This window comes from Gordonia sp. QH-12 (assembly GCF_001578675.1).
Lineage (GTDB): Bacteria > Actinomycetota > Actinomycetes > Mycobacteriales > Mycobacteriaceae > Gordonia > Gordonia sihwensis.
Window position 1 is genome coordinate 1 of the sequence record NZ_KQ969292.1, and the last position, 57,671, is coordinate 57,671.

Here is a 57,671-nt window from a genome sequence, read left to right on the forward strand (position 1 = left end):
CCGACATCGACGCCCTCGGCGCCGCGTGCGGACGCCACAACCGCGGCGTCGGCACCAACCGCGGCCAATGGGAAACCACCATCCTCACCGACGGACCCCACGCCGGACGCATGGCCTGGCGACCAGCCACCACCAATCACCCCTGGCGCCTCAACCCCATCCACCACGCCGGACAAGCACAATCGCTTCACCCGCGCGAGCCGCGATCGCGGGGGCTGCCCCGCCCGATCAGTTCGGCAGGACCACCAGGCCGTGCGGCCGCGAGTTGACCGGTTCACAGCCGTCGGCTGTCACGATGACGATGTCTTCGATACGTGCGCCCCAGTCGCCGTCGAAGTACACGCCAGGCTCCACGCTGAAGGCCATGCCCTCCCGCAGAACGTCCGCATTGCCCGCGACGATGTAAGGCTCCTCATGCACCGACAGCCCGATCCCGTGGCCGGTCCGATGAATGAACCGGTCGCCGAGTCCCGCGTCCACGAGGATGTCGCGGGCCGCGGCGTCGACGCTCTCCGCGGAGACGCCGGGCCGGACCGCAGCGACCGCGGCCGCCTGCGCCCGTTCCAGGACCGCATAGGCCTCGGCGACGTCGGCGCGCGGCGGGCCGAAGCAGTACGTGCGAGTGGAATCGGAGTTGTAGCCGGGCTCCACCGGTCCGCCGATGTCGATCACCACCACGTCGTCTTCGGCGATCACGCGATCGGAATGCTCGTGATGCGGATCGGCGCCGTTGGGCCCGGACCCCACGATGATGAACTCCGCATGAGTGTGGCCCTCGGCGCGAATCGCCGCATCGATATCAGCCGCCACCTCCGCCTCCGTACGGCCCGGCTTCAGAAACTCGGCCATACGCGCGTGAACGCGGTCGATGGCCTCTCCCGCCCTCCGCAGTGCTTCCAGTTCGGCGTCGTCCTTGATCATCCGCAACTCGCGCAGCACCGGCGTCGCCAGATCCGGGGCCACCGAGGTCCGGCGCGCGAACGGGATGAGATGCAGCGCGGGCAGACTGTCGGACACCGCCAGACGCGCCGACTCACCGAGTCCGTCGAGGGCCAGCGCGTACGGGTCATCACCGTCCACCCAGTCGGCTATGCGCAGGCCCAGTTCGCCGATCGCCGACTCGCGAAGAGCCGCCAGTTCGAGCCTCGCGGTCACCACCCACGCCTGCCCGCTCGCCGGAATCACCAGAGCTGTCAGCCGCTCGAAGGTCTCGGCCGTCGATCCCGTCAGATACCGGAAGTCGGGTCCGGTCCCGACAATGATCGCGTCGTAGCCCGCATCGCGGGTGAGATCGGCTGCCCGTCGCAGACGGCGGGCATACACCTCGGAGTCGAATCTGGTCGCCATGCGTTCAGGGTATTTCACCGGCGGTGTGACAAGGTGATGACCATGACCGGATCATTGATGCTCCTCGACGGAGCGAGCCTGTGGTTTCGTTCGTTCTACGCGCTGCCGGAGAAGATGACCGCACCCGACGGACGCCCGGTCAACGCGGTCCGGGGGTTCGTCGACACGATCGCGGCGCTGGTCACCGCACATCGCCCCACACGGCTGGTGGTGTGCCTCGACCTCGAATGGCGACCATCGTTCCGAACCGATCTGATCCCGTCGTACAAGGCGCACCGGGTCTCCGACGGCGGCAACGGCGCCGAAGAGGTTCCGGAGACCCTCACCCCGCAGGTCGACATGATCCTCGACGTGCTGCGGTGTGCGGGCATCGCGACTTCGGGCGCTGCCGGCTGCGAAGCCGACGATGTCATCGGCACGCTCGCCTTCCACGAGGCCGACGACGAGGTGCTGGTCGTCAGCGGCGACCGCGACCTGCTGCAGGTAGTCGCCGACGATCCGGTCCCGGTCCGCGTGCTGTACGTGGGCAGAGGACTGGCCAAGGCCGAACTGATGGGCCCGGAGGAGGTCGCCGCCAAGTACGGAATTCCGCCAGAGCGCGCGGGCGTCGCCTACGCCGAGATGTCGATCCTCCGGGGCGACCCGTCGGACGGGCTTCCCGGCGTTCCCGGGATCGGCGAGAAGACCGCCGCGAAACTGCTCACCCAGTTCGGCAGCCTCGACGCGCTGGAGGCAGCGGCCTACGACGACCGGACCGCCGTACCGACACGGGCTCGGAACTCGATCCGCGATTCGAGGGACTACCTGGCTGCGGCCCGCACAGTGGTCGCCGTACGGACCGACGCCGACACCGTCGACAGCACCGAGACCGATGCGCTACCCGCGGCGCCCGCGAACCGGAACGGACTCGACGCCCTCGTCGCCGAGCTCGGGATCGACGCTTCGATCACGCGGCTGGCGAAGGCGCTCGAATGGTGATCGGGAGCCCGCAGCACGGCCGGCGGGCGGTCGGTCCCGCGCGTCAGTTGGTCGGACGCGAGACCTCGTAGGTGCCCTTGTCGTCCTTTACCGTGACGGTGACGTGCTTGTTCTCGCCCTTCACCTTCACCGAGCAGGTGAACACGGTTCCCGCCTTCACTTCCTGACCACTCGGGCACTGGACGTCCTTCACGTCCGACAGACCGTATCCGTCGTCCTGGTTCTTCGCAGTCAGCACCTTCATGACGCCGTCCTGCACCGCGGACTGATTGAACGTCTTCGTGACCCATCCCGGCCAGACGAACGCAGTGAGCGCCACCACGGCCGCGATGAGGACCAGCACGCCGACGATGACGCCGATCAGCTTCCCGGTCGCCTTCTTCGGCGCGGGCTGCGCGGGAGCGTACGGGTTGAGAGTGGGATCGCCGCCGAGCGGCGGAGCCGGCGGCTGCTGCTGACCGAACGGGGCCTGCGCATACGGCTGCTGCTGACCATACTGGGACTGATCGAACTGGGACTGACCGAACTGGGGTTGCCCGTACTGCTGCTGATATCCCTGCTGATACCCCTGCTGCGCGTACGGCTGCTGGCCGTACGCCGGACCCCCCTGCGGAGCACCGGACGGAGCGCCGTACTGGCCCGGCTGCCAGCCGGTCTGCGTCTGCCCCGCCTGTTCCTGCCCCGGCTGCCCGTGCCCCGGCTGCGGCTGACCCGGCTGCGGCTGACCGATCTGCTCGGTGGGGCCCGCGAATGACTGCTGATCTCGCTGCCACGGGCTCTGCTGCTGTCCCGCCGCGTCCGGACGTCGCACCACCGTGGTCTCCTCGTCCCCCGGCTGACCCGGAGCGGTGGGCTCGTTTCCGTTCGTCATGTCGCGCCTTCCTCCTCAGCAGATGCCACCTGCGGCCGTGGCTGGTGTCACGTTACCGCAGCGACTCAATCCAATTCGGAGGCGACGACCCCGCGTTTGACACCCTTGACCGCCCGTGCCGCAGCCACCGCGAGACCGGTGTCCGGATCCACGCTGCCTCGGATCTGCTCCAGCAGATCGATGACCTGGCGGTTCCACCGAACGAAGTCGCCAGGTGAGAGCAACTGTCCCCGTTCCGACGCCGCCAGCAAGGCTTCCCGCAGCGACCGGCCCGAGGCCCAGGCACCGATGGCGACACAGAATCCGGTGTCGGGTTCACGCGTCTGAACGACTCCGTGTCGCTCCTGCACGTCGTTGGTCGCCTGCCACACGTCGACCGTCGCGAGGAGGGCCTCCCGCAGCGCCCGGTCGCCGGGCATCGAGTCGACACCGCCGCTGTAGGAGTCGCGCCGCGACTCGTACACCATCGACGACACCACGGCGGCCAGATCCTGCGGTGAGAGCCGGTCCCAGATCCCCGCACGAATGCACTCGGCGACGAGCAGGTCGCTCTCGGAGTAGATCCGTCGCAGAACCGCGCCGGTCGGCGTCACGACCAGCTCCCCGGAGTCATCGGTCTCGAGATACGACAGTTCGGTCAGCACACCGGTGATCGCGTCGAACTCGGTCTCGAGTGCCGCGGTCCGTTCGTCCACCGCTCGTTCGAGACTGTCGATGTCGCGAAGCAGCCGGTGACGACGTTCGGACAGCCGGTGCAGATCGTCGATGCCGTTGAGCTTGTGGACCGGGTGCTTGCGGAGCCGGTTGCGCAGTTCGGTGAGCCGCAGATCGTGCTCCGACAGCTCCCGCTTCTTCTTGTTGCGTCCCCGTGGCCGCGCGATTCCGCTGGAGCGGATCAGCTTGACCAGTTCGCGTCGGCCCTGTGCGCTGCGCCGATTCGCCGACTTCGGTATCCGCAGGTGTCCCAGCACCTCGGGCGGATTGACGAAGTCGCGCACGCCGACCCTGCCGGTCCAGCCGTCCTCGCTCAGCACCAGCGGTTTCGGGTCCACATCCATGGCCGCGCGCTCGAGCACCAGTGCCAGTCCGCGGTGCCTGCCGTTGTTCAGGCCGATCACGTTGCCGGGCTTCAACGACAGCAGATCCTCGGACACCGCCTCGGACGCCTCCATCCGACGGACGAACTTGGCCGCGCGTTCGTGCCTGCGGATGTCCTCGCGAAGCGAGACGTATTCGAGGAACGACTCGGGGGCCAGCCCCTTCCGTTCGGCCGAGTGCTCGAGTTCGGCGTCCACCTTGCGGAGCGTCATGCGGGCGCGGTCGAGTTGCCGCGCCTGACCCACCACCGATCTGTCGGTCTGGAACTGCGCGAACGACCGTCGGAGCAGATCGCGCGATCCGTCCACCCCGAGCCGATCGATCAGGTTCATCGCCATGTTGTATTCGGGGGCGAACGAGCTGCGCAGGGGAAAGGTCCGTGCTCCCGCCAGGCCGGCCACCCGGTCGGGGGCCACTTCGGGAGTCCAGACGACCACCGCATGTCCTTCGACGTCGATTCCGCGTCGTCCGGCGCGGCCGGTGAGCTGGGTGTACTCCCCCGGCGTCAAGTCGACGTGCGCTTCGCCGTTGTACTTCACCAGGCGTTCGAGGACCACGCTGCGCGCGGGCATGTTGATGCCCAGCGCCAAGGTCTCGGTCGCGAACACCACCTGCACGAGTCCCTCGACGAACAGCTCTTCGACGGCCTGCCGAAAGGTCGGCAGGAGTCCTGCGTGATGGGCGGCGAAGCCGCGGCGCAGGCCGTCGCGCCACTCGTCGACCCCGAGAACGTCAGCATCACCGGGGGCCAGCGCCGAGAGATGGCGGTCGACGATCGCGTCGACGGCGGAGACCTGGTGCGGCTCGAGCAGGTTCAGGTCCGAGCGCAGACACTGCGCGAGCGCGCCGTCGCAGCCCTTGCGGGAGAAGATGAAGGTGATCGCGGGCAGCAGCCCGTTCTCCTCGAGGAGCCGGATCAGTCTGGGCCGCGAGACTCCGGTCCCGCCGCGCCGGCGTTCGCGCGCCAGACGTTCGCGGTAACCGCCGACGGCGTCGTCGGACAGCAGGCGGTGCTTGATGAAGCGGTTGAGCTCGGGGTTCACCTGCTTCGGATGCTTGCGGTCGAAGAGCTCGAACATCCTGTTTCCGACCAGCATGTGCTGGTGCAGCGGTACCGGCCGGTGCTCGTCGACGATCACCGCGGTGTCGCCCCGGACCGTGGTGATCCAGTCGCCGAACTCCTCCGCGTTGCTCACCGTCGCCGACAGGCTCGCCACGCGCACCGACGGATCGAGCCCCAGGATCACCTCCTCCCACACGGCGCCCCGGAAACGGTCGGCGAGGAAATGCACCTCGTCCATCACCACGTGCGAGAGGCCCTGCAACGACGACGACTCCGCGTACAGCATGTTGCGGAGCACCTCGGTCGTCATCACGACCACCGGTGCCCCCGAGTTGATCGAGTTGTCGCCGGTCAGCAGTCCCACATTCGCCGCACCGTGCACGTCGACGAGGTCGTGGTACTTCTGGTTGCTCAGCGCCTTGATCGGAGTGGTGTAGAAGCACTTCGTCCCCTGCGCCAGCGCGAGATGCACGGCGAACTCACCGACGATCGTCTTGCCCGCGCCCGTGGGTGCGCACACGAGCACGCCCTGCCCCGCCTCCAGAGCGGCGCACGCCTCCCTTTGGAAGGGGTCGAGTCGAAAGCCGAGTCGAGCGGTGAACGTCGCTAGTTGCGGTCGGGGGCCGGAGAAGTCGTCGGTGGTCATCACCTACAGGATGTCATCGAATGCGCCCGGAGTCCGAACAGATCGACGCTCGCTCGACGCGCCGATCGGTCCCGCGGGCTCGATGGGTGCCGGACGGCCGACGTCGTCGGTCACCGGGGCGGAGCCGTCGTGTTCGAGCGGCGAGGCCTGATCGTCGGGCACGCTCATCCAGTCGGGATCGCGGCGGGCCTTGCGGCGGTCGTGGAAACGGGCGATCTGAATGGCCATCTCGAGGAGCACAGTGAGCGCCGCCGCCAGCGCCAACATGGTGAACGGGTCCTGGCCGGGTGTCACGACCGCGGCGAAGACGAACATCGCGAAGATGAGCCCGCGGCGCCACCGCTTGAGTCGTTCGTAGGTGAGCACTCCGACCAGGTTCAGCGCGACGATCAGCAGCGGAAGCTCGAAGCTGATGCCGAAGAGGATCAGCAGGTGCAGCATGAAGCTGAAGTACTGGTCGCCCGCGAGCGCAGTGACCTGAACGTCGTTGCCCACCGTCAGCAGGAAGTGGAACGCCTTCGACACCACCAGGTAGGCCAGCACTGCGCCGGCGACGAAGAGGACGCTCGCAGCTGCGACGAAGCTGATGCCGTATCGACGCTCGTTCTTGTGCAGCCCCGGTGTGATGAAACGCCAGATCTGCAGCAGCCAGATCGGGCATGCGAGTACCACGCCCGCGGTCAGGGCGACCTGAAGGCGCAGCATGAACTGGTCGAACGGCCCGGTGGCCAGCAGCCGGCATTCGCCGTCGGGGGTCAGCGAGGCGCGGGTGGACGCCGGGAGGTCGCAGTACGGACCGCGGAGGAGCTCACCCAGTGACTCGATCCGCCACACGCCGTGGCTGTACCAGACGAAACCGATGACGGTGGTGACCGCGATCGCCACCATCGAGATGACGAGCCGGGTCCTCAGCTCGTAGAGGTGCTCGGCCAACGGCATCGAGCCGTCGGGGTTGACTCGGCTCCGTCGCTGCCGGGGGTCGAGACGGGCGAGTGAGAATCGCTTGCGCACTCCGGTGGTGCGCGGCTAGGCCGTCTTCTTGTCGGATCGCGTCGCCTGGTCGGCGGGATCCGGACTCGGCTGAGGTGCGGTCGGCAGTTCGCGCGCGGTCTCAGTGGTCTCGGCGGACGGCTTGCCGTCGCTCTGCATCTCCTGGATCTCCGATTTGAAGATGCGCAGCGACCGGCCGAGGCCGCGAGCCGCCCCGGGGAGCTTGGCCGAGCCGAACAGCAGCACGAGCACGAGCAGAACGACCGCCCAGTGCCACGGCGACATCGCACCCATAATTCAACCCTTCGAGAGTAAACAGTCTCAGACGTGTTCGAGTCTACCGAACAGCGGCGTCATCGGCGCGCCCAGATTCGTCGGCCGGTACTGCGGTCAGGGACCGTACCGGCTCCGCGCAGCCTTCGCGGTGCTCGCGATCAGCGACGTCACGCCGTCGACGTCGCTACGAACCCGCACGCGCCCGCCGAATCCGAGCACGAATCGCGCGAGCCACTGGGGCGAGCCGTAGCGGATGGTCGCGGTGATCGGCTCGGTCGGCTCCTCGGAGAGTTCGTCGTCGGGCTCCGCCGCGAAGTACTCGAGCAGCCAGACCGCCTCGGGATCGATCTCGATGTGCGCCGTGGGCAGTTCCCCGGTGAGCGCGCCCAGATCGGTCGGGTCCGTCCGGTGGAGGGCCTCGACCGGAGGCTGCGAGACCTCGCCGGTGCCATGCGCCGACTCGATCCGGTCGAATCGGAACAGGCGCACGCCCTCCGACGACCGGCACCAGGCCTCCAGATAACTGTTGCCGTCCACCGCCCGGATGCGGATCGGATCGACGGTCCGCTCGGTCACCTCGTCGCGACTGGCCGTGTAGTACGTGATCCTCAGCGACTGGCCGTCCTCCAGGGCCTGGCGGATGACGCCGTCGACGGGCGGTGCCGGAGCGGCGGGCAGGTCGGCGCTCACCGCGCGCCGCGTGGTACCCATCGCCTCCTCGATCTTCGCGATCGCGCTGCGCACGGCATCGGCGTCGACCGCTCCCCGTGTCTCGGAGAGCATGTTGAGCGCCATCAGCAGCACGTTGGCCTCGGGGCCGGTCAGCCGCAGCGGGCGGTCCATTCCTGCGGTGAAGACCACGCTGACGTATCCGTCCCAGAACTGGATGTCGATGAGGTGTTCGGGACCGTAGCCCGGGAGACCGCACACGTACAGTTGCTCGAGATCGGTCTGCAATTGGTGTTCGCTGACGCCGAGGTCGTCGGCTGCGGTCGACACCTTGATTCCCGGACGGGCCAGGAAGTACGGCACCATCGCCAGCAGACGCGACAGCCGGCTCGGATTGGCGTCGCTCATGCGCTCACCTCCGCCGCGATCAGGCGGTCCAGGTCGGCGACCACCTCCGCGCGCAGATCGTCCGGTGCGAGCACCACCGCGTCGGGTCCGGCGGCCAGGATCACCCTGCGCAGCCCCGACCGCGAATGGATCTCCACGGTCAGCAGATCTCCGTCCTCGTCTCCGAACCGCTGCGGGACCGTCGACGTCGCCATCCGCCGCAGGCCGTGCGCCCGACCGGCGGCGACCCAGATCTCCGCGGTGGCGCCGCCGTCCGCGGTCGCCACGTCGACCGCCTCGTTCACGATCGCCTGGATGTCGACCGTCGCCGGCACCACCACCGATCCCGCATCGCCGAAGGCTTCGACATCGGAGATCCGGGAGATCCGGAAGGTCCGCACAGCTCCGCGGTCGCGGTCGTGTCCGGTGACGTACCAGCGTCCGCCGCCGCCGGCGATCCCCCACGGTTCGAGGGTCCGCGTCTTGCGGCCTTTCGACGAGCGGTGAGTGAAGGTGACCGGGCGGCCGGCGTCGATCGCCGAGAGCAGATCGGTGATCGTGCGTTCGTCGCCCAGTGATCTGGTGGCGCCGCCGAGGGTCACCACCGATTCGTCGTCGGGAACCACTTCGATCCCCGCCGCGCGGAGCTTGAGGACCGCGGTCTGGAAGACGGCCGCCACCGAGGGATCGCGCCAGAGCGCCGAGGCCGCGGCCACGGCGGCCGCCTCGGCACGATCGAGGGTGATGTCGGGCAGCGCGTACTGGTCCGGATCGATCCGGTAGCCCTCCTCGCCCTGCGGGTTGCGGCCGGTCTCGACGGGAATGCCCATCTCTCGCAGCAGCGCCTTGTCGCGCTCGAGCATCCGCTTGAACGAGTCGTCGCTCCGGTCCGACTCCATGTATCCCTGCACGTTCGCACGCACATAGGTTGCGGGGACGTACGTCCGCGCCGACATCAAGCAGACGACGAGGTTGACGAGTCTCTCGTTCTTCGCAGTCACGCGTCCACTTTAGGCGTCACATCGACGCGATCAGCCGATCGACGCGCTCATCGACGTTCCGGAACGGGTCCTTGCAGAGCACGTTCCGCTGCGCCTGATCGTTGATCTTCAGATGCACCCAGTCGACGGTGAAGTCTCGTCCCGCCTTCTGGGCCGCGGTGATGAAGTCGCCGCGGAGCTTGGCCCGGGTGGTCTGCGGCGGTGTCGAGGTGGCCTCGTCGATCGCCTCGTCGGTGGTGACCCGTGCCGCGAGCCCCTTGCGGGACAGCAGGTCGAAGACGCCGCGGCCCCGGCGGATGTCGTGGTAGGCCAGGTCGAGTTGCGCGATCTTCGGATCGGTCAGTTCCATCGAGTACTTGTCCTGGTAGCGCTGCATCAGCTTGCGCTTGATCACCCAGTCGATCTCGGTGTCGACACCGCTGAAGTCGTCGCGCTCCACGGCGTCGAGGACACGGCCCCACAGGTCCACCACGCGATCGAGCGTCGGGTCGGGCGTGCGCGTCTGCAGGTGCTTGACGGCCCGCGCGTGGTACTCGCGCTGGATCGCCAGCGCCGTCGCCGTCCGTCCGCCCGCGAGCCGGATCTCGCGCCGGCCGGTCGGGTCGTGGCTGATGTCCCGGATCGCGCGGATCGGGTTGTCGAGCGCGAAGTCGTGGAACGAGATCCCCGACTCGATCATCTCCAGCACCAGCAGTGCGGAACCGACCTTGAGCATGGTGGTGGTCTCGGACATGTTGGAGTCGCCGACGATCACGTGCAGCCGACGGTACTTCTCGGCATCGGCGTGGGGCTCGTCGCGTGTGTTGATGATCGGCCGCGACCGGGTGGTCGCGGACGAGACGCCCTCCCAGATGTGGTCGGCGCGCTGCGACAGGCAGTAGCGCGCCTCGTGGCCCACCGAGAGCACCTTGCCCGCCCCGCAGATCAGCTGGCGCGTCACGAGGAAGGGCAGCAGCACATCGGAGACCCTGCCGAACTCCCCCACCCGGCTGACCAGGTAGTTCTCGTGGCATCCGTAGGAGTTGCCCGCGGAGTCGGTGTTGTTCTTGAACAGGTAGATGTCGCCGCCGATGCCCTCGGCCACCAAACGTTCCTCGGCGTCGACGAGCAGTTCCTCCAGGATCCGCTCGCCCGCACGGTCGTGCGTGATCAGTTGCGCCACCGAGTCGCATTCGGCGGTGGCGTACTCGGGGTGAGAGCCGACGTCGAGGTACAGCCGCGCACCGTTGGTGAGGAAGACGTTCGACGACCGGCCCCACGCGACGACGCGCCGGAACAGGTAGCGCGCGACCTCGTCCGGGCTGAGGCGACGCTGTCCCTTGAACGTGCAGGTGACACCGAATTCGGTCTCGATGCCCATGATCCGTCGTTCCACGGCGCTCACTCCTCGAGGTAGCCGGCGATGTCGGTGCGGCGCAGCCGCTTGAACGCCCGCCGCGGTCGGTTGCGATCCAGGATCGCCACCTCGACGTCGGCGGCGGTGAGTGTCGGTGCGGCGGCGGTGTCGCCGTTGGCCGACTCGGCCGGTGTGGACAGTGCGCGCACGGCGATCTGCAGGGCGCGCGGCAGCGGAAGGTTCGGCTCGTATGCGTCTTTCATCGCCGCGTTGATGGGTTCGGTGCTGCCGCCCATCACGATGAACGAGGTCTCGTCGACGATCGATCCGTCGTAGCCGATCCGGTAGAGCTGCGACGGGGTGGTGCGTCCGGCCCGGGCCACCTCGCCGACGCAGAGTTCCACTTCGAAGGGCTTGGCCTGCTCGGTGAACACCGCGCCGAGGGTGTTCGCGTAAGCACTGGCCAGCGACAGTCCGGTCACGTCGGCGCGGTCGTAGCTGTAGCCGCGCAGGTCGGCCATCTGGATGCCGGCCTTCCGCAGGCCCTCGAACTCGTTGTACTTGCCGACGGCCGCGAAACCGATGCGGTCGTAGATCTCACTGACCTTGCGCAGCGTGTTCGACGGATTGTGCGCCACGAAAAGGACGCCGTCGGCGTAGGTGAGCGCCACCACGCTGCGGCCCCGGGCGATGCCCTTGCGCGCCAGCTCCGAGCGGTCTCGCATGATCTGCTCGGCGCTCGCATAGTACGGAAAAGTCATGCGCGCTCCCCTGTCTGGCCGGCCGGCTCGGACGGTGCCGTACCCGACGCCGCCGCGCTCCTGCGGCGGGCGACCACCGCCTCGGCCGCACTCTCGATATCCGCTTCCGCCACCAGGTCGGCGCCCTCGGCGCTCACCCGGGCGGCGGTCGGGAAGATCCGCCGCACAAGGTCCGGGCCACCGGTCGCGGAGTCGTCGTCGGCCGCGTCGTAGAGCGCCTCGACCGCGACCGCCAGCGCCTCGTCGGCGGACAGGTCCGAACGGTACAGCTTCTTCAGCGACGATTTCGCGAAGACCGATCCCGAGCCGATCGCGTCGTAGCCGCCGGTCTCCTCGTGACGGGAGCCGGCGACGTCGAACGAGAAGATCCGGCCCCGTGCGCCCGCGTCGGCTTCGGCGTCGAAACCGACGAGCAGCGGGATCGCGGCGAGCCCCTGCAGCGCAGCGCCCAGGTTGCTGCGGACCATCGTCGCCAGGCGTGCCACCTTGCCGTCGAGGGTCAGCGGCACCCCTTCGATCTTCTCGTAGTGCTCCAATTCGACGGCGAACAGCCGGACCATCTCGATCGCGATGCCCGCGGTGCCCGCGATACCCGCCGCGGAGTATTCGTCGGTGACGTACACCTTCTGCACATCACGGGTGGCGATGAGGTTGCCCATCGTCGACCGGCGGTCGCCGGCCAGCACCACGCCACCGGGGTAGCTGACCGCGACGATCGTGGTGCCGTGCGGGATCTGCTCCACGCCGGCCCGGCCGCCACCGTCGATCATGTTGTGCGGCAATCGATCAGGCGCATGAACGCGCAGGTACTCGGTGAACGACGAGATCCCGCCGGCTCCAGCCTCGCCCGGTACCGAGATCACTGCCCGCCCTTCTGGACGTAGGCGCGGACGAAGTCCTCCGCATTCTCCTCCAGCACGTCGTCGATCTCGTCGAGCAGATCGTCGGTCTCGCCGGTGAGCTTCTCTCTCCGCTCCTGGCCGGCCGCACCAGCACCGATCGCGTCGTCATCGTCGCTGCCGCCGCCTCGTTTGGTCTGCTCCTGCGCCATGTTCGCCTCCTGAGAAGAGAATGTTGTGACTTCAACCCTACCGGTGGGCGTGCCCCGTGCGTCGCCGACGCGTCGGTCCGGTCGGCGATCGTCTTGCGCCGGTGGGATTCCGGACGCTCAGGACGTGGTCAGGCGGTCGACCAGATCGGCGGCCGAATCGGCGGCGTCGAGCAGCTCGCCGACGTGAGCAGCCGTGCCGCGGAGCGGTTCGAGCATCGGAATCCGGACCAGCGAGTCGCGGCCCAGGTCGAAGATCACCGAGTCCCAGCTGGCGGCGGCGACATCGGCGCCGAACCGGCGAACCGCCTCCCCGCGGAAATAGGCGCGCGTGCTCTCCGGTGGCGTCTCGACCGCTCGCATCACCTCGTCCTCGGTGGTCATGCGCTTCATGGACCCGCGTGCCACCAGACGGTTGTAGAGGCCTTTGTCGAGCCGGACGTCGGAGTACTGCAGGTCGATGAGTTGCAGCCGGGACGCCGACCAGGTGAGCCCTTCGCGGTTGCGGAAGCCCTCCAGCAGTCGCAGCTTGGCCGGCCAGTCCAGCAGGTCGGCGCACTCCATGGGATCGCGTTCGAGCTTGTCGAGGACATCGGCCCACGTGGCCAGCACGTGCGCGGCGCGCTCGTCGTCGGAGTGGTGGGCGTCGTGGAACCTCTGCGCTCGGTCGAGGTACTCGCGTTGCAGGGCCAGCCCGGTCATCTCACGGCCGTTCTCGAGCGCCACGGCCGTGCGCAGCGTCGGGTCGTGGCTGATCGCGTGAACCGCCTCGACGGGCCAGGCCAGCGCGAGATCGGACAGGTCCACCCCGGCCTCGATCAGGTCCAGCACGAGTGCCGTGGTGCCCACCTTGAGGTAGGTCGCCGTCTCGGCGAGATTCGCGTCACCGATGATGACGTGCAGGCGGCGGTACTTCTCGGGATCGGCGTGCGGTTCGTCGCGGGTGTTGATGATCCCCCGCTTCAGTGTGGTCTCGAGACCGACCTCGACCTCGATGTAGTCGGCACGCTGCGACAGCTGGTAACCGGAGTCCTCGCCGCGCTGGCCGATGCCCACCCGGCCCGAACCGCAGATCACCTGACGCGACGCGAAGAAGGGCATCAATCCGGTGATGATCGAGTCGAACGGCGTGTCGCGGTGCATCAGGTAGTTCTCGTGAGTGCCGTACGAGGCGCCCTTGCCGTCGATGTTGTTCTTGTACAACTGCAGCCGAGGGGCACCGGGAACGCTCGCGACATGCCGAGCCGCCTGCTCCATCACCCGCTCCCCCGCCTTGTCCCAGATCACCGCGTCGAGCGGGTCGGTCACCTCGGGTGCCGAATACTCCGGATGCGCGTGATCGACGTACAGCCGAGCACCGTTGGTGAGGATCATGTTGGCGGCGCCGATCTCGTCGGCGTCGATGATGGGCGCCGGGCCGCCGCTTCGGCCGAGGTCGAATCCGCGCGCATCGCGCATCGGTGACTCGACCTCGTAGTCCCAGCGGGTCCGGCGGTCACGGCGCGGCACGTTCGCGGCGGCGGCGTACGCCAGGACGGCCTGGGTGGACGTCATGATCGGGTTCGCGGACGGATCGCCGGGCGCGGAGATGCCGTACTCGACTTCGGTTCCGATGATGCGCTGCATGGAACCCAGCCTAACCGTGGCGATCTGCGCCCGGCGCGGCGCCGGTCAGCGTCTGCGCAACCGCAGGCGGGAGAAGATGAACAGCGTGAGTACCAGCGCGATGGCCACCAGCGCCGCATAGCTGATGAGCGCGTGCGCGAGGGAGGGCTCCCAGAGCGGATACATCATCTCGCCACCGGGCTCGTCGATCTTCACCTGGGGAACCTGATCGGCGATCCACGGGATGTTCACCGACTGCGCCGCATTGGTGTACCCCCAGTAGGTCGGGAACAGCCAGGTGATCGGCTTGACGAAGGCCGACCCGATCGCGAACAACCCGCCCGAGAGGACCAACTGGACCATCACCACGATCACCAGCGGCGGCATCGTCTGTTCGGTCGATCTCACAGCCGCCGAGATCGCGAGGCCGACGAGCACGCTCACGCACGCCAGTGTGGCGACCGCGATGAACAGCGTCACCGCGGGCGGGATCGCGGGTTCGGCGCCGCCGGTCTTGACGATGTCGGCGGCCTTCGGCATCGCCCGAAGCCCATAGGTGATGCCGATCATGATCGCCACCTGGACCACGCTCATCAGCGAGAACACCAGGATCTTGGCGGTCAGGTATGCGCCCGGACGCAGTCCCACCGCGCGCTCGCGCTCGAAGATCCCCCGCTCGCCGACCAGATCGCGGACGGCGAGCGCGGTGCCCATGAAGGCGGCGCCGATCACCAGCACGGTGAGGATCTGCAGAGCCTCCCCCGGATCCTTCGGCGGGACGTAGTCGTTCGTCGGCGGCAGCACCGCCCGGCTGAATCCCTTGTCGCCCGGGATCACGAGGGTGAGCAGTCCCAGGACGATCGGCATCACCAGCAGCACCACCAGGTACCCCTTGTCGGCCCACACCAGGCGGACCTGACGTCGGGCCACCGTGCTGGTCTGCCGCACCAGGCCCATCTTGACCGGTGTGACGGGTGCCCCGGGCGCGGGCGCCTGCGGTGGCGGCTGATGCGGATGGCGCCCGCGGTACTGGGCCCAGGCCTGGTCGGGTCGTTCGGCGACGTAGCTGAAGATCTCCGCCCAGTCGGCGGTGCCCATCTCGCCGGCCACATCCCCGGGGGCGCCGCAGAACGACGTCTTGCCGCCGGGCGCCAGCAGCAGCACTTGGTCGCACAGACTCAGGTAGGTGAGCGAGTGGGTCACCACCAGCACCACGCGACCCGCGTCGGCGAGCCGGCGCAGCGTCTTCATCACCTGCTGGTCGAGAGCCGGATCCAGACCCGAGGTCGGCTCGTCGAGGATGAGCAGCGACGGCCCGGTGAGCAGCTCCATCGCCACCGACGCGCGTTTGCGCTGGCCGCCGGAGAGTTTGTCGACGCGGGTGTCGACGTGCTCGGTGAGCTGGAGTTCGGAGAGCACGCCGTCGATCACGACGTCGCGGTCGGCGGTCGACAGATCGGCGGGCAGCCGCAGTTCGGCCGCATAGCGCAGCGCCTGTCGGAGGGTGAGCTTCTGGTGCAGCACGTCGTCCTGCGGCACCATCCCGATACGGGAGCGCAGCGCCTCGTACTCGCTGTGAACTCCGCGCCCCTCGAAGGTCACGACTCCGACTGTCGGGTTGTTCAGGCCCGCGACGATCTTCGAGACCGTCGACTTGCCCGCTCCGGACGGGCCGATGATCGCGGTGAGCGTGCCGGGGGCCGCGGAGAAGGAGACGTCGTTGAGCAGTGCCTTGCCGTCGATCGTCAAGCCGATCCCGGATACCTCGAGGCCACCGGCCACCTGCGCCTGTGGCCGCCCGCGCACCAGGCGGCCGTCGGTCAGCACGAAGTCGGAGTTGCCGATCGTGACGACGTCGTTCTCGCTGAGGCGATGCGCCATCACGCGACGGCCGTTGACGAAGGTGCCGTTCACGCTCCCGAGGTCTTCCAGGAGCAACCCCTGCGGGGTACTCGTCATCCGCGCATGGTGCCGGGAGGCCAGGACGTCGCTGACGACGATGTCGTTGTCGGGCGTGCGGCCGATGGTCTGCACGCCGGTGAGCGAGATGGTCTCGCGCCCGCGCAGGTCGCCGGGCACTTCGTAGACGGCCGACGCGTTCTGATGCAGTGCCGCCAGGTGCGGGGCGTCGGGAAGCGCGCCGAATCGCGGGGGCGCCTGCCGGTATCCGCCGGGCGGACGCTGAGCCGAGAGCGGTGCGGTGGCCGGACGGTTCGCCGGGCGCACGGGTGGCCGGTCCGGTCGCTGCGGCCCGGACGGGTACGGCGTCGGCGCCTGCGGTCCGGCTGCGGATCGCAGCGGGCGAGACTGCGGCGCCGGAGACTGCGGCACGGGCGGTTGCCGGCCCGGAACCGGACGCGAGGGCGGCACCACCGTCGGAGCCGCGGCTCCCTGCGGAGCCAACTCGACCACGGGTCCGGTCGCCGCATCACCGAGGCGGATCTGGACCGGCCGGTCGATCCGGGCCGCGGACTGCCGGACGCCTGCCACGAAGAAGCCGTTCGTGCTTCCGCGATCGACCACGCTCCAGCCGTCCGACCACTCGAACGCCAGGTGCACGCGGGACACGAGCGGGTGATTCACCACGACGTCGTTGTCGGGAGTGCGCCCGAGCGTCGCCGGTGAGGTCCGCACCACATGCGGGCGAGCCTGTGCGACCCGGACCTGCAGCGGGGTGATTGCTGTCGTGTTCATCGCCGGTAACTCTAGCGAGTCCCGGCGCCCGGCCTAGACCGACGGAATGACTAAGCCGGATCCGGGCTCCGGCGAACGCGGTCGGGCGGGCCGCGGACCAGAGCCCGGGATCAGAGATACTGGCCGGTGTTCGACTCGGTGTCGATGGCCCGGCTGGCACCGCCGGTCTTACCCGTGACCAGCGTCCGGATGTAGACGATGCGCTCGCCCTTCTTCCCCGAGATGCGCGCCCAGTCGTCCGGGTTGGTCGTGTTCGGCAGATCCTCGTTCTCCGAGAACTCATCCAGAATCGAGTCGAGGAGATGGCTGATCCGCAGTCCGCTCTGACCGGTGTCGAGATGCGCCTTGATCGCGTACTTCTTCGCTCGGTCGACGACGTTCTGAATCATCGCTCCCGAGTTGAAGTCCTTGAAGTACATGATCTCCTTGTCGCCGTTGGCGTAGGTGACCTCCAGGAACCGGTTGTCGTCGGACTCGGCGTACATCCGCTCCACCACGCGCTGGATCATCGCGTCGATGCACCGCCGGCGATCGCCGTCGAACTCCGCCAGATCCTCCGGGTGCACCGGTAGATCGGGCGTCAGGTACTTCGAGAAGATGTCGATCGCCGACTCCGCGTCCGGCCGCTCGATCTTGATCTTGACGTCCAGACGGCCCGGCCGGAGAATCGCCGGATCGATCATGTCCTCGCGGTTGGAGGCGCCGATCACGATCACGTTCTCCAGGCCCTCGACGCCGTCGATCTCGCTCAGCAGCTGGGGCACCACCGTCGTCTCGACATCCGAGGACACGCCGGAGCCGCGGGTACGGAAGATCGAGTCCATCTCGTCGAAGAAGACGATCACCGGAGTGCCCTCCGACGCCTTCTCACGGGCGCGCTGGAAGATCAGCCGGATGTGTCGCTCGGTCTCGCCGACGAACTTGTTCAGCAGCTCCGGGCCCTTGATGTTGAGGAAGTACGATTTGGCCTCGTGCGCGTTGTCTCCGCGCGCCTCGGCGATCTTCCTCGCCAGTGAATTGGCGACGGCCTTCGCGATGAGCGTCTTGCCGCATCCGGGAGGTCCGTACAGGAGCACGCCCTTCGGGGGGCGCAGCGAGTACTCGCGGAACAGGTCCTTGTGCAGGAACGGGAGTTCGACGGCGTCGCGGATCTGCTCGATCTGACGGCGAAGTCCGCCGATGTCCTCGTAATCGACGTCCGGAACCTCTTCGAGGACGAGATCCTCCACCTCGGCCTTCGGGATGCGCTCGAGGGCGAAGCCGGCCTTGCCGTCGATCATCAGCGAATCGCCGGGCCGGAGCTTGCGGGTCGACTCGCCGCCTTCGTCGGTGTGGATCAGCGAGCCCGCGAGTTGGACGATCCGCTCCTCGTCGCTGTGGCCGACGACGAGGGCTCGCCGTCCGTCCGCGAGGACCTCGCGCAGGGTGCTGATCTCGCCGACCGTGTCGTAGTCGAGCGACTCGACGACGGTCAATGCCTCATTGAGGCGGAGCGACTGGCCCCGCCGGAGAGCGGAGGCGTCGATGTTGGGTGACAGCGTCAGCCGCATCTTGCGACCGGAGGTGAACACGTCGACGGTGTCGTCGTCGAAGACCTGCAGGAGCACGCCGTATCCGCTGGGCGGCTGACCCAGGTTGTCGACTTCCTCGCGCAGGGCGATGAGCTGCTGTCTCGCCTCTTTGAGCATCTCGGTGAGCTTGCTGTTGCGCACGGTGAGACTCTCGACGCGCTGCTGCATGGTCGAGAATTCGACGCTGCTGCTGGGCGAACGGTCGGACTCGGTCATCGTCTCTCCTTTGCCGGTGGTACGTACTCCACGCTACCCGCGTGTGGGACGCCGTTGTACCCGAAGCGTTTCCGTACCGTCGGCGAGTCGGCGCGCGGTGATCAGGAAGGCGGTGTGGCCCTGCATCCGGTGCTCGGGGCGGACCGCGAGACCCACCGCACTCCACTCGCGGACCAGCGACTCCCATGCGCGCGGCTCGGTCCAGCACTGCTGTTCGCGCAGGCCCTCCATCACCTTCGACAGCTGCGTCACCGTGGCCACGTACACGGTCAGCACGCCGCCGGGGCGGATCGTCTTCGACACCACGTCCAGGCACTCCCACGGCGCGAGCATGTCGAGGATGATGCGGTCGAACTGCTCGGCGGGGTCGTGATCGACGAGATCTCCGACGCGCAGGGTCCAGTTGTCGGGGCGCCCGCCCAGGAAGGTCTCGACGTTGCGGACGGCGTGCTCGGCGTGATCCTCTCGCACCTCGTACGACAGCACCGAGCCCTCGGTGCCGACGGCGCGCAGCAGCGACAGCGTCAGCGCTCCCGATCCCGCGCCGGCCTCCAGGACTCGGGCACCGGGGAAGATGTCGCCCTCGGCGACGATCTGCGCGGAGTCCTTCGGGTAGATCACCTGCGCCCCGCGGGGCATGGAGACCACGTAGTCGGTCAGCAGCGGTCGCAGCGCCAGGTACTGGGTGCCCGAGGTCGCCTCGACGACGCAGCCCTCGGGGCTGCCGATCAGATCGTCGTGCAGGATGCCGCCGCGATGCGTGTGGAACTGCTTGCCCTCCTCCAGGACGACGGTGAACTTGCGTCCCTTCGCGTCGGTGAGCTGTACGCGATCGCCTACGGCGAACGGGCCGGTTGTCGCCATCGTGCTGGTGTCCTTCAAGTCGGTCGGCAGGGCCGATTCGGGGCCTTCGCGAGGAGTGGAGAGGCCCGGGAATCGCTCAGACAACCTTGTCATAGAGTGCCGGTATGGACATGAGCGAGGTGCCCTACAGCTGCTACTACGAGCCCATCCCCGCCCCCGGCGGTGACGATCCGGGCTACGAGTACTTCCAGCCGACACCGGCCACGGCGAGCGTGTGGTCGCAGGACATGCAGCACGGCGGTCCGCCCGCCGGCCTGCTGATGCGCGCGATGATGCGAGCCGTGCCGGACGACGGTCAGGAGTTCAGCCGCATCACCACCGAGATCATCGGACCCGTGGGGCTGGGCGTGAACCGGATCCGCACCAGCATCCCGCGGCCGGGCCGACGCATCTCGATGGTTCAGGCCGACCTCGAGGCGCAGGGGCCCGACGGCACCTACCGGACGGTGGCCCGGTCGGTGGCGTGGCGTCTGCTCGGGTCCGACTCGACGGCCGTCGCCGACGCTCCCCTCGATCCGCTGCCCGCCTCGCCGGACGAGCTTCCGCAGACGGTCGGATTCCCGACACAGGACACGGACGCGGTCGCGTGGGGAAAGGTCGGGTTCATCGGCACCACCGTCACCGCCCGTCAGCCCGGCCGCAACGGCAAGACGCCGGCGATCTGGATCCGGCCCGCGATCCCGCTGGTGGCCGGCGAGGAGATGTCGCACCTCGAGTCGGTGTTCACCGTGCTCGACGTCGCGAACGGCGTCGGGACGCGTCTGGACCCGACGCAGTGGTCGTGGATGAACATGGACACGACGGTCCATCTGATCACCCAGCCGACCTCACCGTGGCTCGGTGTGGACTCCGATCTCGCCGTCGGCGCGCGCGGCTACGGCGCCAGCTTCGCCGACCTCTACGACGTCTCAGGCTTCCTCGGCCGCTCGGCGCAGACCGATCTGATCGCCGAGCAGGGATAGCGGCTGGAGCTACTTCTTGGCCGGTTGGACAACTCACCGGCTGGTTGAGCGCCTAACAGGCTGGTTGAGCGCCTAACAGGCTGGTTGAGCGCCTAACAGGCTGGTTGAGCGAGCGTAGCGAGTCGAAACCGCCGCGAGTGAAGCTGGGAACCGAGCGATCGAGCTCCCAGCCCGAGTGGCAGCTGGCTTCGACTCGCTGCGCTCGCTCAACCAGCCTGAGGAAAGCGCTCACTCAACCAGACCGGGTGGCAGTTGGCTTCGACTCGCTGCGCTCGCTCAACCAGCCTGAGGAAAGCGCTTGCTCAACCGGCCCGGGTGGCAGTTGGCTTCGACTCGCTACGCTCGCTCAACCAACCTAAGGAAAGCGCTCACTCAACCGGCCCGGGTGGCAGTTGGCTTCGACTCGCTACGCTCGCTCAACCAACCTAAGGAAAGCGCTCACTCAACCAGCCTGGGTGATAGTTGGCTTCGACTCGCTACGCTCGCTCAACCAACCTGGGGAAAGCGCTTGCTCAATCAGCCTGGGTGACAGTTGGCTTCGACTCGCTACGCTCGCTCAACCAGCCTGGGGAAAGCGCTCGCTCAACCAGCCTGAGGAAGGCGAGCGTGTCCTAGAAGCGGCAGGAGCGGATGTCCGAGGCGAGGATGGCGCGGACGCCCAGTTCCGACAGGTCGTCCATCAGCGGCTGATGCGTCTTACGCGGAACCATCGCGCGGACCGCGAGCCATTCCGGGTCGAGCATCGGCGACACGGTCGGCGATTCCAGGCCGGGCGTCATCGCGACCGCCTGATCGAGCAGTGCCTTGGGGCAGTCGTAGTCGATCATGACGTACTGCTGACCGAAGACCACGCCCTGTACGCGGGCGATGAACTGCTTCGCGGCCCGGGAGGCCTCCGCTGACTCCGGATTGCGGATCAGCACCGCCTCCGAATCGCAGAGGGAGTCGCCGAACGCCGCCAGACCGTGCAGCCGCAGCGTGCGTCCGGTTCCCACGACGTCGGCGATCGCGTCGGCCACGCCGAGCTGAATCGAGATCTCCACGGCACCGTCGAGGCGGATGATCTCCGCGTCGATCCCCCGGGCGGCGAGGTCGCGGCGGACCAGGTTGGGATACGACGTCGCGATCCGCTTGCCCGCGAGGTCGGCGACGGTCCATTCCTGGTCGGCCGGAGCGGCGTAGCGGAACACCGAGGAACCGAAACCGAGCGCCACCTCCTCGATCACCTCGGCGCCGGAGTCGGCGGCCAGGTCGCGCCCGGTGATGCCGAGATCGAGGGTGCCCGCACCCACGTAGATCGCGACGTCCTTGGGACGCAGGAAGTAGAACTCGACGTCGTTGTTGACGTCGATGACGTTGAGGTCCTTGGGGTCCGAGCGCTTGCGGTACCCGGCTTCGGAGAGGATTCCGGCGGCGGCTTCGGACAGGGCGCCCTTGTTGGGGACGGCGACGCGCAACATTGCGGTGACTCCTAGAGGATGTGGTCGGCGGGAGGTGTCGGTGACCGGAGGCCGGCGGTCAGAGGTAGCGGTAGATGTCCGCGGGGGTGAGCCCGCGCTTGACCATCATCACCTGCAACCAGTACACGAGCTGGGAGATCTCCTCCGAGAGCGACTCGTCCGACTCATGCTCGGCGGCCAGCCAGACCTCGCCCGCCTCCTCGATGATCTTCTTCCCGAGCGTATGGACGCCCGCGTCCAGAGCGGCGACGGTACCGCTGCCCTCGGGGCGGGTCTGGGCCTTGTCGGCCAGCTCAGAGAAGAGTTCGTCGAAGGTTTTCACACCGACTATTTTTGCACGTCGAGTCGATCGGTCCCTGGCCGGGGCGCGGTGCCCTCCCGGGGCGCGCGACGGGGTCCGGTCAGCGTGCGGCGAAGACCTCCGCGAGATCGTCGAGGGTGAGACCCTCGAGCGTCTCTCGGTAGGTGTACGTCGGCTTGGGCGGCACCGGGATCGCCGACGGGATCACGATCGCGGGCACGCCGGCGGCGTGCGTCGCGGCGGCGCCGACCGGCGAGTCCTCGAAGGCCAGACACTCGGACGCGCAGAATCCGACCAGTTCGGCGGCCCGGCGATAGATGTGCGGCTCGGGCTTGCCCGCCTCCACCTCGTCGCCGCAGACGGTGGCGACGAACCGGTCGCGCCCCAGCGTCTCGAGCATCACATCGGTGACCTCGCGGACCGTGTTGGTGACCAGCACCATCGGGATCTCCGCACCCGCCACGAGGTCGAGCGCGGAGAGTGCGCCGGGCCGCCACCGCAGATCGGTGGCGAACAGTTCGAGGACCCGAGCGACCATCGCGTCCTCGTCGGCCTCGAAGTCGCGCCCGGACTCCGGCACCCGTGCCGCGTCGTACACCTTGGTCAGCGCGTCCACCGAACTGTTGCCCATGGTGGCGTTGCGCAGCTCCGGAGTCATCTCGGCGCCGATGCCGCGGGCGAACTCCTCCATCGCCCGGCCCCACAGCGGCTCGGTGTCGAGGAGCGTTCCATCCATGTCCCAGAGCACGGCGCGCGGAAGCACACGGTCGTCTGTCACTGCCTCTTGCCTTTCGACGTCGGTTCCCGATCGGCCGGCGACGGGCCACGGCCATCGGGCACCAGCGTAGGCCAGCGGTCGTCGGCGCGGGCGGATCGCCGCACCCCTCAACTGACCAGGTTCATCACCAGGTTGATGGTCGTGGCGATGATGACCGTTCCGTAGACGTAGCTGAGCAGGCAGTGCTTGAGCACCTCGCGCCGGATGACAGTGGGTCCGACGGCGGTGTCCGAGACCTGATAGGTCATGCCGAGGTTGAAGGCGAAGTAGAAGAAGTCCGCGTAGCAGGGCGGATCGCTCGTGTTGAAGTCGATCCCGCCCGGCTCGCCGGCGTAGTAGATCCGGGCGTACCGCGACGCGAACAGCGTGTGCAGCATCCCCCACGCCGCGAGCACCGCCACCACCGCCAGCATCGCGTACCAACTGCCGTTGCGGTCCCGGGCGGCCAGCAGCAGCACACCGATCGCGGACAGACTCACCGCGAGCGTTGCGATCAGCGCCGCATCGCCGAGTTCGTCGCGGACGTCGGCGGCCTCCGCGTGGGCGCGGGTGGTCGGCGCGTCCATCGGCCACAGCATCGCCACCGACCACACCAGATACACCGCCGACGTGACCGTCACCATCAGCATCGGCGCGAGCTGCCACAGTCCGGTCGCCGGCCAGACCACCGCGGCGATCACCAGTCCCGCCGCGAGTCCGACGATGAAGCGCGTCATCCCGCGCACATCCCGTTTGGCCATGCTGTGACGTTATCGGAGCGCCGAGCCGGTCGCGGACCGCACGCCCGGGGCGGCCCCGCCGTCAGCGGGGACTCCCCTGGCGCGGCCCTCGGACTACGTGTTGAAGTACTTGGCCTCCGGGTGGTGCAGCACGAAGGCGTCGGTGGACTGCTCCGGATGCAGCTGCAGTTCCTCCGACAGCTCGACGCCGATGCGGCCCGGTTCCAGCAGATCGATCATCTTGGCGCGGTCTTCGAGGTTCGGGCAGGCACCGTAGCCGAAGCTGTAGCGCGCACCGCGGTACTCCAGGTCGAAGAAGCCCTGCGGGCGGTCGGGGTCCTCGTCGGCCATCACCCCGTCGGCGAAGGTCAGCTCGCTGCGCACCCGCTGATGCCAGTACTCGGCGAGCGCCTCGGTGAGCTGCACGCCGATGCCGTGCACCTCCAGATAGTCGCGGTATGCGTTCTCGGCGAACAGCTTGTTCGCGAAGTCGGCGATCGGGGTGCCCATCGTGACCAACTGGAAGGGCAGGACGTCGACCTTCCCGTCGGCGAGCGCCTGCTCCCTGGAACGGATGAAATCGGCGATGCACAGGAAGCGGGGGCGCTGCTGCCTCGGGAACTCGAAGCTGTGCCGGACGGGCGCGGAGGGGTCGGGCGACTCCAGCACGTGCACCGTGTCGCCCTCGCTGACGGCCGGGAAGAAGCCGTAGACGACGGCGGCGTGCTGCAGGATCCCCTCGGTCGCCAGACGGTCGATCCACTCGCGCAGGCGCGGCCGCCCCTCGGTCTCGACGAGTTCCTCGTAGTCGGGTCCCTCTTCGCCGCGGGTGCCGCGCAGTCCCCACTGTCCGAGGAACAGCGCGCGTTCGTCGAGCATCGCCAGGTAATCGGCGACCGGAATGCCCTTGACGATCCGCGTCCCCCAGAACGGCGGTGTCGGCACCTCGTTGTCGGCGGCCACATCCGACCGCGCCGGGACCTCGACCGGCGGTTCGGCGGCCTTGCGCTTCTCCGCGATCCGCTTGGACCGTTCGCGACGGGCCTTGCGCTCAGCGACCTTGGCCGCGGCGGCCTTGGCCTCCTCGCTGTCGGGATCGGGACCCTCTCCGCGTTTGATGGCCATGATCTCGTCCATCAGCGACAGCCCCTCGAAGGCGTCGCGCGCGTACCGGACATCACCCTCGTAGACGTCGGCGAGATCGCCCTCGACGTACGTGCGGGTCAGTGCCGCCCCGCCCAGCAGCACCGGGTAGTCGGCCTTGCCCTGGGAGTTCATCTCCTCCAGGTTCTCCTTCATCACCACCGTCGACTTGACCAGCAGTCCGGACATGCCGATGACGTCGGCCCGATTCTCCTCGGCCGCCGACAGGATGGTCGCGATGGGCTGCTTGATGCCGATGTTGACGACGTCGTACCCGTTGTTGCTCAAGATGATGTCGACGAGGTTCTTGCCGATGTCGTGGACGTCGCCCTTGACGGTGGCGAGCACGATCTTGCCCTTGCCGTCCTCGTCGGTCGCCTCCATGAACTGCTCGAGATGCGCCACCGACGACTTCATCACCTCGGCGGACTGGAGCACGAAGGGCAGCTGCATCTGGCCCGACCCGAACAGTTCGCCGACGGTCTTCATGCCCGACAGCAGAGTGTCGTTGATGATCGACAGCGGCGGAACGGTCTGTCGCGCTTCGTCGAGATCCTCGATCAGGCCGTTCTTGTCGCCGTCGACGATCCGCCGCTCCAACCGCTCGAACAGCGGCAGCGCCGCGAGTTCGGCGGCCCGCGACTCGCGCGCCGACGCCGCCGACACGCCCTCGAACAACTCCATCAGCTTCTGCAGCGGATCGTAATCGGTGCGGTTGTTGTAGACGAGGTCGAGGGCCGTCTGTCGCTGCTCGTCCGGGATCCGCGCCATCGGCAGGATCTTCGACGCGTGCACGATCGCCGTGTCCAATCCCGCCTTCACGCACTCGTGCAGGAACACCGAGTTCAGCACTTGACGCGCGGCGGGGTTGAGACCGAACGAGATGTTCGAGATGCCGAGCGTGAAGTGGACCTGCGGATGGGCCTCCTTGATGCGCCGGATGGCTTCGATGGTCTCGATGCCGTCGCGGCGCACCTCCTCCTGACCGGTCGAGATCGGGAAGGTGAGCGCATCGATGATGATGTCCTCCTCTTCGAGACCCCAGTTCTGGGTGAGGTCGGTGATCAGCCGCTCGGCGATGGCCACCTTGTGATCCGCGGTGCGTGCCTGCCCCTGCTCGTCGATCGTCAGCGCGACCACGGCGGCGCCGTGCTCCACGACGTGCGACATGATTCGGGTGAACCGCGAGTCGGGCCCGTCGCCGTCCTCGTAGTTCACCGAGTTGACCGCGCAACGGCCGCCGAGGTGCTCGAGGCCGGCGCGGATCACGTCGGGTTCGGTGGAGTCGATCATGATCGGCAGCGTCGACGCGGTCGCGAACCGGGAGGCGAGCTCGGTCATGTCGGCCGCCCCGTCGCGGCCGACGTAGTCGACGTTGAGGTCGAGCATGTGGGCGCCGTCGCGGGTCTGGTCCTTGGCGATCTCGAGACACTTCTCATAGTCGCCGCTGATCATCGCCTCGCGGAAGGCCTTCGAGCCGTTCGAGTTGGTCCGTTCGGCGATCACCAGGAAGCTCGCGTCCTGGTGGAACGGCACCGCGGTGTACAGCGACGAGGTCTCCGACTCGTGCTGGGGGTGGCGGGGGGCCGGGGTGACGTCCTTGACCGCCTCGGCCACCTGGCGGATGTGCTCGGGAGTGCTGCCGCAGCACCCACCGACGAACTGCAGACCGTAGTCGGCGACGAATCCCGACAGCGCGGACGCCATGTCCTCCGGGGTCAGCGGATACTCGGCGCCGTTCTTGCCGAGAACGGGCAGGCCGGCGTTCGGCATCACCGAGACCGGGATCCGCGCGTGCTTGGACAGGTACCGCAGATGTTCGCTCATCTCGGTCGGACCGGTGGCGCAGTTGAGTCCGACGACGTCGACGCCGAGCGGCTCGATCGCCGCCAGCGCTGCACCGATCTCCGAGCCGATCAGCATGGTGCCGGTGGTCTCGACGGTCACGTGGGTGATGATCGGCAGGTGGCGGCCGAACTGCTCCATCGCGCGGCGTGCCGCGACGACGGCGGCCTTGAGCTGCAGCAGATCCTGGCTGGTCTCGACGAGGATGGCGTCGGCACCGCCCTCCAACATGCCGAGCACGCATTCGACGTACGCGTCGCGGATGGCGCCGAAGGTGGTGTGCCCGAGGCTGGGAAGCTTGGTGCCCGGACCGATCGAGCCGAGCACGAACCGGTCGGTCCCGTCGGCCGACGGCCCGAACTCGTCGGCCACCCCGCGGGCGATCGACACCCCTTTGTAAGCGAGTTCCCGGATCCGGTCGGCGATGTCGTAGTCGCCCAGGTTCGACAGGTTGCAGCCGAAGGTGTTGGTCTCGACGGCGTCGGCGCCCGCCTCGAAGTAGGCGCGGTGGATACCTGCCAGCACGTCGGGACGAGTGTCGTTGAGGATCTCGTTGCAGCCCTCGAGCTGCCGGAAATCGTCGAGCGTCAGATCGGCGGCCTGGAGCATCGTTCCCATCGCCCCGTCACCGATCAGCACCCGACGCGACATCGCCTGGAGGAAAGTCGAGTCGTAGTTATCATGTGCGGTGGAGTGCGATGCCATACCTAGCAGGTTAGTTCGCGGCGAATCGACGGCCGTCGTAGGCTCGGTGGAATGAACTCCACACCGGACGGAAACGCAGCTGAGCAGGACGATTCGGCCGACCGCGCGGGACTGCCCATTTTACGCACGCCGATTTTAATTGCGGCGTTCTCCGGGTGGAACGACGGCGCCGACGCCGCCACCGCGGCGGTCGAACACCTGGCGCTGGAGTGGGACGCCACCTCCATCTGGGAGATCGAACCCGACGACTTCTACGACTACCAGTCCACACGTCCCACGATTCGGCAGCGCGGCGGCGTCACCCGGCACATCGAGTGGCCGGTGACGAGCATGTCGGTGTGCGTCCTGTCCGCGCACGACCGCGACGTGGTCCTCGTCCTCGGTCCCGAGCCGAACTACCGCTGGCGGTCGTTCTGCGCCCGCATCGTCGAACTCGCCGAGGCACTGGAGGTCGAGATGACCGTGATGCTCGGTGCCCTGCTGGCCGACACCCCGCACACTCGTCCGGTGCCGGTCTCGGGGACCGCCGAGACCAGCGACGCCGCCAAGCGGCTGGGTCTGGAGCTCAGCCGATACGAGGGACCCACCGGAATCACCGGCGTACTGTCGGACGCCTTCGTCCAAGCGGGCATCCCGTCGGTCTCCCTGTGGGCGGCCGTCCCGCACTACGTGGCGCACACCACCAACCCCAAGGCCACACTCGCGCTCCTGACGAACGTCGCGTCGGTGACCGGTCTCCCGATCCCGCTGGGCACGCTGCCGCACCGGGCCGAGGAATGGGAGCAGTCGATCAGCGAGATGACCTCGGACGACGAGGACATGGCCGCGTACGTCCATGAACTCGAGCAGGCCTCCGACGAGGATCTGGACGACACCATGCTCCGGATCGACGGTGAACAGCTGGCGGCGGAGTTCGAGAAGTACCTTCGTCGGCGGGACGACGAGGACTGACCGGCTCCCCCACGGCGAGAGTGATCAGCCGATGCGCTCGATCTCGACGACGGGCGTCGTCACCCGCCAGGTGCGCACCTCCGGGTCGTCGGCGGCGCGCACCCAGAACTGGGCGGGCTCCCCGACGCGGCAGATCTTGACGTCCAGCAGCGGGATGTCCTCCGAATCGCGCCGGAGTTCACTGACCTCCCACCGGTGATCGTCGGTGCGCCCGACGCCGGGTGCGCGCAGGAGGGTCATCTCCCCGAAATCGATGACGTAGGTGGAGGTACGCGTGACGACCGTCCACACACCCTCGGGACCGTCGATCGGGATCTGCTGAGCACGAGCCACGAGCGAACCTTAGCCGACCGGTGCGATGTCGACACCCAGCAGCGCATCGACGGCGTCGGCGACCAGCCGCGGCGCCGTGGGCGACGCACCGATTCCCAGGATCGCGTCGGCCGCCCACGCGTCCACGGCGGCCAGCGCCTTCGGGGTGTCGAGATCGTCGGCCAGATGCTGACGCAGTCGTGCGACGGTGTCGGCGGCGTCGGGAGCGGTCGCGAGCTTGGCCGCCCGGCGCCACGTCGCCAGTCGGCGCTCACCGTCGGCGAGGATGTCGTCGGTCCACATGCGGTCGGCACGGTAGTGCTGCGAGATCAGACCGAGTCGGACGGCTCCCGGATCGACGCCCGCGGCCCGCAGCTTCGACACGAGCACGAGGTTCCCCAGGCTCTTGGACATCTTCTCGCCGTCGAGTCCGATCATCCCGGTGTGGACGTAGTGACGGGCGAAGCGACGCTCACCGGTGAGCGCTTCGGCGTGGGCCGCCGAGAACTCGTGATGCGGGAAGATCAGATCGCTGCCGCCGCCCTGGATGTCGAAACCCATGCCCAGCCGTCGCAGCGCGATGGCCGAACACTCGATATGCCAGCCGGGACGGCCCGGGCCCATCGGCGACTCCCACGACGGCTCGCCGTCGCGCGCGGCGCGCCACAGCAGCGCATCGAGCCGATTGCGCTTGCCCGGACGGTCGGGGTCGCCGCCGCGCTCGGCGAAGAACGTCGCCATCGTCTGCGCGTCGTATCCGGACTCGTACCCGAACTGCGGTGTCGCGTCGACGCTGAAATAGACGTCCGGGAACTCCTCGTCGTCCACCACGTAGGCCGCGCCCCGCGCCAGCAGCTCGCCGACGGCGTCGACCACCTCGCCGATCGACTCCACGGCGCCGACGTAGTCGCGCGGCGCCAGGACTCGCAGCGCCTCCATGTCGGCGCGGAACAGATCGATCTCACGCGAGCCGAGGTCGCGCCAGTCCACACCGTCGCGTTCGGCGCGCTCGAACAGCGGGTCGTCGACGTCGGTGATGTTCTGCACGTAGTGCACGTCGTGCCCGCCGTCCCGGAGAATCCGGTTGATCAGGTCGAAGGTCACGTAGGTGGCGGCGTGGCCGAGATGAGTGGCGTCGTACGGGGTGATGCCGCAGACGTACATCGTCGCGACCTCACCCGGGCTGACCGGCTTCACCTGGGCGTCGGAGGTGTCGTAGAGACGCAGCGGGACAGCGGGCCCCGGCACGGACGGAATCTTGGGCGACGGCCACGAATGCATGCCGTCAACTGTATGTGCCCGCGGCCGGTGCCCGGCAGTCCGGGTACCCGGTCAGAAGGGCGGCCACGGGATCGCGCGGCTGTGGGGCGGCAGCGGCATCACGCCCACATCGGCGAGCGACTTCGCACGCCGCAGCAGCGCGGCGATCTCCTCCGGGGTGATCAGCGTCGACAGACGCACATGCAGCACGCTGTCCACGTCCTCGAGCACGCCGCTCAGACGCGCCAGGTCGGCACGCTCGCCGGGCGGCACCGGGGTGCCCGCCCATCCCCACAGGATGGTCCGAAGCTTGTTCTCGCTGTGCAGGCAGATCCCGTGATCGATGCCGTACAGCCGGCCGTCGCCGTCGGTCAGGATGTGCCCGCCCTTGCGATCGGCGTTGTTGAGGACGGCGTCGAGCACCGCGAGGCGGCGCAGCCTGTCCTCCACCGAATGAACGAGGATCACTTCATCGCCTCGGTGGTCGTAGGCGTTGAGGACCCCGCGATACCCCTCCGGCACCTCGCCGGCGGGCACCAGATCCACCGGGTCGAGACGGCCGTCGTCCGACGGCGGCTGCTCGATCCACCGCTGGACCATGCCCGCACCCAGATCGATGTCGGTCGGACCGTCCTCGCGCAGCACGGTCTCGGGTATCAGATCCCATCCGAGTGCGTCGCTGATGAGATAGGACGCCACTTCGCGGCCGGCGAGGGTCCCGTCCGGGAAGTCCCACAGCGGTTCCTCACCGCGTACGGGCTTGTACACGCAGCGCATGGCCGTCCGTCCGTCCGACACGGCGCAGGCCACCGTGAGGTTGCTGGCCGAGGCGATGCGGCCCAAAACGGTGAGCTCGCCGGTGGCCAGCAGCTCCAGGCAGTCGGCGTTCACCGGTGCGTGTCGTCCCCGCCCCAGTCGCCGTCGTCCGCGCCGTCACCACGCTCGTCGGTGCCGTCGTCGTCGCTGTCGTCATCAGTGTCGTCGTCCAGTACGGCGTCCTCGTCCTCGACGGTGAACGACGAGTCGAATCCGGGCACCAGCCGACTCAGACTCGCGAGCACCTCCGGGTCGACGAACTCGATTGACCGGCTGAACTCGGCGTCGCGTTTGTAGCCGTTGCTGCGTGCGCAGATGTGCCCCGACGGATCCAGCGGCTGGTCGCACAGGGGACACAGCGGGCGGCCGGCCGCGATCACGCGCATAGAGCGGGCACTGAACTCGCGCGCCTCGTCGGCGGTCAGGAAGACGCGGACGGTGTCCGGTCCCTCCTCGGTGTCGTCGAGGATCACCGACTCGTCCAACGGCTGTTCGGTGACCGCGAGCAGTTCGATCACCACCGCGGCCGCATCGGCGTCCCAGCCCAGACCCATCGAACCGACCCGGAACTCGGAATCGATCGGGCTCTCGAGCGGCGAGACGTCGCCGACGTCCTCGGCCTCCGGTGGAATCGGCGTGCCGAAGCGCCGGCGCACCTCGTCGAGCAGATAGCTGAGGCGGTCGGCCAGGATCAGCACCTGCTGCTTCTCCAGTTCGACGCTCATCAACCGAGAGTCCTGCGACACCTGAATGTAGAAGGTGCGATCCCCCGGCTGACCGACGGTGCCCGCGACGAAACGCCGCGGACTCCGGAATTCGTGGATCGTACGAGCCATGACTCAACGGTACCCGGACGGCGAGCCGTGCTCCCGACTATGCCCCGGTGGACCCGCCCACCGTGGCGCCGGCGGCCATCGGCGGCCGCGGGAGCTCGAGCACCCCGTTGTTGTTGACGGTCTGCACGTAGGGCCGGGCAGCCGAGTAATGGATCACGCTGATCGAACCCGGATCCACCACGATCCGCTGGAACTGGTCCAGATGCATGCCGAGTGCATCGGCGAGCACCGCTTTGATCACGTCGCCGTGCGAGCAGGCCACCCACACGCCCTTCCCGTCGGGACCGCCGTGTACCCGGTCGAGTTCCCGGATCGCCCTGGTCGCGCGGCGCGACACGTCGAGCAGGCCCTCGCCGCCCGGGAACACCACCGCCGACGGCTGCTGCTGCACCACCTTCCACAGCGGCTCGCCGAGCAGTTCGGAGATCTTGCGATTGCTCCAGTCGCCGTAATCGACCTCTTCCAGATTCGGGTCGGTCAGGTGCGGCAGCTCCGGGCGCGCCGCCACGAGCGGTGCGACCGTCTCCGCGCATCGCTGCAACGGCGAGCGGACGACGGCGGTGAGGTCGCCGAGGACGCTGCCGAGCCTGACCGGGAGTTCACCGGCCTGCGTGCGTCCGTGACCGTCGAGCCCCACACCCGGCGTCCGACCCGCGAGAAGTCCCGACGTGTTGGCCGTGGAGCGTCCGTGCCGGACCAGGATCACCGTCATGTCACACAGGTTACTGCCGCACGTGAATCGGGCCCGTCGACGCGGTCACGCCGCGATCGCGCCCACCTGCAGCAGGACGATGACGAGCAGGCCGAGCGCCACGCGGTAGGTCGCGAACCAGACCATCGAATGGTGCGAGACGAACTTGAGCAGCCACGCGATCGAGACGTAACCGAGCACGAAGGCGATGAGAGTGGCCACCGCGATCTGCGAGCCGCTCGCGGCCAGGCCCTCCCCCGCGGGTTCGAACACGTCCTTGAGGCTGAACAGTCCGGAGGCGAGAACCGCCGGAATCGCGATCAGGAAGGAGAATCGGAACGCCGCCTCGCGTTCGAGGCCGACGAACAGACCCGCGCTCGCCGTCGCACCCGACCGCGAGACTCCGGGGATCAGCGCCAGACACTGCGCCGCGCCCATCACGAGGGCGTCGCGCCGGGTGATCTTCTCGAGGGGCCGCTCGCGCGTTCCGACGTACTCGGCGGCGAGGAAGACGAAGGAGAACAGGATCAGCATGATCGCCACCAGCCAGAGGTTCCGGCCTGCGGTGCGGATCTGGTCCTTGAAGACGAATCCGAGCACGCCGATCGGGATGGTGGCGAGAATCACGTACCAGCCCAGCCGGTAGTCCAGACCGCGCCTCGTCCGATCCCGCAGTCCCGCGAACCACGCACCGACGATCCGCCAGATGTCCTTGGCGAAGAAGATGAGAACCGCGAGTTCGGTGCCGAGCTGGGTGACCGCGGTGAACGAGGCACCGGCGTCGTCACCGAACCAGATCTCCGAGATGATGCGCAGGTGGGCCGAGGACGAGATCGGCAGGAACTCCGTCAGGCCCTGGACCGCTCCGAGGACGATCGCCTGGAGCCATGTCATGGTCTCAGTCACGGGGGCTGATGCTACCCATCGAACGGGTCACACATCGGCATCGCGCAAGATGGTGTCATGCGCGCGCGAACCCGACTCACCGCCCTGCTCGTGGCCGTGGCCACGGCCTCCGCCCTCACCGCCTGCGGTCAGTCCGACGACGGCTCCGCACAGAATGTGCCGACTGTCACACCCGCGACACCTGCCGAATCCCCGGCCGACGCCGCCCGCCCGGCGGGCGCGGTCGTCGCCGCGGACGCCGCACGCGCCGTGGTGGCCGGGCACGGTCAGCAGTCGCGGGTCGCGCTGCTGTCGAACGACGGCCGAACCGTGCAGATCTTCACCGATCCGGGCGCCCCGGGTGCGCCCGCGCCGACCTCGGTTCCGGTGCCCGGTCTCGCCGCGCTCACCGCCTCCGGCGACGGTTTCGTCGGTGCCGGAGAGAGCGGGATCGTCCGCATCGATCCCGCCGGCTCGGTGACTGTGACGAAGGCGGATCTGCCCGGCGCACTGTCGGTGGCGACCACCGAGGACGGCCGGACGCTGGTCGGCACCGACCGCGGCCACGTGCTGGTGCTCGACCGCGACGGACAACAACAGCGCGACATCGGCGGGTTCGTCCGCGTCGACGACATCACCGTGGCACCTGCGACCGCCGGCGATCGTGCCGGGCAGGTCGTGGTCCTCGATCGGGCGCAGTCGGCGGTCACCCCGGTCGACATCGACTCGGGGGAACTCAAGGCGGCGCTGCGCGCCGGCGACGGGGCGACCACCTCCATCGTCGATCGATACGGCCGGGTGCTGGTGGCCGGTACCCGCAACAACGAGGTGTACGCGTTCTACGGGCAGCCGATCGTGATGCGCATGCGGGCTCCGGTCGCCGACAGCCCGTACGCGCTGGCCTTCGACAACCGTCGCAACCTGCTGTGGGTCTCCAGCACTGCCACCAATGAGATCGCCGCCTATGACGTCTCCACCGGAGAGGTCATCGAGAAGCACCGGTTCGCGAGCGTCCCGCAGGTCACCTCGATGGACGTCGACCCGGTCAGTGGTTCACTTCTGGCGGCCTCGGGCCGCGACGGCTCACTCCAGGTGATCGCGGCCGATGCGGTCCGGTGACCGCCCCGTACCCGACCTCGCACTCACGACGAAGGCTCTCACGATGCTCAGCACACTGAACCGGATCCTCTACCCGCTGGTCTTGAAGGTCATGTTCCTGCTCGACCCCGAGCGGATCCACGCGATCACCGCTCAGGTGATCCGCCGCTGCGGCTACGCGCCGGGAGTGCGATCGCTGATGGCGAAGCTCTTCGCCACCGATGACCCGATTCTCCGCAACGAGGTCTTCGGGGTCTCGTTCCCCGCACCGATCGGACTGGCCGCCGGCTTCGACAAGAACGCGTCGAGCGTCAACGCGTGGGGGCAGATGGGCTTCGGATTCGCCGAGATCGGCACCATCACCGGTCAGGCGCAGCCGGGCAACCCCGCTCCCCGTCTGTTCCGGCTGCCCGCCGATCGGGCGCTGATCAACCGGATGGGCTTCAACAATCCCGGTGCGGACACCGCGGCCCGCGCGCTGGCTCAGCCCCGGCCCGGACCGGTCCGGGTCCCGATCGGCGCGAACATCGGCAAGACCAAGGTGGTTCCGGTCGAGGATGCCGTCGACGACTACCGGCACAGCGCCCGGACACTCGGGCCCCTGGCGGACTTCGTGGTCGTGAACGTCAGCTCGCCGAACACTCCTGGACTGCGCGACCTGCAGGCCGTCGACTCGCTGCGGCCGATCCTCGCGACGGTCCTGGACGTGGTCGACAAGCCGGTGCTGGTGAAGATCGCACCCGATCTGTCGGACGAGGACGTCGACGCCGTCGCCGACCTCGCCGTCGAGCTGGGCGTCGCCGGCATCGTCGCCACCAACACGACCATCCGGCGCGATTCCCTTGTGACTCCGCAGGCCGAGGTCGAGGCCTGCGGCGCGGGCGGACTCTCCGGACCGCCGGTCGCCGACCGGTCGCTGGAGGTGTTGCGCCGCCTGTACCGACGAGTGGGCGGCCGGGTGGCGCTGGTCAGCGTCGGCGGGATCGAGACCGTCGACCAGGCGTGGGAACGCATCTGCGCTGGCGCCGACCTGCTTCAGATGTACACCGGATTCATCTACGGCGGACCGGTCCGCCTCCGGGAACTGCACGAGGGCATCGCTGCGCGGCTGCGCGCGGGCGGCTACTCCTCGATCCGCGAAGCCGTCGGCTCCGCGGCGCAGTGAGCCGCCCGGCGGCGCGCCCTACTCGGCGGGCTGTTCGAAGACGCCGGTGAGGATCCCGCGCGCGATCGCGCGCGAGTAGAGGTTGAAGCCGAGGAAGGCCGGAGTCGCCTCGGCGGGCAGTTCCAACGATTCGGTGTCGACGGCGTGCACGGCGAACATGTAGCGGTGCGGACCGTGACCGGGAGGCGGACCGGCACCGATGAACTGCTTGAGGCTCGCATCGTTGTTGAGCGTCACGGCACCGGCGGGCAGATCCGCCGACCCCGGCGACCCGGCGCCCGTCGGCAGCGAGGTCACCGACGCCGGGATGTCGGCGACGGCCCAGTGCCAGAAGCCGGAAGCCGTGGGAGCGTCCGGATCGAAACACGTCACGACGAAGCTCTTGGTCTCGGCGGGGAAACCCGACCAGCTCAGCTGCGGGGAGACGTCGTCTCCGCCCGCGCCGAAGATCCCCGAGACCTGCGGCGTCGGGAGGGTCTGGCCCTCGGCGAAGTCGCTCGATGTCACCGTGATCGCCGGCAACTGGGGTAACGCGTCATACGGGTCGTATGTCGTCACTATCGCATCCTTTCGACTGTCCGCACCCGGCCGTTGTCGTCAGCAGTTGCGGAGAAAATGCTCGAAAACCTTGGTACCGAACACGATCGAGTCTACGGGCACGCGTTCGTCGACGCCGTGAAAGAGCGCGGCGAAATCGAGTTCGGGAGGCAGCCGAAGCGGAGCGAAGCCGAAGCACCGGATCCCGAGCTTCGCGAAGGCCTTCGCGTCGGTGCCGCCCGAGAGCATGTACGGCACCGTCCGGCCGTCCTCGTCGTGCGCGAGGATCGCATCGTTCATCGCGTCGACGAGATCGCCGTCGAACCGCGTCTCGTAGGGATCCAGGTGGGTGATCCACTCGCGCTTCACCTTGGGGCCGATCAACTCGTCGATCGTGCGCTCGAACTCGGCCTGCCTGCCGGGCAGCACGCGGCAGTCCACGACGGCCTCGGCGTGCTGGGGAATGACGTTCGCCTTGTAGCCGGCCGACAGCATCGTCGGGTTCGCGGTGTCCCGGAGGGTGGCGCCGATGATGCGGGCGATGTTCCCGATCTTGAACAGGGCGGACTCCAGATCCGGCGTCTCGGGACTGAAATCGAGGCCGGTCTCCTCCGACAGTGCCTCCAGGAACTCCCGGACCGACTCGGTCATCACCAGCGGGAAGCGGTGCGCGCCGATGCGGGCCACCGCGGTCGCGATCTCCGTGACCGCGTTCTCGGCGGCGAGGAACGAACCGTGGCCTGCCTGCGCGTCGCAGGTGAGCCGCATCCACGACAGTCCCTTCTCGGCCGTCTCCACGAGATACAGACGCCGCACACCTCCGTCCGGGCGGTCGACGGTGAGGGAGAACCCGCCGACCTCCCCGACGGCCTCGGTGATGCCCTCGAAGAGATCGGGGCGGTTCTGCACCAGCCAGTGCGATCCCCACGTGCCACCGGCCTCCTCGTCGGCCAGGAAGGCGAAGACGATGTCGCGCGGCGGAACGGTGCCCTCACGTTTGAACTGGCGCGCCAGTGCGAGCGCCATGCCGGCCATGTCCTTCATGTCGACCGCGCCTCGGCCCCAGACGTAGCCGTCGCGGACGGCGCCGGAGAACGGGTGGACGCTCCAGTCCTCCGCCTCCGCGGGCACCACGTCGAGATGCACGTGGATCAGCAGCGCACCGCGGTCCGGATCGGCGCCCGGCAACCGCGCGAACACGTTCCCGCGTCCGGGCATGCCCGACTCCACGTATTCGGTGGCGTAGCCGACCTCCTCGAGCCGCGCCGCCACCCATCTGGCGCACTCCGCCTCCCCCTTGGTGGTCTCCGGCTGTCCGGTGTTCGACGTGTCGAATCGGATCAGCGCACTCACCAGATCGACAACTTCATCGGTCGCTCGCAAGCCTGTCACCTCTTCATTCGTAGGCGATTTGGGATACGGGGGCAACCGTGGTTATTGTTATCCCGCGCAAAGCGGTGCGGAGCGCACGAACAACAGAACAAGTCCGAGTGGCGGAATGGCAGACGCGCTAGCTTGAGGTGCTAGTGTCCTATTAACGGACGTGGGGGTTCAAGTCCCCCCTCGGACACACTTCTCCGGCGGCGGCGACATCGATCGAATCGATGTCGCCGTCGTCGTTTTCGACATCGACGGTGGTCGCGTCCGCTGCAGTTCGGCGCGACCGCGAGCGGCCGGACGACGATACAGTCATGTGCGTGGACACGGACCCGGCGAGCAAGACGGAAGACTCCGATTTTCCCGGCACCCGCGTTCTGGTGCTTCTCACGTGTGTCGCCCTCGTCGCCGGCGCGCTGACCGGGCTGGTCGGCGGAGCCTTCCGCTGGACTCTCTCGTGGGCCGAGGAGCGTCGCGCCGATCTGGTCGACTGGGCCGGTGATCACGGACTCGGCGGCGCGCTGATCGTCATCGCCGTGGCAGCGGCCTCCGCGGCCGCCGCGGTGGCGATCGTGCGACGGATCCCCCTCGCCGCGGGCAGCGGCATCCAGCAGGTGGAGGCCGTCGAGGACGATGAAGCGCCCGCCGCGCCGTGGTCGGTGATCCCCGCCCGGTTCGCCGGCGGCGTGCTCAGCATGGGCTTCGCGGGAATGGTGCTGGGCCGCGAGGGCCCCACCGTGCACATGGGCGCGGCGATCGGCGCGGCCGCCGCACGCCTGATCCGTGCGACGTCGGACGAGATCCGGGTGATGCAGACCGCCACCGCCGGCGCCGGACTCGCCGTGGCCTTCAACGCCCCGATCGGCGGTGCACTCTTCGCCTTCGAGGAGGTCGCCAAGAAGATCCGGCTGCGCTACGCGGTGTGGACGCTCACCGCGGTGGCGGCTGCCGTCGCCTGCAGCCGGCTGATCCTCGGCGACGCTCCCGACTTCCGGGCGGGCGGGATCGACAATCTGTCCCCGGACCGTCTTTGGGTCTTCCTCGTCTTCGGTGTCGTCGTCGGCGCCCTCGGAGTGGTCTACAGTCGGCTGCTGCTCTTGTTCGTGGATCTCGCCGCGCGCATCAGAGTGCCAGCGGTGGTTCTCGGCGCCCTCGTCGGCGCGGGCATCGGCATCCTGGCGATCACCGTGCCCTCGGCGGTCGGTGGCGGCGACGACCTCGCCCAACGTCTGCTCGACGCCCAGCGGACGGCATTCTGGATGATCCTCGCGATCATCGCCATGCGGTTCGTGACCGGACCGGTCTCCTACGGCACCGGAGCGCCCGGCGGTCTCTTCGCCCCGATGCTCGCACTGGGAGCGCTGACGGGAGCCGGCTTCGGCCGGATCCTCGAAGCGCTGTACGCGCCCTTCGGCGATCTGACGCCTGCGCTGGTGGTGGTCGGAATGAGCACCTTGTTCGCGGCGGTGGTCCGCGTACCCCTCACCGCGATCGTCCTGGTGATGGAGATGACCGCGGTGACGGCACTGACGGTGCCCATGGCGGTGGCGGTGACCGCCGGTGTCGCGACCGCCTCGCTGGCCGGGTCGAAGCCGGTCTACGACGCACTGCGCGAACGATACCTGCGCGACATCGGCGTCTCGGGCGTCGCCGTACGCCCGCACGACTGACAGCGGCGCGGACGCCACCGAAGATCGGTGACGCCCGCGCCGCGTGCCGGGTCTGCCGCGGTCAGCCCTGTCTGCTGCCGACCCCGGTTCCGAGCGTGATGTCGAGCGTGTTGTCGCCGTCGGCGGTCACCGTGGTCTGCACCGCGCGCGGCTCGTACATGCTCGCGACGACGGTGAACCTGTCGTCGGTGAGACCCTCGATGCGGTAGCGCCCGTCGGCGTCGGTCCGGGCCGTGGCGACGATGGTCCGATCCGAGCCGATCGCCGACACGGTCGCTCCGGCAAGCGGAGTGCCGTCCGCGGCGCGCACGTACCCCTGGACGCCGCCGATGGCGTCGAGCACGATGTCGATCGCCACGGCGTCTCCGGCGGTCACCAACTCGCTGCTCGCCTGGTAGCCGGGCGCCGAGGCGGTCACCGCCACGGTGTCGCCGTCGGTGAGGCCGCCGATCGAGAACTCGCCGTCCGAGCCGGCCTGCGCGGTGGCCAGCACCGAACCGGTCTGATCGGTCACGACCAGCCGTGCGGGCAGCGGGCGCTGGGCGTCGCGGACGCGTCCGGTCAGCACGGCTGCGCCCGAGAGCGAGAAGTCCCGGCGCAGTCCCACGTCCCCGACCGTCGACACACCGACGGCCTTGGGGCCGCGTCCCGGCGCGGTGGCGATCACCGTGTACGCCCCGCTCTCCAGTCCGCCGACTCGGTACGAACCGTCCTCGGCGACAGTCGCGCCGCCGGCCTGCCGTCCTTCGCTGTCGGTGACCGTGATGGCCGCCCCGGCGAGCGGCGCACCGTCCGGACCGGTCACGGTTCCGGACAGCTGAGCGCCCGACGGGGAAGCGAAGCTCTCCGACGGCGTCTCGGCGACGAGGGCAACCGGCGATCCGACACCGGCGTCTCCGGCGACCGCGGCGATCTCGGCGCCGACCGTCTCATGGCTCGCCGTCAGCGGCTTCCGGGCGCCGGTGAACACCGACGCGATCGCACCGAGCACGCAGCAGATCAGGGCGAAGGTGAACGCGGCGGTGAGACCGTCCGCGAACGGATCGCTGATCAGGTGCGGGAAGAAGTCCAGTCCGGTCAGATGCTCGACGCTGGCCTGCGGCAGTCCGTTCAGCGCCTGGCCGCCGACCTGCTGGATCGGGTTGTAGCCGAGGAACGCGGCGAACAAGATGCCCACGGTCGGCAGACCGGCGATGGCCTGCGCGGGTTGCGCGGGCATGCCGTTGGCGGTGAGACCGTCGAACATCGCCGACGGCAGCGTGCTCGAGAGACCCGCGATCATCAGCGAGAAGAACAGACCGATCGACAGGACCATCGCCGCGTTCTGGAAGGTCGTCATCATCCCGGCACCGGAGCCACGCGAGGTGACCGGCAGGCTGTTCATCACTTCGGCACGGTTCGGGGAGGCGAACAGGCCCATGCCGATGCCGTTCACCACGAGGATCACGGCGAACACCCAGTAGTCGAAGTCGACGGGGATGGCGATGAGGGCCGCGAAGGTGCCCGCGGTGATCAGCAGACCGAGGGTGGTGAACCACTTGGTGCCCAGCTTGTCCGAGAGCGCGCCCGACACCGGCGCGGAGACCAGGAAGCCCACGGTCATCGGAACCATGTAGATGCCCGCCCACAGCGGTGTCTGCGAGTAGTCGTAGCCGTGCTGCGGCAGCCAGATGCCCTGCAGCCAGATGATGAGGATGAACTGCAGACCGCCGCGCCCGATGGACGCCATCAGGTTCGCGATGTTGCCGAAGGTGAACGACCGGTTGCGGAACAGCGACAGTTCGAACAGCGGGCTGTCGACGTGCATCTCGATGAACACGAAGACCGCGAGGACGAAGGCCCCGCCGACCAGTGCGGCGAGCACCCAGGGGTTGCTCCAGCCCATGTCCGATGAGCCGTACGGCTGGATGCCGTAGGTGATGCCGACGAGGATCGCGATCAAGCCGACGGCGAAGGTGAGGTTGCCCCACCAGTCCATCTTGGCCTTGCGGCGCTCGCCGGTGTCCCGCAGCTTCAGGTAGGCCCAGATGGTGCCCACGACGCCGAACGGAACGGAGACGAGGAAGATGTAGTGCCACTGGATCGGGGCCAGCACGCCGCCGATCAGGAGGCCGAGGAACGAGCCGGCGATCGCCGCGACACCGTTGATGCCCATCGCCAGACCGCGCTGGTTGGCCGGGAAGGCGTCGGTGAGGATGGCCGATGAGTTGGCCATCAGGAAGGCGCCGCCGACACCCTGGATGACGCGCCAGAAGATCAGCCAGATGGCGGCCTGCGACCCGTCGAACCAGGTGATCGCCAGGAAGATGGACGAGACGGTGAACACCGCGAAGCCCATATTGTACATGCGCGCTCGGCCGAACATGTCGCCGAGCCGGCCGAAGCTCACCACCAGGACCGCGGTGACGACGAGGAAACCCATCATCATCCACAGCAGGTAGCTGGTGTTCTGGGGTTCGAGGGGATTGAGGTTGATGCCCTTGAAGATGTCGGGCAGGGCGATCAGCACGATGGAACTGTTGATCGTGGCGATCAACATGCCCAGGGTGGTGTTGGAGAGCGCGATCCACTTGTAGTTGGGACCGAGTTCTTCGAGGGTCTGCTGGCGGGCACCGCCGGCCGGGCCTGTGCCGCCGGCGGTGTCTGCAACTGTTTTGGTCGACATGCGAACCTTTCAGGACTAATGCGGTGAATCAGTGCTTGCGTTGAATCAGTGCTTGCGACGGTTACGCCGAAGATCGGGTGGGCCGTGCGCCGCGGAGGCGTCGATCACGTCTCCGGCGAGCGGACGGCCTGGATGTCGAGCCGGACGCGAGCGGTGTTGCCGATCTGCGCGGCTCCGCTGACGAGTTTGTCGTCGAAGCTGATCCCGAAGTCACGGCGCCGAAGGGTCGCCGTGGCTTGGAAGCCGGCGCGGACGCCGCCCCACGGGTCCTCGGTCTGCCCGAGGAAGATCAGCTCGAGCGAGACCGGGACGGCGGTGTCACGCAGGGTCAGCGTTCCCTCGAGCGTCCAGGTCTCGTCGGACGCCGGGCGCACCCGCTCGGCGTGGAAGAGGGTCGTCGGGTAGCGCTCGGCGTCGAAGAACGCATTCGATCGCAGCACCTCGTCGCGCATCCGGTTGTCGGTGTCGATGCTGGCGGTCGAGATCTCCGCCGTCACCGACGACTGCTCCGGATCGTCGCCGACGACGATGGTGCCCGTGAACTCGGTGAAACGGCCGCGGACGGTCGCGATCCCGAGGTGACGGACGCTGATGTCGATGGTCGAATGCGAGCCGTCGATCTCCCAGCGGCCGGCCTCGGGGGTCGGCGATCCGCCGACCCGGGCGAGAGTGACCTCGCCCAGACCGACCGCGCCGGGACCGGACACGACGGCGGTGCGAGCGGCCGGCTGGAAGCCGTCCGCGGCGGCGACCACGGTGTACATCCCCGCGGCCAGGTCGTCGACGCGAATGTGTCCGTCGCCGTCGGACCTGACGATCGCCGCCTGCTGTCCCTCCTGCGACATGACGGTCACCACGGCGGTGTCGATGCCGCGGCCCGCCGGAGTCGCCACGCGTGCTGTGAGCTGTGCGGTCATGGTCACCGCCCCTGCACGCCGAGGACGAACTCGTGATTGACGAATCGTCCGGCCCGGACGTCGACGGTCGCGGCCACCGGCGCGTAACCGTTGGCCAGCACCGTGTAGTCGCCGGGGGTGAGATCGGTGAAGCTGTAGCGCCCGTCCTCGTCGCTGAACACACTGGCCGCCATGGAGCCGTCGGCGGCCAGCAGCGACACCTGGCTGTGGCCGATCACTCCCCCGTGCGCGTCGGTGACCAGACCGGACAGAGCGACGGCGGAGCGCATCTCGACGACCACCGGCTGCGAGGATCCCGCGGTGTGAGCGACGGTTCTGGCAGTCGCCTCGAACCCTGGCGCGTTCACCACCAGCGTGTATCCGCCCTCGGCCACGCCGCGCAGTTCCCATCGGCCGTCGGCGCCGGCGACCGCCGTCGCGACCACGTGCCCGGACGGGGCGGTCGCGGTCACCACCGCGCCGGCGATCGGTGCGCCGTCGGCGGCGCGGACGAGACCGCCGAGCGCGGAATGGGCGGACAGCACGATCTGCGTCTGGATCGGGGCACCGGCCATCATCGCCGTCACCGCCGCCGGTTCGTGCCCGGTCGCCGACGCGGCGAGCACGTACTGGCCGTCGGCCGCGACGTGGGCGGTGAACGACCCGTCGTGCCGCGCTGACGCGACAGCGACCTGACTCCCCTGCTGGTCGATCACCGTGACGGTGGCATCCGGGACGGATCCGCCGCGCTCGTCTCGGACGGCGCCGCGAATCAGCCGAGAATGTCCATCGACTGCATTCCGCACAGAGTTCCTCCCTCGTTTCTCAGGCAGTCAACGATCGGCCGGGTGCGCGGACGGCTGGGCCGCACCGGCTGTGACCAGCTCACACATCGTGTCGGCGAACAGTGCGATCGACCGGACCACCGATTCCCGTTCGCACTCCGGCAGCCGATTCAGGGCGGTCTCGTACAACGAGATCCGCTCCGAGTTGGCGTCCCGGACGTATGCCTGCCCGGCCGGCGTCAGATCGAGCATGCTGACTCGACCGTCGTGCGGGTCGGGTGTACGCGACACCAGGCCCGCGCTCTCCAGCGAGGCGATGCTCTTCGACATCGACGCCGTGGTCACCTTCTCCCGCTCCGCGAGATCGGTGGGCCGCACCGGGGCGAGCTCGGCGATGGCCCACAGGGTGGCCGCCTGCGACGATGTCAGCTGCTGCTGACCGACACCGCGCCGCACGGCGCGGGTCAAGCGGATCACCGAGAGCGACATCAGCGCACCGTCGGCGATCCGGTGCTCACCGGCCTCACGGTCCGCGCCGTTGTCCGTCACTGTTCGCACGCTCCGACATTTAGATAGTTGACTGCAGTTAAGTAATACTCAGCCAGACTAGACCCGGAAGAGGTCTGTTCAAAAAGTTCAGCGCATGTGAGATCCGCAACAAAGGCTTGCGTGATCGGGCGATTCGGACGCACGTGACATCTCGGCGCCCGCCGTCGTCTAAGCGCAAGCTCAGAGACTTAAGTTGCCAGAGATCAAGCATTCAGGCTTGAACAGCGATGAGGGCGGTCTAACAATGAGGGAGTCTCACCTGAGGATAGGGTGCGACCGACGCGCGGCGCGGGTCAGAAACCCGCGGCCCCCGCGATCCGCTCGGCTCCGAGAGTCGGAGTCAGCGTGCCCGAGAGCACTCCGGCCTCCACTTCGCGCCGTACCGCACGGACGGCCGGGTCCTCCTCGAGGCGATTGAGCATCGCCTCGCGCACCATGCTCCACATCCAGTCCACCTGCTGTTGCGCTCGGCGCCTCTCGAACTGTCCGGCGGCCGAAAGCGTCTCCCGGTGCCGCAGGATCGCCTCCCAGTACTCGTGAACGCCGGTGTTCTCCAGCGCGCTCATCGTCAGCACCGGCGGATGCCACAACACGTCGTGGGGATAGATCAGCCCCAGCGCATTGCGCAGTTCGCGGGCGGCGCCCCGCGCCTCGTTGATGTGTTTGCCGTCGGCCTTGTTGACGACCACGATCTCAGCGAGTTCGAGGACACCCTTCTTGATGCCCTGCAGCGAATCGCCCGTTCGCGCCAGAGTGAGGAAGGTGAACACGTCGACCATGTTCGCGACGCTCACCTCCGACTGCCCCACCCCGACCGTCTCGACGAGCACGACGTCATAGCCCGCCGCCTCGACGAGCACGATCGTCTCGCGCGTCGCCTTCGTCACGCCGCCGAGGGTCCCCGAACTCGGGGACGGGCGGATGTAGGCCTCCTCCGCCGCGGACAGCCGGCCCATCCGGGTCTTGTCACCGAGGATCGAACCGCCGGTGCGGGTGGACGAGGGGTCTACCGCCAGCACGGCGACCCGATGCCCCAACTCGATGAGATGCATGCCGAGGGCCTCGATGGTCGTCGACTTGCCGACACCGGGCACGCCCGTGATTCCCACGCGGAACGACTTGCCCGCGTGCGGCGTCAGGTTCAGCAGGAGTTGCTGTGCCGCCGCCCGGTGATCCGGCCGGGCCGATTCGACGAGCGTGATGGCGCGCGCCAATTGGGCTCGGTTTCCCGACAGGACGCCCTCGGTCAGCGCGTCGACGTCGATCCGGCGGCCCGCCGGGCGGTCGGCCCGGCGGGACTGCGCGTCGCTCATTCCGCTGCTGCAGCCAGTTCCAGGCCCAGCTGATCGGCCAGCTTCCGGATCAGATCCACCGCGCTGTCGGCGATGACCGTTCCCGGCGGGAAGATCGCCGCGGCCCCGGCCCGGTACAGCTCGTCGAAATCGCCCGGGGGAATGACGCCGCCGACGACGATCATGATGTCGTCACGGCCGACGTCGGCCAGTGCCTTCTTCAGCGCAGGCACCAGCGTGAGGTGGCCGGCCGCCAGGGACGAGACACCGACGACGTGCACGTCGTTGTCCGCGGCCTGGGCGGCGACCTCCTCCGGAGTGGCGAACAGCGGGCCCACGTCGACGTCGAAGCCGAGGTCGGCGAAGGCGGTGGCGATCACCTTCTGTCCGCGATCGTGGCCGTCCTGGCCCATCTTCGCGACCAGCACGCGGGGGCGTCGGCCCTCGGCCTCGGCGAAGGCGTCGACGACGGCCATCGCCTCATCGATGTTGCTCACGGATTCACCTGCCTCGTTGCGGTACACGCCGCTGATGGTCCGGATCTCCGCCTGGTGACGGCCGAAGACCTTCTCCATCGCATCGGAGATCTCGCCGCCGGTGGCCCCGTGGCGAGCGGCGTCGATGGCCAGCGCCATCAGGTTGTTGTCGAGGTCGCTGCCGCCGGGCTCGGCGGCAGCGCGCGTCAGGTTCGCCAGCGCCGCCTCCACGGCCGACGAGTCCCGCTCGGCGCGCAGCTTCTCGAGCTTGGCGAGCTGTTCGGCCCGTACCTTGGAGTTGTCGACCTTGAGGACCTCGATCTCCTCGTCCTCGTCGACGCGGTACTTGTTGACGCCGACGAGGGGCTGCTGCCCGGAGTCGATGCGCGCCTGCGTGCGTGCGGCGGCCTCCTCGATGCGCAGCTTCGGCAGACCCTCGTTGATGGCCTGCGTCATACCGCCGGCCTCTTCCACCTCGGCGATGTGTGCGCGCGCCTTCTCCGCCAGCTGGTGCGTGAGCCACTCGACGTAGTTGGAGCCGGCCCACGGGTCGATGGGCCGCGTGGTGCCCGACTCCTGCTGGAGCAGCAGCTGGGTGTTGCGGGCGATCCGTGCCGAGAAGTCGGTCGGCAATGCGATGGCCTCGTCGAGCGCGTTGGTGTGCAGCGACTGGGTGTGCCCCTGAGTCGCCGCCATCGCCTCGACACAGGTGCGTGCGACGTTGTTGAACACGTCCTGCGCGGTCAGCGACCAGCCGGAGGTCTGCGAGTGGGTACGCAGAGACAGGCTCTTGGCGTTGCGCGGCTCGAACTTCGCCACCAGCTCACTCCAGAGCAGGCGGGCGGCGCGGAGCTTGGCGACCTCCATGAAGAAGTTCATCCCGATGCCCCAGAAGAACGACAGCCGCGGAGCGAACTTGTCGATGTCCAGGCCCGCTTCCAGTCCCGCCCGGATGTACTCCACACCGTCGGCGAGGGTGTACGCGAGCTCCAGGTCGGCGGTCGCGCCGGCCTCCTGGATGTGATAGCCGGAGATGGAGATGGAGTTGAACTTCGGCATCTTGGCGCTGGTGTACGCGAAGATGTCCGAGATGATCCGCATCGAGGGCGTCGGCGGATAGATGTAGGTATTGCGGACCATGAACTCTTTCAGAATGTCGTTCTGAATGGTTCCGGCCAGCTTCTCCGGCGGCACGCCTTGCTCTTCGGCGGCCACCACGTACAGCGCGAGGATCGGCAGCACGGCGCCGTTCATCGTCATCGACACCGACACATTGCCGAGGTCGATGCCGTCGAAGAGCTGGCGCATGTCGAGAATGGAGTCGATCGCCACGCCGGCCATGCCGACGTCACCGGCCACCCGGGGGTGGTCCGAATCGTATCCGCGGTGGGTCGCGAGGTCGAAGGCCACCGACAGACCCTTCTGGCCGGCGGCGAGATTGCGCCGGTAGAAGGCGTTCGACTCGGCGGCGGTCGAGAATCCCGCGTACTGGCGGATGGTCCACGGCTGGTTGACGTACATCGTCGGGTACGGGCCGCGGATGAAGGGCGCCGCACCCGGGATCGAATCGAGCGGGTAGCCGCCGTCCTCGGCGGCCGCGTCGCGGTCCGCGCGGGTGAACACCGGCTGCACGTCGATCTGCTCGGGCGTGCTCCAGGTGACCTGATCGGCCGTGTAGCCGTTGGCACGGGCGAGCGCCTCGGTCTGCGCCGCACCCGAACCCGCGGGCTCAACGGCGCGGTCGCCGGTCAGCGCGACATCGGCGAAGTTCGGAACTGTGTTGCTCATGCGGATACGCTCCCGCCGTCGGTCAGGTGGTCGAGAAGTTCGGTGAGGGTCGCGACCGCGTCGATGCCCACTCGCAGCGAGCCGTCACACCGGTCGGCGGCCTCCGGCCACTCACGATCGGGTCCGGCCAGCAGCACGCGGTCGATTCCCGCCGCACGCGCCGCGGCCAGAGCCGCGGGACCGTCGCTCGCGTATCGCTTGGCCGTGCCGCACAGAACGGCGACCGTGGCGGCGTTCTCCGCAGCGAGGCCGGCGATCTGGTCGGGTTCGATCGGACCCGGATTGACTGCCGAGATCCCGCCGGCTGCAAGCAGATTCGCGACGAAAGTGGTGCGTCCGTTGTGCTCGGCGACACTTCCGAGCGGAAGCAGCAGGACGCTCGGGCGCGTCCGCTCCGCGTCGGCCCGGTCGCGGAGCGCCTCGAACTGTCGCGCCACGCGAGCGAGCTTCGGCGTCGCCGTCGCGAGGTCGACGGTCTGCGCCGTGCCCGCCGGGCGGGCGGCCTCGTCCAGGTTCGGAAACTCGCTGACACCGGTGAGCGGCGCTGCGCGGTGCGCGACTCGCAGGTCGCGTGCTGCGAGGGACTCGGCGATCTGCTCGCCGATCCAGCCGTCGGACAGGGCCGTCTGGTACCCGCCCCGGCGTTCGACCTCGGTGAAGACGTCCCATGCCGCCGCGGCGAGATCGGCGGTGAGCGACTCGACGTACCACGAGCCACCCGCCGGATCGAGAACACGGCCGAGGTTCGACTCCTCGAGCAGAAGCAGCTGGGTGTTGCGGGCGATCCGGTGAGAGAAGGACGCGCTGGAGGACCGTTCGCCCGCCGGAAGCGCGGCGTCGTAGCCGAGGACGGTCACCTGGTCGGCGCCGCCGACGCCGGCACCGAACGCCGCGACGGTGGATCGCAGCATGTTGACCCACGGGTCGCGCTGCGTCAGCATCGCCAGGTCGGTCACCGCGTGGGTCACGGCGGCACCGGCGTCCGGTTCGCCGAGCACGTCGGCCACCCGAGCCCACACGGTGCGCAGTGCCCGCAACTTGGCGATGCCGGCGAACTGGTCGTCGTCGACCGAGACCCCGAAGCTGATCTGTCCGAGCGCCTCGGCCCGGCTGCGGCCGGCCGCGACAAGGTCGCGGACATGTGCCACGGCCGCGGCCACCGAGAGCCCGAGTTCCTGCGGGTTGTTCGCTCCCGCCTGACTGAAGTCGGTGCCGTCGACCCGGAAGGCGCGTACTCCTTCCGGAGCGTCGGCGGCCAGCGCGGTCGCGGCGTCGACGTCGACGGTGGCCCGTTCGGAGAACTGCGCCGTGTACGGCGACAGCCCCAGGCTCTGCACGTTCGCGATCGTGGAGGGCGCGGCCTGCGGCGCCACGGGTGCCGCGACGCGAGCTTCCAGATACGCCCGAGCCGCCTCGATCCCCTCGGCGCCGGCGTCCAGGGTCACCGGCATCAGGTCGAGGTACACGCCGCGCAGTGCCGTGGCGATCCCGTCGGCGCCGATGCCGCCGTCCACCTTGAGCCACAGCCCGCTGGTCCCATTGCCCGCGGCGTCGAGAATCTGCTCGTTGACTTCCTCGGCGCTGCCGCCCTCGTCGCCGAAACGCTCGGTCACCCGCCAGCCGACGTTGACGTCGCGCACCGGATCGGCGCCGCGCACGAACGGGAACTGTCCGGGCAGTCCCGACTCGGCGACCTCGTCCTTCCGGGTGTAGAGCGGGCGGACCACGGTGCCGTCGCCCGTCGTGGTGGACAGCAGGGCCTCCGCGGTGTCGGGGAGTTCATCCGCCGAGACCTTGCGTGCCTTCGCCAGCACACCGGCGGCCGCTTCGGACCATTCGTCGTACGCCTGCCGCAGCGCGTCGGCGCCGCGCGGCGCCGCGGGGTCGTCACTTGCCGTCATCGGCTCGCCTACCTCCAAAGCTCGACCATCTGAAGTTTCGTCGTAGGGAACGATAACCGATCAAACGCTCGGGCGAACCTGGGGGATGTGATCTGACCCGTAAACTACTCCCTCGTGCGCATCAATTCACCGCGGTCCGCCGCTCCGGTCGAACAGCCGGTGTCCCTCGATGGCACGACCGCCGAGGCGCGCCGGGACCGGCCGGCCCGCAGGCGGACGGATGTCACCCGGACAGCGCTGATCCGCGGCGGGATCGTGATGGCCGCGGTGGTGGCGATACTGGTCGCCGCGTACTTCATCCCACTGCCGTCGATAGCGACCGCGCGCGCCTGGTCCGAATCGCTCGGGCCGTGGTTTCCGGCGCTGTTCTTCCTCGCCTACGCGGTGGTCCCGATCGGTCCGGTTCCCCGGACGGCGTTCACCGTGACGGCGGGTGTGCTGTTCGCGCCGGCTCTCGCCTTCGCCGGAGCGACGGTGTCGTCGACGATCGCCGCCGTCGCCGCCTTCCTGCTCGCGCGGCGGCTGGGACGGGAACGGATCCGCCCGTACCTGCGCCATCCGGTGATCGCCACCGTGGAGTATCGCCTCGAGCGCCGCGGCTGGCTGGCGGTCGGGTCTCTGCGCCTGATCGCGGTGTGTCCCTTCTCACTGCTCAACTACCTCTCGGGGCTGTCGAGCATCCGACTCCTCCCCTACACGGCCGCGACCGTGATCGGGATGACTCCGGGCAACGCGGCGCTGATCTTCCTCGGCAATGCACTGACCGGGGAAGGCAGCCCGATCAGCCTGGTCTTCTCCGCGGTGCTGTTCTCCATCGGTGTCATCGGGTTGATCGTCGACACCCGCATGCCCGTCAACGGGTCGCAATCAAGCAAAAACACTTGATTATCCCAGTTTCAAGCCTTTATGCTTGATGGATTCGTCGCGCGCCCACGCCAAGCGGACTCACTCAGGAGGTGACCGTGTTCGTTCTGACCGCAGATCAACGGGGCAGCCGTACCGGACGCGATCGGGTGCCCGAGGTGCTCGCCCGCTCCGGCCCGGGCATGATCCGACCGTTCGAGCGGACCGCGGGCGATGAAGTGCAAGCGGTGTTCGACTCCCCCGACCACTTGGCTGTGCTCGCCGTCGACCTCGCCGCCTCGGGCGACTGGAGCGTCGGCATCGGGGTGGGCACCCTGGAGGCTCCGCTGCCGCCGCAGACACGCGCGGGGCGCGGGCAGGCCTTCCTCGACGCGCGTGACGCCGTGGAGGCGGCGAAGAAGAACCGCTGGCATCTGTGCGTTCGCGGGGTCTCGCCGTGGTGCGATCATGCCCAGACCGCCGCGTGGCTCCTGCTCGACGTCCTGCTCGACCGCTCCGAGGCCGGTCGCGAGGCGGTGTCCCTCGTCGCCGCCGGGTCGAGCCAGTCCGCGGCGGCGGATGCCCTGGGCATTTCGCCGCAGGCCATGTCGCTGCGACTGCGGCATGCGCGCTGGGATGTGCAGCGTCCGGCGGAGGAGTTGTTCCGCCGACTGCTTCAGACCGCAGACGGCGTCAGCCCGCTGCCGGAGGTGAGTGAATGATCGCGATCATCGTCCTGCTACTGCTCGCGATCGCAGTGTCCGCGGGCACCTCGCTGGTTCGGCGCCGCCTCGTCGACGACCCCGAACGGTCCGACTCCGCCGTGCTGGCGACCGATGTGATCGCGGCGGCAGCGAGCGCGGCGCTCATCGCCGCGGCTGCCGTCGTCGCCGCGGTCGGCGCGCCGTCGTCCGGCGCCGGGCTGCTCGCCGTCCACGTCGTGGCGGTGATCGCCGCGGCGACCACCGGATCGAGCGCGGTCCGCGTCGTGCTGGCGCTCGGCGGGATCCCGACCCGGGCCGACAACCACGACGACGAACCCGAGGCACCGCTGCGCGGCGGCCGGATCATCGGCATGCTCGAACGCACGGCGGTGGCGGCGTCGCTGCTTCTCGCGTGGCCCGCCGGCATCGGGATCATCCTCGCGGTGAAGAGCCTGGCCCGGTTCTCCGAACTCCGCGCTCCGCGTGCCAGCGAACAGTTCATTCTCGGCACGTTCGCCTCTGTGCTGTGGGCGGCGGCGTTCGCGGGAGTCGGCTGGCTGGCGGGCGTCTGAGCGGTCAGCCGGCGCGGAACCGGTAATCGGCGATCAGTGTGTTCACCGCCGCCGACCGCGCTCGGCGCGCCAGCGCCGACAGACCGCGCAACCGCTCGTCGGCGGTCGCCAACTGCGATCCGGAGTCGCCCAGTTCCCCCGTTCCCGTCAACGACACGATCGCGTCGATCTGCGCGGCGCTCGCCAGCACCCGGTCGACACGGGGATTGTCGTGCGGCGGCAGATCGATGGTCGACGCCGAGACCCGAGCGGCCAGCGCATCGCGCAGGTCGGCCGGCGAACCACGCCTGCCGCCGAGTGCGGCGATCGAGGTCGCGGCCTCGGCGACCGCGCTGCGCAGTTCGTACTCGACCTCCCCCAGCGGGCTGTCGGAGAGCAACGCCCCGACCGCCACGTCACGGTCGTAGCGCATCGACTGCCATCGGCAGCGCTCGGCCGTGCCGATCGGGACGAGCGCGAGCGCACGCATCGCTCCGGCGGCGGGCGTACTGGGACCTTCGGCTTCGCGGTCGTCGATCAGAATCACCTCACCCGCCGCCATCGCGGCATCGGTGGGGCGTCCCGGCGGCAGTCCCTGGGCATCTCCGGGCGCGGGCAGTCGCACGCACATCGCGTTGGCGCCCGACACCGCGCCGAGCAGGTCGAGGATGTCGCCTCCGGGGTCGAGCTCGTGCACCTGCGCGTAGTCGTGAAGGGTGTGCAGGACGTCGTCGGCCGAGCAGCGGCCGGCCTCACGCGCGGCCGCCCACACCGCCAACGCGCTCGCCGGCCACGACCGCAGCATCAGGGAGGAACTGGTCATCCAAGCCAGAATACTCGGCGACGAGGCGGTCACCGGAGCGTCGCGCGCGTCGATCCCGACGCCGGCCCCTACCCTTGGAATCCGTGTTCGATGATCGATACGGCCGCGACGTGCTGTCCTCGCCCCGCAAGACCAAGCCGAAGGCCCCCGAAGTGGCCGCCGAGCGCGATCTGGTGGTCGAAGACGCGGCGACCGGATTCTGCGGCGCCGTGGTGGGTCTGGAGAAGAGTTACGCCGGCGACATGGTCCGGCTCGAGGATCGCCGCGGGCGGACCCGCGTGTTTCACATGTATCCGGCCGCATTCCTCATCGACGGCAAGCCGGTGACTCTGGTCCGGCCTCGCGGGCGCGGCCCGGTCCAGCCCACGCGGACCGCCTCCGGCTCGCGCGCGGCGCCCAAGCAACGGGCCCGCACAGCGCGCGCCAGCCGCATCTTCGTGGAGGGCGTGCACGACGCCACGCTCCTGGAACGGGTCTGGGGCGACGACCTCCGGGGCGAGGGCGTCGTCGTCATCAGTCTCGACGGCCTCGACAACCTCGACGACGCGCTGGCCGACTTCGAGCCCGCACCGCATCGAAGGGCCGGTGTGCTGGTCGACCATCTGGTCGCCGGCACGAAGGAGGCCAAGCTGACCGCTGAGGTGGGTCCGCACGTCCTCGTCTGCGGCCACCCCTACGTGGATGTCTGGCAGGCCGTGAAGCCCGCGTCCGTCGGCATCGACGCCTGGCCGGTGATCCCGATGGGCACGGACTGGAAGACCGGCATCTGTTCCGAACTCGGCTGGGGCACACCGCAAGACGGTTGGCGGCGCGTTCTGGCGGGCGTGTCGAGTTTCCGGGATCTGGAAGTCCCGCTGCTGCGCAGCGTGGAAGAGCTGATCGACTTCGTGACGGTGGATCCGAGCTAGCCGGACATCACGGCCGGCTGCTCGGCCGCCGCGCGGGAACACAGCAGTCGGGCCGGCACAGCGCACCGTTGTCGCCACAGCCCATCGCGGTGACGTCTCCCCCGCCGTCCGCATACCGCTCGATCAGGTCGACGATCATCGAGAGGAAGACGGGGTCGGTGCCGACCGTCGGTACGCGCACGTATCCCATGCCGAGCTCGGCTGCCAGTTCCCTGGCCTCGGAGTCCAGATCCCAGATCACCTCGAGGTGATCGGAGACGAAGCCGATCGGCATCACCGCCACATCGGTGACGCCGCTCTCGCGCAGCTCTCGCAGGTGATCGCAGATGTCCGGCTCCAGCCACGGCACCTGCGGCGGACCGGATCGCGACTGCCACACGACGTCGTACTCCTGCAGGCCCACCGAGTGCGCCACCGCCGCGGCGGCGGCCTTCACCTGCAGCGAGTACAGGTGTCCGCCCTCGGCCGCGGGCCCGGCGTTCCGGTCGGCGGCCGCAGGAATCGAATGCGCGGTGAACACCACGCGTGGCGCCGTGCCGAAGGAACCCAGGGCCGTGCGCAGCGCATTCGCCGAGGCCTCGATGAACTTCGGCTCGGCGCTGAACTGCGGCAGCTTCCGCAGTACCAGCCCGGCGTCGTCCAGCCCCGTCGCCGACAGCGCTCCCGCGATGTCCTCGTGGTACTGCCGGCAGCCCGAATACCCGCCCCACGCCGAGGTGGGGAACACGAGTACCCGCCGGTGCCCGTCGTCGTACATCCGGCGGGTGGTGTCGGCGACGAGCGGATGCCAGTTGCGGTTGCCGAAGTAGATCGGCAGGTCCCGGCCACGTCGCCCCAGCTCGGCGCGCAGCGCCTCGATCATGTCGAGGTTGAGACGGTTGATCGGCGAGACCCCGCCGAAGTGCAGGTAGTGCTCCACCACCTCGTCGAGGCGTTCGCGCGGCACGCCGCGGCCGCGCGTGACGTTCTCGAGGAAGGGCCGCACATCCGCCGGCTTCTCCGGCCCGCCGAACGACAGGAACAGCAGCGCATCGAATGCGCCGCCGTCTTCCGATCCGTGCATCTCAGCCGAGGAAGTTCTCGGGGAACCAGGTGTTGTGGCTGGCTCCGCCGTCGACGTAGATGATCGATCCCGTGGTGCCCGGGAGGAAGTCCGACAGCACGGCGCACACACTGGTGCCCACCACGCCCGGGTCGTCGACGTTCCAGCCGATCGGCGAGGCTCCGTCCCAGTACTCGTTGAGCATGTTGAGCTTGCGCGCATCGTCGGTCGCGGTGCCGGAGATGGCCTTGGCCGCCAGCGTCTTGATCGGTCCGGCCGCCACGAGGTTGGAGCGGATGCGCTTGGCCTCCCCCACCTCGCGCGCCACGTAGCGGTTCACCGATTCGAGTGCGGCCTTCGCAACGCCCATCCAGTTGTAATCGGGCAGAGCCGTGCGCGGATCGAAGTCCATGCCGACGATCGAGCCGCCCTCGTTCATCACCGGAAGCGCGGCGCGGGCGAGCGAGGCATAGCTCCACGCGGAGATCTCGAACGACTTCGCGACGTCCGGGCCCGGCCCCTCGAGGAAGGGCAGCGCATCCGGGCCCATGAGCGTCTTGGGCGCGAACGCGATCGAGTGCACGAGACCGTCGATCCCCTGGGGCGCGAGCTCGCGCACCTTGTCGGCGAGAGCCCCGAGGCTCTCCTCGTCGGTGACGTCGAGCGGGATGGCCGGCGGCACCTCCTGCGGCAGCCGCTTGGCGATCCGGTCGATGAGGCGCAGCCGCTCGGGGATGCCCGTGATGATCACGGTGGCACCCTGCTCCTGGGCGACCTTGGCGGTGTGGAAGGCGATCGATGCATCGGTGATGATGCCGGTCACCAGAATGGTCTTGCCTGCGAGGATTCCGCTCACGAAAAGCTCCTGTGGGGGGTGAGTGAAGAAGTGTGGAAGGCGGCGCCGGTACCCGGCTCGTCAGTGGCCCATGCCCATGCCGCCGTCGACCGGGATGACCGCACCGGTGATGTATCCGCCCTGATCGGACGCCAGGAAGCTGATGGCCGCCGCGACATCCTCGGGCTTGCCGGTCCGGCCCAGCGGAATGGCCTGCTTGGCCATCTCGATGTACCGGTCCTCCATCGCGGCGGTCATGTCGGTCTCGATGAATCCGGGAGCGACGACATTCGCGGTGATGTTCCGCGACCCGAGTTCGCGCGCGATGGAGCGAGCCAGGCCGATCAGGCCGGCCTTCGACGCCGCATAGTTGGCCTGTCCCGGGATGCCGGAGGTGGCCACCACCGAGCCGAGGAAGATCATGCGACCGAACCGCGCGCGCTGCATCCCCTTGGTCGCGACCTTCGCGCAGCGGAAGGCACCGGTCAGATTGGCGTCGATGACCTTCTCGAAGCTCTCTTCGCTGAGCCGCATGAGCAGCATGTTGTCGGTGATGCCCGCATTCGCGACCAGCACCTCCACCGGCCCCTGATGCTCAGCGACCTCGGCGAAGGCCCGCTCCACCGACTCGGTGTCGGTCACATCGCACTGCACGCCGAACAGGCCCTCGGGCGCCCCCGAACCGCGGTGGGTCACCGCCACCTTGTGCCCGTCGGCGGCCAGACGCTGCGCGACGGCCAGGCCGATGCCGCGGTTGCCGCCGGTGACGAGCACCGAGCGCGGAGTCTGGGAGGGAATCGATGAATGCTCTGCCATGGTTGATCAACCTATCTCAGGGGAGGCGCCGGTTCAGGAGCAGGGCGGCGAATGTGCCTGCGACCGCCAGCAGCGTGCCCGCGATCAGCCAGGGCCTCGAATTGTCGCCGCGTTCACGCTCGTAACCGATCTGTTTCTGCAGCGTGGAGTACACCTTGTTCAGTTCGTCGAGGCTCGAGGCGGTGAAGAACTCGCCGCCGGAGAGGTTCGCGATCTTCCGCAGCGATTCGTCGTCGACCGGGACCGGCACCCGCTCCACGCCTCCGCCGGGAGTTTCGAGGTCGACGGTGCCGGTCAGGGTTCCGAAGGAGATGGTCGACACCGGAATGCCCTCCTCCTTGGCCTTGCGCGCGGCGGTGAAGCCGCCCCGGGGGTCGTCCGGGCTCTCGGGGACGGTCTGCTTGCCGTCGGAAAGGAGGACGATCCGTGCCGGTGGAGCACCCTCGGGCCCGCCCAGCACCGCGTTCAGTGTCTGGATCTGCTGCAGCGCCGCGAAGATGCCTTCTCCGGTCGCCGTCTTGTCAGCGAGTTTGAGCCGGTCCAGCGCGTTCTTGGTCGCGGCGTGGTCGGGTGTCGGCGAGACGAGGGTCGACGCCGTGCCCGCGAACGAGATGAGCCCGAGATTGACTCCGTCGGTGAGTTCGTCGGCGAACCGTTTACCCGCGGCCTGAGCCGCTTTGAGCCGCGACGGCGCCACATCGGTGGATTTCATCGAATTCGACACGTCGACGACGAGCATGACCGTCGCACGGTTGCGCGGCACGTCGCGCTCGGCCATCGGTCCGGCCATCGCGATCGTCAGCAGCACCAGACCGGTCAGCAGCACCGCGACCGGCACATGGCGGAAGCGGTCCTGGTTCTTCGGAGTCACCGACCGCAGGAGGTCGAGGTTCGCGAAGGCGAGCGCCCGCGCCCGCCGCCGTCGCATCACGTAGACATAGGCGACGATCAACGCGACCACCAGCAGCGTAGAGAACAGCCACCAGGGGTGGGCGAACAGATCGCTCATCAACGCACCCCCGCCGCCATCGTCCGGCGGCGCATGCCGACGAAGCGGACGGTGTCGGCGATCCAGTCACGGTCGCTGCGCAGGGACAGCACCGGGCCGCCCGCGCTGCGGAAGGTCCGCAGCACCTCGGCCCGGTGTTCGGCGGCGGCCCGCGCGTAGTCGGCCCGCACCTGCGCGGTGACGTCGACGTCGACCACCTCACCGGATTCGGCGTCCCGGAGCGTCACCGGTCCCACCGGCGGCAACTCCACATCACGCGGGTCGAGCACCTCCACGCCCAGCAGGTCGTGATGCGCGCCGATCGCGCGCAGCGAGCGGGCCCAGTCGATCTCGCCGAGGAAGTCGCTCACGACCACCGCCAGTCCGCGCCTGCGCAACGGGCGGCGCAACGCCTCCAGTCCGGCGTTCAGATCGCCGCGCACTCCCGGAGCGCTCCGCCGAGTGGTCGCGATCGCCTTCAGCAGGGCCTGGTCGTGAGCGCGGCCGGCGCGAGCCGGTATCCGCACCACGTCGTCGCCCGTCACGATGATCGCGCCGTGCCGATTACCGCCACCCGCCGTCAGATGCACGATCGCGGCCGCCGCGGCGATCGCGATGTCGCGTTTGGCCAGCCCGACGGTCCCGAAGTCGAGGCTGGCCGAGGCGTCGACCACGAACCACGTCTCCAACTCCCGGTCGGCGATCATCTGCCGTACATGCGGCGTCCCGGTGCGGGCGGTCACCGACCACTCCATCCGCCGGATGTCGTCGCCGGGCTGATACTCGCGCGCCTCGCCCGGTTCGGAACCCGGTCCGGGGATCAGGCCCAGATGCTCGCCCTGCAGCACACCGTCGAGCTTGCGCCGGACGGTGAGCT

The 57,671-nt window shown here is 68.7% G+C and carries 51 protein-coding genes, 1 tRNA gene and 1 pseudogene (1 of these 53 running past the window's edge); 12 read left to right on the top strand and 41 right to left on the bottom strand.

From position 1 onward, the window contains the following. Positions 1–269: pseudogene (locus Y710_RS19135) on the top strand (HNH endonuclease); the annotation flags it as partial. Here Y710_RS19135 and Y710_RS10980 read toward each other — a convergent pair. Further along, entirely contained in the window at positions 229–1,347 is a 1,119-nt protein-coding gene (locus Y710_RS10980) for a M24 family metallopeptidase (protein ID WP_006894944.1), read from the bottom strand. The pseudogene Y710_RS19135 and the gene Y710_RS10980 sit on opposite strands and share 41 nt — an antisense overlap. Positions 1,348–1,389: 42 nt before the next feature. On the opposite strand from Y710_RS10980, the gene Y710_RS10985 reads away from it, so the two are divergent. Then, positions 1,390–2,325, top strand: coding sequence for a 5'-3' exonuclease (locus tag Y710_RS10985; protein ID WP_231875727.1), 936 nt, complete (start codon positions 1,390–1,392; stop codon positions 2,323–2,325). Positions 2,326–2,368: 43 nt separating this feature from the next. Here the strand turns inward: Y710_RS10985 and Y710_RS10990 are convergent, their stop codons facing one another. The 14 genes from Y710_RS10990 to Y710_RS11055 all read right to left on the bottom strand — a co-directional run bounded on the left by Y710_RS10990 (position 2,369) and on the right by Y710_RS11055 (position 19,421). Further along, positions 2,369–3,196 carry a DUF4333 domain-containing protein gene (locus Y710_RS10990; RefSeq protein ID WP_045537387.1) on the bottom strand — a complete coding sequence of 276 codons (828 nt, stop codon included), beginning with the start codon at positions 3,194–3,196 and terminating at the stop codon, positions 2,369–2,371. A 65-nt stretch (positions 3,197–3,261) separates the two neighbouring features. Continuing rightward, a complete protein-coding gene (locus Y710_RS10995) occupies positions 3,262–6,003 on the bottom strand; it encodes a DEAD/DEAH box helicase (protein WP_062367523.1) in 2,742 nt (913 codons plus the stop codon). Between the two features lie 3 nt (positions 6,004–6,006). Continuing rightward, positions 6,007–7,014 carry a twin-arginine translocase subunit TatC gene (gene tatC / locus Y710_RS11000; RefSeq protein ID WP_006894939.1) on the bottom strand — a complete coding sequence of 336 codons (1,008 nt, stop codon included), beginning with the start codon at positions 7,012–7,014 and terminating at the stop codon, positions 6,007–6,009. A gap of 15 nt (positions 7,015–7,029) precedes the next feature. Next, complete coding sequence (gene tatA, locus Y710_RS11005) at positions 7,030–7,287, bottom strand: Sec-independent protein translocase subunit TatA (protein WP_006894938.1); 258 nt, start codon at positions 7,285–7,287, stop codon at positions 7,030–7,032. A 96-nt stretch (positions 7,288–7,383) separates the two neighbouring features. Continuing rightward, positions 7,384–8,346 (bottom strand): helix-turn-helix transcriptional regulator, encoded by a 963-nt coding sequence (locus tag Y710_RS11010; protein WP_062367480.1) that lies wholly within the window; start codon positions 8,344–8,346, stop codon positions 7,384–7,386. After that, positions 8,343–9,281, bottom strand: coding sequence for a helix-turn-helix transcriptional regulator (locus Y710_RS11015; RefSeq protein ID WP_051999594.1), 939 nt, complete (start codon positions 9,279–9,281; stop codon positions 8,343–8,345). The genes Y710_RS11010 and Y710_RS11015 overlap by 4 nt, the downstream gene beginning before the upstream one ends. 61 nt (positions 9,282–9,342) lie before the next feature. After that, positions 9,343–10,701: a Pup--protein ligase gene (gene pafA, locus Y710_RS11020; protein ID WP_006894935.1), complete on the bottom strand. Its 1,359-nt coding sequence runs from the start codon at positions 10,699–10,701 to the stop codon at positions 9,343–9,345. 5 nt (positions 10,702–10,706) lie between these two features. After that, positions 10,707–11,423 carry a proteasome subunit alpha gene (gene prcA / locus Y710_RS11025; RefSeq protein ID WP_006894934.1) on the bottom strand — a complete coding sequence of 239 codons (717 nt, stop codon included), beginning with the start codon at positions 11,421–11,423 and terminating at the stop codon, positions 10,707–10,709. Further along, positions 11,420–12,286 (bottom strand): proteasome subunit beta, encoded by an 867-nt coding sequence (gene prcB / locus Y710_RS11030; protein ID WP_062367481.1) that lies wholly within the window; start codon positions 12,284–12,286, stop codon positions 11,420–11,422. The genes prcA and prcB overlap by 4 nt, the downstream gene beginning before the upstream one ends. Next, positions 12,283–12,474 carry a ubiquitin-like protein Pup gene (locus Y710_RS11035; RefSeq protein ID WP_062367482.1) on the bottom strand — a complete coding sequence of 64 codons (192 nt, stop codon included), beginning with the start codon at positions 12,472–12,474 and terminating at the stop codon, positions 12,283–12,285. The genes prcB and Y710_RS11035 overlap by 4 nt, the downstream gene beginning before the upstream one ends. Positions 12,475–12,591: 117 nt before the next feature. Further along, positions 12,592–14,097, bottom strand: a complete 1,506-nt coding sequence (dop, locus tag Y710_RS11040) for a depupylase/deamidase Dop (protein ID WP_045537398.1) — start codon at positions 14,095–14,097, stop codon at positions 12,592–12,594. 45 nt (positions 14,098–14,142) lie between these two features. Continuing rightward, positions 14,143–16,770 (bottom strand): FHA domain-containing protein, encoded by a 2,628-nt coding sequence (locus Y710_RS11045; RefSeq protein ID WP_062367483.1) that lies wholly within the window; start codon positions 16,768–16,770, stop codon positions 14,143–14,145. Between the two features lie 110 nt (positions 16,771–16,880). After that, positions 16,881–18,557, bottom strand: coding sequence for a proteasome ATPase (arc, locus tag Y710_RS11050; RefSeq protein ID WP_006894929.1), 1,677 nt, complete (start codon positions 18,555–18,557; stop codon positions 16,881–16,883). A 33-nt stretch (positions 18,558–18,590) separates the two neighbouring features. Beyond that, on the bottom strand, positions 18,591–19,421 hold the full coding sequence (locus Y710_RS11055) for a tRNA (adenine-N1)-methyltransferase (RefSeq protein WP_045539066.1): 831 nt from the start codon (positions 19,419–19,421) through the stop codon (positions 18,591–18,593). 104 nt (positions 19,422–19,525) lie between these two features. Here Y710_RS11055 and Y710_RS11060 point away from each other — a divergent pair, with 104 nt between their 5' ends. Next, a complete protein-coding gene (locus tag Y710_RS11060; RefSeq protein ID WP_045539068.1) occupies positions 19,526–20,383 on the top strand; it encodes a thioesterase family protein in 858 nt (285 codons plus the stop codon). A gap of 611 nt (positions 20,384–20,994) precedes the next feature. On the opposite strand, the gene hisG is transcribed toward Y710_RS11060, so the two are convergent. The 5 genes from hisG to metH form a co-directional block, all read right to left on the bottom strand. Then, positions 20,995–21,843, bottom strand: coding sequence for an ATP phosphoribosyltransferase (gene hisG / locus Y710_RS11065; RefSeq protein ID WP_006894925.1), 849 nt, complete (start codon positions 21,841–21,843; stop codon positions 20,995–20,997). A 58-nt stretch (positions 21,844–21,901) separates the two neighbouring features. Beyond that, a complete protein-coding gene (locus Y710_RS11070; RefSeq protein ID WP_006894924.1) occupies positions 21,902–22,165 on the bottom strand; it encodes a phosphoribosyl-ATP diphosphatase in 264 nt (87 codons plus the stop codon). 79 nt (positions 22,166–22,244) lie between these two features. Further along, positions 22,245–22,922, bottom strand: coding sequence for an HAD family hydrolase (locus Y710_RS11075; protein ID WP_062367484.1), 678 nt, complete (start codon positions 22,920–22,922; stop codon positions 22,245–22,247). A 107-nt stretch (positions 22,923–23,029) separates the two neighbouring features. Continuing rightward, entirely contained in the window at positions 23,030–23,647 is a 618-nt protein-coding gene (locus Y710_RS11080; protein WP_045539082.1) for a DUF1345 domain-containing protein, read from the bottom strand. Between the two features lie 108 nt (positions 23,648–23,755). Further along, positions 23,756–27,334, bottom strand: a complete 3,579-nt coding sequence (gene metH, locus Y710_RS11085) for a methionine synthase (RefSeq protein WP_062367485.1) — start codon at positions 27,332–27,334, stop codon at positions 23,756–23,758. Positions 27,335–27,385: 51 nt separating this feature from the next. Here metH and Y710_RS11090 point away from each other — a divergent pair, with 51 nt between their 5' ends. After that, entirely contained in the window at positions 27,386–28,285 is a 900-nt protein-coding gene (locus Y710_RS11090) for a PAC2 family protein (RefSeq protein ID WP_045539073.1), read from the top strand. A gap of 24 nt (positions 28,286–28,309) precedes the next feature. On the opposite strand, the gene Y710_RS11095 is transcribed toward Y710_RS11090, so the two are convergent. From Y710_RS11095 to Y710_RS11120, 6 genes are read right to left on the bottom strand one after another with little or no spacing between them, the layout of a single operon-like run. Beyond that, complete coding sequence (locus tag Y710_RS11095; protein ID WP_006894919.1) at positions 28,310–28,618, bottom strand: hypothetical protein; 309 nt, start codon at positions 28,616–28,618, stop codon at positions 28,310–28,312. A gap of 9 nt (positions 28,619–28,627) precedes the next feature. Then, positions 28,628–29,878 (bottom strand): cysteine--1-D-myo-inosityl 2-amino-2-deoxy-alpha-D-glucopyranoside ligase, encoded by a 1,251-nt coding sequence (gene mshC / locus Y710_RS11100; RefSeq protein ID WP_062367486.1) that lies wholly within the window; start codon positions 29,876–29,878, stop codon positions 28,628–28,630. A 51-nt stretch (positions 29,879–29,929) separates the two neighbouring features. Further along, positions 29,930–30,748, bottom strand: a complete 819-nt coding sequence (locus Y710_RS11105; protein ID WP_052692428.1) for an SCO1664 family protein — start codon at positions 30,746–30,748, stop codon at positions 29,930–29,932. Further along, on the bottom strand, positions 30,745–31,509 hold the full coding sequence (locus Y710_RS11110) for a DUF3090 domain-containing protein (protein ID WP_006894916.1): 765 nt from the start codon (positions 31,507–31,509) through the stop codon (positions 30,745–30,747). The genes Y710_RS11105 and Y710_RS11110 overlap by 4 nt, the downstream gene beginning before the upstream one ends. A gap of 37 nt (positions 31,510–31,546) precedes the next feature. Beyond that, a complete protein-coding gene (locus tag Y710_RS11115) occupies positions 31,547–32,221 on the bottom strand; it encodes an MSMEG_4193 family putative phosphomutase (RefSeq protein WP_006894915.1) in 675 nt (224 codons plus the stop codon). 45 nt (positions 32,222–32,266) lie between these two features. Beyond that, entirely contained in the window at positions 32,267–33,106 is an 840-nt protein-coding gene (locus Y710_RS11120; RefSeq protein ID WP_045539080.1) for an undecaprenyl-diphosphate phosphatase, read from the bottom strand. Between the two features lie 57 nt (positions 33,107–33,163). Here Y710_RS11120 and Y710_RS11125 point away from each other — a divergent pair, with 57 nt between their 5' ends. Together Y710_RS11125 and Y710_RS11130 are read left to right on the top strand one after the other, a co-directional pair. Beyond that, a complete protein-coding gene (locus Y710_RS11125; RefSeq protein WP_062367487.1) occupies positions 33,164–34,204 on the top strand; it encodes a YncE family protein in 1,041 nt (346 codons plus the stop codon). Between the two features lie 43 nt (positions 34,205–34,247). After that, positions 34,248–35,348, top strand: a complete 1,101-nt coding sequence (locus Y710_RS11130) for a quinone-dependent dihydroorotate dehydrogenase (RefSeq protein ID WP_062367524.1) — start codon at positions 34,248–34,250, stop codon at positions 35,346–35,348. Positions 35,349–35,366: 18 nt separating this feature from the next. Here Y710_RS11130 and Y710_RS11135 read toward each other — a convergent pair whose 3' ends face one another. Together Y710_RS11135 and Y710_RS11140 are read right to left on the bottom strand one after the other, a co-directional pair. Then, a complete protein-coding gene (locus Y710_RS11135) occupies positions 35,367–35,906 on the bottom strand; it encodes a YbhB/YbcL family Raf kinase inhibitor-like protein (RefSeq protein ID WP_006894911.1) in 540 nt (179 codons plus the stop codon). A 39-nt stretch (positions 35,907–35,945) separates the two neighbouring features. Beyond that, entirely contained in the window at positions 35,946–37,277 is a 1,332-nt protein-coding gene (locus Y710_RS11140; protein ID WP_006894910.1) for a M20/M25/M40 family metallo-hydrolase, read from the bottom strand. A gap of 92 nt (positions 37,278–37,369) precedes the next feature. On the opposite strand from Y710_RS11140, the gene Y710_RS11145 reads away from it, so the two are divergent. Beyond that, a tRNA-Leu gene (locus Y710_RS11145) sits at positions 37,370–37,455 on the top strand. Positions 37,456–37,576: 121 nt separating this feature from the next. Beyond that, on the top strand, positions 37,577–38,932 hold the full coding sequence (locus Y710_RS11150) for a ClC family H(+)/Cl(-) exchange transporter (RefSeq protein WP_062367525.1): 1,356 nt from the start codon (positions 37,577–37,579) through the stop codon (positions 38,930–38,932). 61 nt (positions 38,933–38,993) lie between these two features. Here the strand turns inward: Y710_RS11150 and Y710_RS11155 are convergent, their stop codons facing one another. From Y710_RS11155 to Y710_RS11185, 7 genes are all read right to left on the bottom strand, one after another. Beyond that, positions 38,994–41,597, bottom strand: coding sequence for an MFS transporter (locus Y710_RS11155; RefSeq protein WP_082084073.1), 2,604 nt, complete (start codon positions 41,595–41,597; stop codon positions 38,994–38,996). Positions 41,598–41,701: 104 nt separating this feature from the next. Then, a complete protein-coding gene (locus Y710_RS11160) occupies positions 41,702–42,514 on the bottom strand; it encodes a YceI family protein (protein ID WP_045540426.1) in 813 nt (270 codons plus the stop codon). Between the two features lie 2 nt (positions 42,515–42,516). Next, a complete protein-coding gene (locus tag Y710_RS11165) occupies positions 42,517–43,299 on the bottom strand; it encodes an MSCRAMM family protein (RefSeq protein ID WP_062367488.1) in 783 nt (260 codons plus the stop codon). 27 nt (positions 43,300–43,326) lie between these two features. After that, positions 43,327–43,836, bottom strand: a complete 510-nt coding sequence (locus Y710_RS11170) for a MarR family winged helix-turn-helix transcriptional regulator (protein WP_231650322.1) — start codon at positions 43,834–43,836, stop codon at positions 43,327–43,329. Positions 43,837–44,120: 284 nt separating this feature from the next. Further along, a complete protein-coding gene (meaB, locus tag Y710_RS11175) occupies positions 44,121–45,140 on the bottom strand; it encodes a methylmalonyl Co-A mutase-associated GTPase MeaB (RefSeq protein WP_045540132.1) in 1,020 nt (339 codons plus the stop codon). Further along, a complete protein-coding gene (scpA, locus tag Y710_RS11180; protein WP_045540130.1) occupies positions 45,137–47,383 on the bottom strand; it encodes a methylmalonyl-CoA mutase in 2,247 nt (748 codons plus the stop codon). Before scpA ends, meaB begins: the two co-directional genes overlap by 4 nt. Next, positions 47,380–49,284: a methylmalonyl-CoA mutase family protein gene (locus Y710_RS11185; RefSeq protein WP_062367489.1), complete on the bottom strand. Its 1,905-nt coding sequence runs from the start codon at positions 49,282–49,284 to the stop codon at positions 47,380–47,382. Before Y710_RS11185 ends, scpA begins: the two co-directional genes overlap by 4 nt. Before the next feature lie 114 nt (positions 49,285–49,398). Between Y710_RS11185 and Y710_RS11190 the strand changes: the two genes are divergently transcribed. The 3 genes from Y710_RS11190 (at position 49,399) to Y710_RS11200 (ending at position 51,403) form a co-directional block, all read left to right on the top strand. Beyond that, positions 49,399–50,169, top strand: coding sequence for a TVP38/TMEM64 family protein (locus Y710_RS11190; protein WP_006894898.1), 771 nt, complete (start codon positions 49,399–49,401; stop codon positions 50,167–50,169). A 77-nt stretch (positions 50,170–50,246) separates the two neighbouring features. Then, positions 50,247–50,849 carry a hypothetical protein gene (locus tag Y710_RS11195; protein WP_062367527.1) on the top strand — a complete coding sequence of 201 codons (603 nt, stop codon included), beginning with the start codon at positions 50,247–50,249 and terminating at the stop codon, positions 50,847–50,849. Then, complete coding sequence (locus Y710_RS11200) at positions 50,846–51,403, top strand: hypothetical protein (protein WP_006894896.1); 558 nt, start codon at positions 50,846–50,848, stop codon at positions 51,401–51,403. The genes Y710_RS11195 and Y710_RS11200 overlap by 4 nt, the downstream gene beginning before the upstream one ends. Positions 51,404–51,407: 4 nt before the next feature. Here Y710_RS11200 and Y710_RS11205 read toward each other — a convergent pair whose 3' ends face one another. After that, complete coding sequence (locus tag Y710_RS11205; protein WP_062367528.1) at positions 51,408–52,205, bottom strand: hypothetical protein; 798 nt, start codon at positions 52,203–52,205, stop codon at positions 51,408–51,410. Between the two features lie 83 nt (positions 52,206–52,288). Here Y710_RS11205 and Y710_RS11210 point away from each other — a divergent pair, with 83 nt between their 5' ends. Further along, positions 52,289–53,113: a DUF3097 domain-containing protein gene (locus tag Y710_RS11210; protein ID WP_062367529.1), complete on the top strand. Its 825-nt coding sequence runs from the start codon at positions 52,289–52,291 to the stop codon at positions 53,111–53,113. A gap of 7 nt (positions 53,114–53,120) precedes the next feature. Here Y710_RS11210 and Y710_RS11215 read toward each other — a convergent pair whose 3' ends face one another. The 5 genes in view from Y710_RS11215 to Y710_RS11235 are tightly spaced (at most 60 nt apart) and all read right to left on the bottom strand, a layout consistent with a single transcriptional unit that may run on beyond the window. Beyond that, positions 53,121–54,176, bottom strand: coding sequence for a ferrochelatase (locus tag Y710_RS11215; RefSeq protein ID WP_006894889.1), 1,056 nt, complete (start codon positions 54,174–54,176; stop codon positions 53,121–53,123). Position 54,177: 1 nt separating this feature from the next. Continuing rightward, entirely contained in the window at positions 54,178–55,011 is an 834-nt protein-coding gene (inhA, locus tag Y710_RS11220) for an NADH-dependent enoyl-ACP reductase InhA (RefSeq protein ID WP_006894888.1), read from the bottom strand. A gap of 60 nt (positions 55,012–55,071) precedes the next feature. Further along, positions 55,072–55,806, bottom strand: a complete 735-nt coding sequence (fabG1, locus tag Y710_RS11225; RefSeq protein WP_062367490.1) for a 3-oxoacyl-ACP reductase FabG1 — start codon at positions 55,804–55,806, stop codon at positions 55,072–55,074. A 16-nt stretch (positions 55,807–55,822) separates the two neighbouring features. After that, a complete protein-coding gene (locus Y710_RS11230) occupies positions 55,823–56,815 on the bottom strand; it encodes a VWA domain-containing protein (protein WP_006894886.1) in 993 nt (330 codons plus the stop codon). Next, positions 56,815–57,671: the 3' portion of a DUF58 domain-containing protein gene (locus Y710_RS11235; protein ID WP_062367491.1), read on the bottom strand. 82 nt of this gene lie beyond the right edge of the window; only the last 857 of its 939 coding nucleotides appear in the window; its start codon lies off the right edge, out of view; the stop codon is at positions 56,815–56,817. Before Y710_RS11235 ends, Y710_RS11230 begins: the two co-directional genes overlap by 1 nt.

Coding starts and splice junctions, on each gene's coding strand:
- dop (WP_045537398.1), bottom strand. CDS start 14,097: ATGCAGCGCATCATCGGAACCGAAGTCGAGTACGGCATCTCCGCGCCC.
- metH (WP_062367485.1), bottom strand. CDS start 27,334: ATGGCATCGCACTCCACCGCACATGATAACTACGACTCGACTTTCCTC.
- Y710_RS11090 (WP_045539073.1), top strand. CDS start 27,386: ATGAACTCCACACCGGACGGAAACGCAGCTGAGCAGGACGATTCGGCC.
- Y710_RS11060 (WP_045539068.1), top strand. CDS start 19,526: ATGGACATGAGCGAGGTGCCCTACAGCTGCTACTACGAGCCCATCCCC.
- Y710_RS10985 (WP_231875727.1), top strand. CDS start 1,390: ATGACCGGATCATTGATGCTCCTCGACGGAGCGAGCCTGTGGTTTCGT.
- Y710_RS11150 (WP_062367525.1), top strand. CDS start 37,577: ATGTGCGTGGACACGGACCCGGCGAGCAAGACGGAAGACTCCGATTTT.
- Y710_RS11055 (WP_045539066.1), bottom strand. CDS start 19,421: ATGGCGACAACCGGCCCGTTCGCCGTAGGCGATCGCGTACAGCTCACC.
- Y710_RS11110 (WP_006894916.1), bottom strand. CDS start 31,509: ATGGCTCGTACGATCCACGAATTCCGGAGTCCGCGGCGTTTCGTCGCG.
- mshC (WP_062367486.1), bottom strand. CDS start 29,878: ATGCATTCGTGGCCGTCGCCCAAGATTCCGTCCGTGCCGGGGCCCGCT.
- Y710_RS11130 (WP_062367524.1), top strand. CDS start 34,248: ATGCTCAGCACACTGAACCGGATCCTCTACCCGCTGGTCTTGAAGGTC.
- Y710_RS11230 (WP_006894886.1), bottom strand. CDS start 56,815: ATGAGCGATCTGTTCGCCCACCCCTGGTGGCTGTTCTCTACGCTGCTG.
- Y710_RS10990 (WP_045537387.1), bottom strand. CDS start 3,196: ATGACGAACGGAAACGAGCCCACCGCTCCGGGTCAGCCGGGGGACGAG.
- Y710_RS11115 (WP_006894915.1), bottom strand. CDS start 32,221: ATGACGGTGATCCTGGTCCGGCACGGACGCTCCACGGCCAACACGTCG.
- fabG1 (WP_062367490.1), bottom strand. CDS start 55,806: ATGGCAGAGCATTCATCGATTCCCTCCCAGACTCCGCGCTCGGTGCTC.
- Y710_RS11015 (WP_051999594.1), bottom strand. CDS start 9,281: ATGTCGGCGCGGACGTACGTCCCCGCAACCTATGTGCGTGCGAACGTG.
- prcA (WP_006894934.1), bottom strand. CDS start 11,423: ATGACTTTTCCGTACTATGCGAGCGCCGAGCAGATCATGCGAGACCGC.
- Y710_RS11160 (WP_045540426.1), bottom strand. CDS start 42,514: ATGACCGCACAGCTCACAGCACGCGTGGCGACTCCGGCGGGCCGCGGC.
- Y710_RS11200 (WP_006894896.1), top strand. CDS start 50,846: ATGATCGCGATCATCGTCCTGCTACTGCTCGCGATCGCAGTGTCCGCG.
- scpA (WP_045540130.1), bottom strand. CDS start 47,383: ATGAGCAACACAGTTCCGAACTTCGCCGATGTCGCGCTGACCGGCGAC.
- Y710_RS11185 (WP_062367489.1), bottom strand. CDS start 49,284: ATGACGGCAAGTGACGACCCCGCGGCGCCGCGCGGCGCCGACGCGCTG.
- Y710_RS11045 (WP_062367483.1), bottom strand. CDS start 16,770: ATGAACACGACAGCAATCACCCCGCTGCAGGTCCGGGTCGCACAGGCT.
- Y710_RS11155 (WP_082084073.1), bottom strand. CDS start 41,597: ATGTCGACCAAAACAGTTGCAGACACCGCCGGCGGCACAGGCCCGGCC.
- arc (WP_006894929.1), bottom strand. CDS start 18,557: ATGACCGAGTCCGACCGTTCGCCCAGCAGCAGCGTCGAATTCTCGACC.
- hisG (WP_006894925.1), bottom strand. CDS start 21,843: ATGTTGCGCGTCGCCGTCCCCAACAAGGGCGCCCTGTCCGAAGCCGCC.
- Y710_RS10980 (WP_006894944.1), bottom strand. CDS start 1,347: ATGGCGACCAGATTCGACTCCGAGGTGTATGCCCGCCGTCTGCGACGG.
- Y710_RS10995 (WP_062367523.1), bottom strand. CDS start 6,003: ATGACCACCGACGACTTCTCCGGCCCCCGACCGCAACTAGCGACGTTC.
- Y710_RS11125 (WP_062367487.1), top strand. CDS start 33,164: ATGCGCGCGCGAACCCGACTCACCGCCCTGCTCGTGGCCGTGGCCACG.
- tatA (WP_006894938.1), bottom strand. CDS start 7,287: ATGGGTGCGATGTCGCCGTGGCACTGGGCGGTCGTTCTGCTCGTGCTC.
- Y710_RS11205 (WP_062367528.1), bottom strand. CDS start 52,205: ATGACCAGTTCCTCCCTGATGCTGCGGTCGTGGCCGGCGAGCGCGTTG.
- meaB (WP_045540132.1), bottom strand. CDS start 45,140: ATGAGCGACGCGCAGTCCCGCCGGGCCGACCGCCCGGCGGGCCGCCGG.
- Y710_RS11010 (WP_062367480.1), bottom strand. CDS start 8,346: ATGAGCGACGCCAATCCGAGCCGGCTGTCGCGTCTGCTGGCGATGGTG.
- Y710_RS11035 (WP_062367482.1), bottom strand. CDS start 12,474: ATGGCGCAGGAGCAGACCAAACGAGGCGGCGGCAGCGACGATGACGAC.
- Y710_RS11215 (WP_006894889.1), bottom strand. CDS start 54,176: ATGCACGGATCGGAAGACGGCGGCGCATTCGATGCGCTGCTGTTCCTG.